This is a genomic window from Pannonibacter sp. Q-1 (assembly GCF_054073275.1).
This window is the reverse complement of the sequence record NZ_JBSXNB010000007.1, coordinates 171,585-227,692: the sequence shown is the minus strand read 5'-3', so window position 1 is coordinate 227,692 and position 56,108 is coordinate 171,585. Positions and strand designations below refer to the sequence as shown.

50 protein-coding genes (2 of these 50 cut by a window edge) are annotated in these 56,108 nt (G+C 64.7%); 28 read left to right on the top strand and 22 right to left on the bottom strand.

What is annotated here, in order from left to right; all coding sequences use genetic code 11:
• The 7 genes from ACVNHC_RS19560 to repB form a co-directional block, all read left to right on the top strand.
• A protein-coding gene (locus ACVNHC_RS19560; RefSeq protein WP_457168890.1) for an alpha/beta fold hydrolase crosses the window boundary here: on the top strand, positions 1-661 show its 3' portion. The gene continues 122 nt to the left of window position 1, outside the view; the window shows 661 of its 783 coding nt (coding positions 123-783); the start codon falls outside the window, past its left edge; the stop codon is at positions 659-661.
• Between the two features lie 101 nt (positions 662-762).
• Positions 763-1,794 (top strand): leucyl aminopeptidase, encoded by a 1,032-nt coding sequence (locus ACVNHC_RS19555; protein ID WP_457168888.1) that lies wholly within the window; start codon positions 763-765, stop codon positions 1,792-1,794.
• A gap of 385 nt (positions 1,795-2,179) precedes the next feature.
• Positions 2,180-2,818 carry an isochorismatase family protein gene (locus ACVNHC_RS19550; RefSeq protein WP_457168886.1) on the top strand — a complete coding sequence of 213 codons (639 nt, stop codon included), beginning with the start codon at positions 2,180-2,182 and terminating at the stop codon, positions 2,816-2,818.
• Between the two features lie 124 nt (positions 2,819-2,942).
• Positions 2,943-3,125 (top strand): hypothetical protein, encoded by a 183-nt coding sequence (locus ACVNHC_RS19545; RefSeq protein WP_050475468.1) that lies wholly within the window; start codon positions 2,943-2,945, stop codon positions 3,123-3,125.
• Entirely contained in the window at positions 3,122-4,618 is a 1,497-nt protein-coding gene (locus tag ACVNHC_RS19540; protein WP_457168883.1) for a sodium:solute symporter family protein, read from the top strand. Before ACVNHC_RS19545 ends, ACVNHC_RS19540 begins: the two co-directional genes overlap by 4 nt.
• Positions 4,619-4,790: 172 nt before the next feature.
• On the top strand, positions 4,791-6,050 hold the full coding sequence (gene repA / locus ACVNHC_RS19535; protein WP_050475470.1) for a plasmid partitioning protein RepA: 1,260 nt from the start codon (positions 4,791-4,793) through the stop codon (positions 6,048-6,050).
• Positions 6,047-7,117 carry a plasmid partitioning protein RepB gene (gene repB, locus ACVNHC_RS19530; protein WP_457168881.1) on the top strand — a complete coding sequence of 357 codons (1,071 nt, stop codon included), beginning with the start codon at positions 6,047-6,049 and terminating at the stop codon, positions 7,115-7,117. The genes repA and repB overlap by 4 nt, the downstream gene beginning before the upstream one ends.
• A 39-nt stretch (positions 7,118-7,156) precedes the next feature.
• Here the strand turns inward: repB and ACVNHC_RS19525 are convergent, their stop codons facing one another.
• Positions 7,157-7,459, bottom strand: coding sequence for a hypothetical protein (locus ACVNHC_RS19525; RefSeq protein WP_457168879.1), 303 nt, complete (start codon positions 7,457-7,459; stop codon positions 7,157-7,159).
• Between ACVNHC_RS19525 and repC the strand changes: the two genes are divergently transcribed.
• The 3 genes from repC to ACVNHC_RS19510 all read left to right on the top strand — a co-directional run bounded on the left by repC (position 7,458) and on the right by ACVNHC_RS19510 (position 9,443).
• Positions 7,458-8,816, top strand: coding sequence for a plasmid replication protein RepC (repC, locus tag ACVNHC_RS19520; RefSeq protein WP_457168877.1), 1,359 nt, complete (start codon positions 7,458-7,460; stop codon positions 8,814-8,816). The genes ACVNHC_RS19525 and repC overlap by 2 nt on opposite strands.
• A gap of 16 nt (positions 8,817-8,832) precedes the next feature.
• Positions 8,833-9,003, top strand: coding sequence for a hypothetical protein (locus tag ACVNHC_RS19515; protein ID WP_457168875.1), 171 nt, complete (start codon positions 8,833-8,835; stop codon positions 9,001-9,003).
• 161 nt (positions 9,004-9,164) lie between these two features.
• A complete protein-coding gene (locus ACVNHC_RS19510; RefSeq protein ID WP_164477704.1) occupies positions 9,165-9,443 on the top strand; it encodes a hypothetical protein in 279 nt (92 codons plus the stop codon).
• 333 nt (positions 9,444-9,776) lie between these two features.
• Here the strand turns inward: ACVNHC_RS19510 and ACVNHC_RS19505 are convergent, their stop codons facing one another.
• Together ACVNHC_RS19505 and ACVNHC_RS19500 are read right to left on the bottom strand one after the other, a co-directional pair.
• Positions 9,777-9,935, bottom strand: coding sequence for a hypothetical protein (locus ACVNHC_RS19505; protein ID WP_457168873.1), 159 nt, complete (start codon positions 9,933-9,935; stop codon positions 9,777-9,779).
• Entirely contained in the window at positions 9,925-12,015 is a 2,091-nt protein-coding gene (locus tag ACVNHC_RS19500) for a FepA family TonB-dependent siderophore receptor (protein WP_457168871.1), read from the bottom strand. Before ACVNHC_RS19500 ends, ACVNHC_RS19505 begins: the two co-directional genes overlap by 11 nt.
• 347 nt (positions 12,016-12,362) lie before the next feature.
• On the opposite strand from ACVNHC_RS19500, the gene ACVNHC_RS19495 reads away from it, so the two are divergent.
• Positions 12,363-12,707, top strand: a complete 345-nt coding sequence (locus tag ACVNHC_RS19495; RefSeq protein WP_457168869.1) for a hypothetical protein — start codon at positions 12,363-12,365, stop codon at positions 12,705-12,707.
• Positions 12,708-12,813: 106 nt separating this feature from the next.
• Entirely contained in the window at positions 12,814-13,389 is a 576-nt protein-coding gene (locus ACVNHC_RS19490; RefSeq protein ID WP_457168867.1) for an RES family NAD+ phosphorylase, read from the top strand.
• A gap of 6 nt (positions 13,390-13,395) precedes the next feature.
• Here ACVNHC_RS19490 and ACVNHC_RS19485 read toward each other — a convergent pair whose 3' ends face one another.
• The 4 genes from ACVNHC_RS19485 to ACVNHC_RS19470 form a co-directional block, all read right to left on the bottom strand.
• A complete protein-coding gene (locus ACVNHC_RS19485; protein WP_457168865.1) occupies positions 13,396-14,772 on the bottom strand; it encodes a nucleotide sugar dehydrogenase in 1,377 nt (458 codons plus the stop codon).
• A gap of 439 nt (positions 14,773-15,211) precedes the next feature.
• Positions 15,212-15,517, bottom strand: a complete 306-nt coding sequence (locus tag ACVNHC_RS19480) for a DUF2218 domain-containing protein (RefSeq protein ID WP_457168863.1) — start codon at positions 15,515-15,517, stop codon at positions 15,212-15,214.
• Complete coding sequence (locus ACVNHC_RS19475) at positions 15,517-16,101, bottom strand: PadR family transcriptional regulator (protein ID WP_457168861.1); 585 nt, start codon at positions 16,099-16,101, stop codon at positions 15,517-15,519. Before ACVNHC_RS19475 ends, ACVNHC_RS19480 begins: the two co-directional genes overlap by 1 nt.
• Positions 16,102-16,758: 657 nt before the next feature.
• Positions 16,759-18,264, bottom strand: coding sequence for a glycosyl transferase family protein (locus ACVNHC_RS19470; RefSeq protein WP_457168859.1), 1,506 nt, complete (start codon positions 18,262-18,264; stop codon positions 16,759-16,761).
• 225 nt (positions 18,265-18,489) lie between these two features.
• On the opposite strand from ACVNHC_RS19470, the gene ACVNHC_RS19465 reads away from it, so the two are divergent.
• The 4 genes from ACVNHC_RS19465 (at position 18,490) to ACVNHC_RS19450 (ending at position 22,182) form a co-directional block, all read left to right on the top strand.
• A complete protein-coding gene (locus ACVNHC_RS19465; RefSeq protein ID WP_457168857.1) occupies positions 18,490-19,410 on the top strand; it encodes a siderophore ABC transporter substrate-binding protein in 921 nt (306 codons plus the stop codon).
• A 78-nt stretch (positions 19,411-19,488) separates the two neighbouring features.
• Positions 19,489-20,451: an ABC transporter permease gene (locus ACVNHC_RS19460; protein ID WP_457168855.1), complete on the top strand. Its 963-nt coding sequence runs from the start codon at positions 19,489-19,491 to the stop codon at positions 20,449-20,451.
• On the top strand, positions 20,441-21,427 hold the full coding sequence (locus tag ACVNHC_RS19455; RefSeq protein ID WP_457168853.1) for an iron chelate uptake ABC transporter family permease subunit: 987 nt from the start codon (positions 20,441-20,443) through the stop codon (positions 21,425-21,427). The genes ACVNHC_RS19460 and ACVNHC_RS19455 overlap by 11 nt, the downstream gene beginning before the upstream one ends.
• Entirely contained in the window at positions 21,424-22,182 is a 759-nt protein-coding gene (locus ACVNHC_RS19450; RefSeq protein WP_457168851.1) for an iron ABC transporter ATP-binding protein, read from the top strand. Before ACVNHC_RS19455 ends, ACVNHC_RS19450 begins: the two co-directional genes overlap by 4 nt.
• A gap of 113 nt (positions 22,183-22,295) precedes the next feature.
• Here ACVNHC_RS19450 and ACVNHC_RS19445 read toward each other — a convergent pair whose 3' ends face one another.
• The 3 genes from ACVNHC_RS19445 to ACVNHC_RS19435 form a co-directional block, all read right to left on the bottom strand.
• The gene (locus ACVNHC_RS19445; RefSeq protein WP_457168849.1) at positions 22,296-26,651 is read right to left on the bottom strand and encodes a beta strand repeat-containing protein; all 4,356 of its coding nucleotides are present in this window, start codon (positions 26,649-26,651) and stop codon (positions 22,296-22,298) included.
• Between the two features lie 92 nt (positions 26,652-26,743).
• Positions 26,744-28,522, bottom strand: a complete 1,779-nt coding sequence (locus ACVNHC_RS19440) for a ShlB/FhaC/HecB family hemolysin secretion/activation protein (RefSeq protein WP_457168847.1) — start codon at positions 28,520-28,522, stop codon at positions 26,744-26,746.
• A gap of 503 nt (positions 28,523-29,025) precedes the next feature.
• Positions 29,026-29,931 carry a LysR family transcriptional regulator gene (locus tag ACVNHC_RS19435; protein WP_160318755.1) on the bottom strand — a complete coding sequence of 302 codons (906 nt, stop codon included), beginning with the start codon at positions 29,929-29,931 and terminating at the stop codon, positions 29,026-29,028.
• 99 nt (positions 29,932-30,030) lie between these two features.
• Between ACVNHC_RS19435 and ACVNHC_RS19430 the strand changes: the two genes are divergently transcribed.
• The gene (locus tag ACVNHC_RS19430) at positions 30,031-30,894 is read left to right on the top strand and encodes an alpha/beta fold hydrolase (protein ID WP_457168845.1); all 864 of its coding nucleotides are present in this window, start codon (positions 30,031-30,033) and stop codon (positions 30,892-30,894) included.
• A gap of 184 nt (positions 30,895-31,078) precedes the next feature.
• Entirely contained in the window at positions 31,079-31,456 is a 378-nt protein-coding gene (locus ACVNHC_RS19425) for a nuclear transport factor 2 family protein (RefSeq protein ID WP_186392289.1), read from the top strand.
• A gap of 35 nt (positions 31,457-31,491) precedes the next feature.
• Here the strand turns inward: ACVNHC_RS19425 and ACVNHC_RS19420 are convergent, their stop codons facing one another.
• Positions 31,492-31,824 (bottom strand): type II toxin-antitoxin system HicB family antitoxin, encoded by a 333-nt coding sequence (locus ACVNHC_RS19420; RefSeq protein WP_019965475.1) that lies wholly within the window; start codon positions 31,822-31,824, stop codon positions 31,492-31,494.
• A complete protein-coding gene (locus tag ACVNHC_RS19415) occupies positions 31,821-32,075 on the bottom strand; it encodes a type II toxin-antitoxin system HicA family toxin (RefSeq protein WP_050473697.1) in 255 nt (84 codons plus the stop codon). The genes ACVNHC_RS19420 and ACVNHC_RS19415 overlap by 4 nt, the downstream gene beginning before the upstream one ends.
• Before the next feature lie 147 nt (positions 32,076-32,222).
• On the opposite strand from ACVNHC_RS19415, the gene chrA reads away from it, so the two are divergent.
• Positions 32,223-33,455 carry a chromate efflux transporter gene (gene chrA / locus ACVNHC_RS19410; protein ID WP_457168842.1) on the top strand — a complete coding sequence of 411 codons (1,233 nt, stop codon included), beginning with the start codon at positions 32,223-32,225 and terminating at the stop codon, positions 33,453-33,455.
• Positions 33,456-33,516: 61 nt separating this feature from the next.
• Complete coding sequence (locus ACVNHC_RS19405; RefSeq protein WP_457168840.1) at positions 33,517-34,401, top strand: aminoglycoside phosphotransferase family protein; 885 nt, start codon at positions 33,517-33,519, stop codon at positions 34,399-34,401.
• A gap of 52 nt (positions 34,402-34,453) precedes the next feature.
• On the opposite strand, the gene ACVNHC_RS19400 is transcribed toward ACVNHC_RS19405, so the two are convergent.
• Complete coding sequence (locus ACVNHC_RS19400; RefSeq protein ID WP_457168838.1) at positions 34,454-35,869, bottom strand: SLC13 family permease; 1,416 nt, start codon at positions 35,867-35,869, stop codon at positions 34,454-34,456.
• A 71-nt stretch (positions 35,870-35,940) separates the two neighbouring features.
• On the opposite strand from ACVNHC_RS19400, the gene ACVNHC_RS19395 reads away from it, so the two are divergent.
• Positions 35,941-36,834, top strand: coding sequence for an AraC family transcriptional regulator (locus ACVNHC_RS19395; protein WP_457168836.1), 894 nt, complete (start codon positions 35,941-35,943; stop codon positions 36,832-36,834).
• Positions 36,835-37,465: 631 nt separating this feature from the next.
• On the opposite strand, the gene ACVNHC_RS19390 is transcribed toward ACVNHC_RS19395, so the two are convergent.
• Together ACVNHC_RS19390 and ACVNHC_RS19385 are read right to left on the bottom strand one after the other, a co-directional pair.
• Positions 37,466-38,200: a metallophosphoesterase family protein gene (locus ACVNHC_RS19390; protein WP_457168834.1), complete on the bottom strand. Its 735-nt coding sequence runs from the start codon at positions 38,198-38,200 to the stop codon at positions 37,466-37,468.
• A 47-nt stretch (positions 38,201-38,247) separates the two neighbouring features.
• Entirely contained in the window at positions 38,248-38,712 is a 465-nt protein-coding gene (locus tag ACVNHC_RS19385) for a nucleotidyltransferase domain-containing protein (protein WP_374631286.1), read from the bottom strand.
• 278 nt (positions 38,713-38,990) lie between these two features.
• On the opposite strand from ACVNHC_RS19385, the gene ACVNHC_RS19380 reads away from it, so the two are divergent.
• Positions 38,991-39,251 (top strand): type II toxin-antitoxin system ParD family antitoxin, encoded by a 261-nt coding sequence (locus tag ACVNHC_RS19380; protein ID WP_019965468.1) that lies wholly within the window; start codon positions 38,991-38,993, stop codon positions 39,249-39,251.
• Positions 39,252-39,613: 362 nt separating this feature from the next.
• On the opposite strand, the gene ACVNHC_RS19375 is transcribed toward ACVNHC_RS19380, so the two are convergent.
• On the bottom strand, positions 39,614-40,447 hold the full coding sequence (locus tag ACVNHC_RS19375; protein ID WP_457168831.1) for an ATP-binding cassette domain-containing protein: 834 nt from the start codon (positions 40,445-40,447) through the stop codon (positions 39,614-39,616).
• A 137-nt stretch (positions 40,448-40,584) separates the two neighbouring features.
• Here ACVNHC_RS19375 and ACVNHC_RS19370 point away from each other — a divergent pair, with 137 nt between their 5' ends.
• The 6 genes from ACVNHC_RS19370 (at position 40,585) to ACVNHC_RS19345 (ending at position 50,251) form a co-directional block, all read left to right on the top strand.
• Positions 40,585-41,487, top strand: a complete 903-nt coding sequence (locus tag ACVNHC_RS19370; protein ID WP_457168829.1) for an iron-siderophore ABC transporter substrate-binding protein — start codon at positions 40,585-40,587, stop codon at positions 41,485-41,487.
• A 5-nt stretch (positions 41,488-41,492) separates the two neighbouring features.
• Positions 41,493-43,541, top strand: a complete 2,049-nt coding sequence (gene fhuB, locus ACVNHC_RS19365; protein WP_457168996.1) for a Fe(3+)-hydroxamate ABC transporter permease FhuB — start codon at positions 41,493-41,495, stop codon at positions 43,539-43,541.
• Positions 43,542-43,609: 68 nt separating this feature from the next.
• Positions 43,610-45,334, top strand: coding sequence for an ABC transporter ATP-binding protein (locus tag ACVNHC_RS19360; RefSeq protein ID WP_457168827.1), 1,725 nt, complete (start codon positions 43,610-43,612; stop codon positions 45,332-45,334).
• Positions 45,335-45,408: 74 nt separating this feature from the next.
• The gene (locus ACVNHC_RS19355) at positions 45,409-46,293 is read left to right on the top strand and encodes an AraC family transcriptional regulator (protein ID WP_374631294.1); all 885 of its coding nucleotides are present in this window, start codon (positions 45,409-45,411) and stop codon (positions 46,291-46,293) included.
• Between the two features lie 187 nt (positions 46,294-46,480).
• Positions 46,481-48,568 (top strand): TonB-dependent siderophore receptor, encoded by a 2,088-nt coding sequence (locus ACVNHC_RS19350; RefSeq protein ID WP_457168825.1) that lies wholly within the window; start codon positions 46,481-46,483, stop codon positions 48,566-48,568.
• 939 nt (positions 48,569-49,507) lie between these two features.
• Positions 49,508-50,251 (top strand): hypothetical protein, encoded by a 744-nt coding sequence (locus ACVNHC_RS19345; RefSeq protein WP_457168823.1) that lies wholly within the window; start codon positions 49,508-49,510, stop codon positions 50,249-50,251.
• Positions 50,252-50,353: 102 nt separating this feature from the next.
• Here the strand turns inward: ACVNHC_RS19345 and ACVNHC_RS19340 are convergent, their stop codons facing one another.
• The 6 genes from ACVNHC_RS19340 to ACVNHC_RS19315 all read right to left on the bottom strand — a co-directional run.
• Positions 50,354-51,883: a multicopper oxidase family protein gene (locus ACVNHC_RS19340; protein ID WP_457168821.1), complete on the bottom strand. Its 1,530-nt coding sequence runs from the start codon at positions 51,881-51,883 to the stop codon at positions 50,354-50,356.
• Between the two features lie 60 nt (positions 51,884-51,943).
• Positions 51,944-52,297, bottom strand: coding sequence for a hypothetical protein (locus ACVNHC_RS19335; protein ID WP_457168819.1), 354 nt, complete (start codon positions 52,295-52,297; stop codon positions 51,944-51,946).
• Between the two features lie 341 nt (positions 52,298-52,638).
• Positions 52,639-53,655 (bottom strand): cytochrome-c peroxidase, encoded by a 1,017-nt coding sequence (locus ACVNHC_RS19330; RefSeq protein WP_099052182.1) that lies wholly within the window; start codon positions 53,653-53,655, stop codon positions 52,639-52,641.
• A gap of 129 nt (positions 53,656-53,784) precedes the next feature.
• Positions 53,785-54,138, bottom strand: coding sequence for a DUF5368 domain-containing protein (locus ACVNHC_RS19325; RefSeq protein ID WP_050473713.1), 354 nt, complete (start codon positions 54,136-54,138; stop codon positions 53,785-53,787).
• Between the two features lie 13 nt (positions 54,139-54,151).
• Complete coding sequence (locus ACVNHC_RS19320; RefSeq protein ID WP_457168817.1) at positions 54,152-55,498, bottom strand: NAD(P)/FAD-dependent oxidoreductase; 1,347 nt, start codon at positions 55,496-55,498, stop codon at positions 54,152-54,154.
• A gap of 107 nt (positions 55,499-55,605) precedes the next feature.
• A protein-coding gene (locus tag ACVNHC_RS19315) for an SLAC1 anion channel family protein (protein ID WP_457168815.1) crosses the window boundary here: on the bottom strand, positions 55,606-56,108 show its 3' portion. Its footprint extends 475 nt past the window's final position; 503 of the gene's 978 nt are visible here — the last part of the coding sequence; its start codon lies beyond the right edge, outside the window; it ends in the stop codon at positions 55,606-55,608.

Here is a 56,108-nt window from a genome sequence, read left to right as displayed (position 1 = left end):
TGTCGCCGAGCGCCTGACCGAGGCTTTCGACGTGCATGTGCTGGACGTGCGCGGCCGCGGCCTGAGTGAAGCAGGGGCGCTCGACTATTCGCTCGATGCCATGGCGGAAGATGCCATTGCGGTGGCGGAAGCTGCCGGTCTCGGCAAGCCGGTGGTGCTGGGCCATTCCATGGGCGCCCGCACCGCCATCCGCGCCGCCCGCAAGGCGCCGGAAGCCTTCTCCGGCCTCGTGCTGGTGGATCCGCCGGTCTCCGGCCCCGGACGGCGGGCCTATCCTTCGGCCTGGAACTGGTATGAGGATTCCATCCTCATGGCGCAGAAGGGCTGTTCGGGCGAGGACATGCGCCGCTTCTGCCCCACCTGGACGGACGAGCAGAACGCGATCCGCGCCGAGTGGCTGCACACCTGCCAGCTCGACGCAATCCGCACCGCCTATGACGGCTTCCACACGGACGACATCCACGCCGACCTGCCGCATCTGCGCCTTCCCATGCGCCTTGTGGTGGCGGGCGGGGCCACGGTGATCGGCAAGGAGGATATCGCGGAGATCTGCCAGCTTTCGCCGGGCATCGAGGTGATGATCGTCGAAAAGGCCGGGCACATGATCCCCTGGGACGATCTGGAGGGCTTCCTCTCCGCTGTTATGGATTTCCGGGCTTGATAAGCCCGTGCGGCGTTTGAGCAGTTTCAACGCCGGATGCGCCAGCATCGCAAGGCCTTGAGATGAGCCAGCGCCCAAGAGATAAGAAGAGGACACAGCACATGGACCACGCCAGCTTTACCGAGATCTGCCTGCATCAGCTGAAGATGTCGGGCGTGCATGAGGGCGAGAAGCTCATCGTCCTGACGCAGGGCAGCGACCGGCTCGACTATGCCGATGCCTTCATGGCCGCAGGCCAGCGTCTTGGCGCGCTGATGTATCACATGCGCCTGCCCGCACCGCTGCCCATGAGCGGCTGGAACGTCGGCGTCACCGGCCTGGCCGCCATGCCCGATGCGGTGGAAGCGCTGAAGGCCTGCGACATGCTGATCGACTGTGTGTTCCTGCTGTTCTCGCCCGAGCAGATGGCCATTCAGGCCGCCGGCACGCGCGTTCTCACCGCCGTGGAGCCGCCGGAACTGCTGGCGCGCATGCTGCCGACCAGGGAAATCCGCGAAAAGGTGGAAATCGCCGGGGAAATGCTGGCCAAGGCGAAGGTCATGCGCATCACCTCGCGCCATGGCACGGATGTGACCTACAAGCTGAACACCTATCCCACGGTGACGGAATATGCCTGCACCGACGAGCCGGGCCGCTGGGACCACTGGCCCTCCGGCTTTGTCTTCACCGGCGGGGATGATGACGGCGTGGACGGGCAGATCGTGGTGGCGCCGGGCGATATCCTGCTGCCGCAGAACATCTATGTGCGCGAGCCCATCATCTACACCATCGAAAAGGGCTTCGTGCGCGACATTCGCGGCGGCCTCGATGCGGAGCTGGTGAAGTCCTACATGGACGCCTTCAACGATCCGCGCGGCATGGGCATGAGCCATGTGGGCTGGGGCATGAACCCCCATGCCAGGTGGCACAACATGGTGCCGGGCGCCTTCCCCGGAGGCATGGGCATGGAGCCGCGCAGCTTCTACGGCAACGTCATGTTCTCCACCGGCCCGAACAACGAGCTGGGCGGCCCGAACGACACCGCCTGCCACCTCGACATCCCGATGCGCGGCTGCTCGCTGTTCCTCGACGGCGAGCCGGTGGTGATCGATGGCGACATCGTGGTCAAGGACATCCAGATGGCGCGGGGCTGATTGGGCTGAGGTCAGGGCAGGGGCATGAGCCGAACCGCAGTGATGCATCTGAACTGTGGCAAAGTCTCTCCGCCCCCCTCCCCCTCGTGGGGAGGGGTAAGGGGTGGGGGGGCTCAGAGCCTGCAAGGGTTTGGAAAATGGAATTTTTCCTGAAGAGGCATCGGTATGAAATCAATCGTCTCTCTGTCAGACGGAAAGGCCTTTCCCCCCACCCCTCACCCCTCCCCACGAGGGGGAGGGGGGCTGAAACGCCGTGCCGGGGTGAGCAGATTTCAGGCTTTGGCAAAGCCGTCACCGGCAGCAGGAACGATGCGTGCAAGGGCAGGGGGCGTTCGGCCTCTTGCGGTCTGATGTAACCACTGTCCAGCCGAAGGGGGGCAAGGACATGACACAGCAGGAAGAAACATATCAGGCTGCCGGGTTTGGCCAGCCGGTGCCGCGTGGCACGAGGCCTGCCGTTCTGGTGGTCGATTTCACCTATGGCTTCACCGACACCGCCTATCCGACGGCGGCGGACATGAGCGCGCAGATGGCTGCCACACGGCGGCTGACGGATATCGCCCGTGCCAGGGGCTTTCCGGTCATCTACACCACGATTGCCTATCACCCCGGCGAGATTGCCCTGCTGCCCTGGCTGCGCAAGGCGGCCGGCATGGCTGCCCTTCTGGAAGGCAGCCGGCTGGTGGAGATTGACGCGGCAACGGGCATTCAGCCGCAGGACCCGGTGATCACCAAGAAGGGCGCTTCCGCCTTTCATGGCACGGCGCTTGCTGGTTTGCTTACGGGCGCGGGCGTGGACACGCTGGTCGTCACCGGTGCCACCACATCGGGCTGCGTGCGTGCTTCCGTGGTGGATGCGGTGCAGAGCGGCTTCAACGTGCTGGTTCCGGCCGATTGCTGCGCTGACCGCGCTGCGGCCCCGCATGTCGCCAACCTTTATGACATGGGCCAGAAATATGCCGACGTGACCGATGCGGCGGACATTGAAAACTGGCTCACAGGTCTTGCCCCTTCCGGGCGCTGAGCCTGTCACCTGATGTGCTCCGGCGGACGGCCGGGGAACGCGCGGGCGCCGTGCAACGCCCGTTCAAACCGCCGGGTACAAGGCGGAGAAAACAACCCACCAAACTCTAGAGGGAAGTCACCACATGTCGAAAGCTGCTCTATACTTGATAGGCGTGGTCGTCCTCGCCTGCTACGCCATACCCTATACGCTGCTCACCAATGTGGCGGAATGGTATGGCTCGTTCCTGTTCTGGTGCGTGGCGGGTGTTGCCGTCATCGTCCTCAACATTCTGGCGACGTCCAGCTTCGAGGAGGACGAGGCATGAGTGTGACCCTTGTCGTCTGGGGACTGGTGATCTACGTCCTCGCCTCCTTCGTGGTGGCCTATATCTCGCGCTCGGGCGAGTCCGCCAGCATGTCCGAATATTTCATCGGCGGGCGCTCCATGGGCGGCGTGCTGTCGGCGCTGAGCTACTCGGCCACCACCTATTCGGCCTTCATGATGATCGGCCTTGCCGGTCTCACCTTCAAGGGCGGCGTCGGTGCTCTCGGCTTCGAGATCATCTATTTCGCCGGTGTGTCGCTCGTCGCCATCTTCGGCCCGCGCTTCTGGGCGGTGGGCAAGAAATACGGCTTCGTCACGCCCTATGAAATGCTGGGCACGCGTTACGGCAGCCGCTGGGTGGCCGTGGCCGCCGGTCTCGTCAGCCTCGTGTTCCTCATCCCCTATTCGGCGGTGCAGCTGTCGGGCGTGGGCTACCTCCTGTCGGGCATGACCGGCGGCGGCATTCCCTTCCTGTGGGGCGTGGTCATTTCCACGGTGCTGGCCATCATCTTCTCCTATGTGGCCGGCATCCGCTCGGTGATGTGGACGGACAGCCTGCAGGCGCTGATGATGATCATTGCCTCGGTGCTGGTCTGCGGTCTGGTGCTGATCGAGCTGGGCGGCTTCTCCGGCCTCTTCGGTGCCATTCAGGCCACCAAGCCGGAACTGCTGCAGGTGCCAGGACCGGGCCTCTTCAGCTTCACCACCTTCCTTGGGCTGACCATTCCGTGGTTCTTCTTCGCCATCTCCAACCCGCAGGTGAGCCAGCGCCTCTATATGCCGGCTTCCCTCAAGGCGCTGCGCCGCATGCTGGTGATCTTCCTGTGCTTCGGCTTCGTCTATACGGTCGTGTCGGTGCTCTGGGGCTTCTCCGCCTTCGTCGCCTTCCCGGAGCTGGAAAAGGGCGACCTTGCCACCTCCACCCTGCTGGCCTCGGATCTGGTGCCGCCGGTTCTGGGCGTCATGGTCATGGTCGGCATTCTGGCCGCTGCCGTTTCCACCATCGACTCGATCCTTCTCACCCTGTCGTCGGTCTTTGCCCGCGATGTGTGGAGCAACGTGACGGGCGGGGCCAGCGACGCGCGCCAGCTCTTCATCGGCAAGCTGATCATCCCGTTCATCTCCATCGTCTCGCTGGTCTTTGCCGCGATGGAATTCTCGATGATCGCCATCCTGTCGGTGGCAGCTTCCGTCGGCCTGCTGGTCACGGTTCCGGCCATCATCGGCGCCTTCTTCTGGCGGCGCGGCACGGCGGCCGGTGCGCTGGTCTCCATCCTCGGCGGCGTTGCCTTCGTGGTGTGGATGTACCTGACGGGCAACAAGCTCTTCGGCCTCAATGCCGGTGTGCTGGCCCTGCCGGTCTCGACGCTCCTGTTCATCGCCGTCAGCCTCGTGACCAAGCCCAACATGAAGACTGCGGACGAGTTCGTGGAGGCCTCCGTCTCCTACAAAAAGGGCAAGCTGCCGCAGGGCATGCCCGCCCCGGCGGAATAAGCACGCAAGACCCACGCTAAAAGACAGGCGGCCCCGGCATCCGGGGCCGCCTTTTGCCTTTGTGCAAGCGGCAACCGCGCGGCGGAATTGGGCTTAAGCTTCCGTTAACCTAATATTTCTTGCAGAATCGGCGGGGCTGGGGCATTTCTGACGGTATTGAGGTCGCGCTCGAATGCGAAACCGTCAGGAGATCGAGATGCTCGCAGGCGAGATGGATAGCGCCAAGGACACAACCGCCAAGATCGGGGACTTCACCCAGCGCCTGTCGGACAAGCTCCAGTCCATGCGCGAGATGACCTATCCCCCCGAGGCGCGCAAGTCCTATGGCCGCACGTTTTCGACGCTGGATCTGGTGCGCCTGCTCGGCATTCCGGAAAGCACCTTGCGCGCCCTGACGCTGGACGGCAAGGGGCCGCAGCCGCTGCGCGCCGACAACAACCGCCGCATCTACACCATCGAGCAGGTGTGGGAGCTGCGCAAGTATCTGGCCGAACAGCGGCCGGATGATGCCTTGCGCCTGTTGCCGCACCGGCGGGCCGGCGAGCATCTGCAGGTCATCGCCTGCGCCAATTTCAAGGGCGGCTCGTCCAAGACCACCACCTCCGTGCATCTGGCGCATTATCTGGCGCTGCAGGGCTACCGGGTGCTGTGCATCGACCTGGACCCGCAGGCCTCGCTGACCACCACCTTCGGCATCCAGCCGGACCGGGACCTGCGCTCCGGCGAGGACGAGGACGAGCGCACCGACACGGCCTATGACGCGCTGCGCTATGACAACAACCGGGTGCCGCTGAAGGACGTGATCCGCAAGACCTATTTCCCCGGCATCGATCTGGTGCCGGGCAATCTGCGTCTGATGGACTTCGAATATGACACGCCGAACGCGCTGGTGAACCGCACCACGGACGAGCTCGGCCTGTTCTTCCAGCGCCTCGATGCGGCCATCCGCACGGTGGAGGACGATTACGATCTGGTCATCCTCGATACGCCGCCCTCGCTTGGCTACACCACGCTTGCCTCGCTCTATGCGGCTACGGGGCTGATCATCACCGTGCATCCGGCCATGCTGGACATCTCCTCCTGCGCCCAGTTCCTGAAGATGATTGCCGATGTGACGGCGACCCTCTCGGAAGGGGGCGCGCGGTTCGAGCATGATTTCGTCAAGTTCCTGATGACGCGGGTGAACCCGAACGACGCCCCGCAGAAGATCATGGCCGGCACCATGCGCAGCCTGTTCGGCAAGGATGTGCTGGTGGCCGAAGCCGTGGAATCCACCGCCGTGGCCTCGGCCGGCGTTGCCAAGAAGTCGCTCTATGAGGTCGAGCCCGGCGAAGTCGGGCGCGAGCCGCTGAAGCGCGCACTGGAGAGCGCCGATCAGGTGAACGGCGAAATTCTGGACCTGGTCAAGTCCGTATGGAGGCGGCAGGGATGAAGAAATCCATCGTCAAGATGATGGCGGAAGCGGCCAAGGCGGCTGAAGCCCAGAAAACGGCGGAGGCATCCGCGCCTGCCGCCCAGCCTGCATCTGCACCCCAATCCGCGCCCCAGTCGTCTCCCCCGGCCGCGCCCGCAGCGGAGGGCGCGCGGTTGGTGGCGCCTGTCGTCAGCTCCATGGGCCGCGCCCTGTCGCAGCTGAAGGAAGACAGCATCGTTGCGCTGGACCCGGGCAAGATCGATCCTTCCCCCTTCCGCGACCGCTTTGCCGCCGATGAGGAGGCCGCCGAGGCGCTGGAGGAGCTGAAGCTGTCGATCTCTTCCGAAGGGCAGAAGATCCCGGTTCTGGTGCGCCCGCACCCGGCGGCGGAGGGGCGCTATCAGCTGGCCTATGGCCACCGCCGCCTTGCGGCCGTGCTGGCGCTGATGCTGGAGAGCGGCCGTCCGGAGACGGTGAAGATCCGCGCCTATGTGCGCCCGCTGTCCGACATGGATCTGATCCGCGAGCAGTCGCTGGAAAACGGCGTCCGCGAGAACCTGACCTGGATCGAGCAGGCGCTGTGGGCGCAGCAGCTGAAGGAAGCGGGCTTCAAGCAGCGCGACATGCAGCCTGTGCTGGGGGTGACGGAATCGACCGTTTCCACCCTGCTGAAGGTGGCAGCCAGCGTGCCGGAGGACATTGTTCTGGCCATCGGCCGGGCGCGCAATGTCGGCCGGCCGGCCTGGACCGCCTTTGCCAAGCTGTTCGACGATGCCAAAGCTGCCCCGCGCATCCGTGCCATTCTGGAGGCCAAGGCCTTCCTGGCGGGCGATGCGCCTGCGCGCATGGCCCTTGCGGCGAAGGCCGCGCGCGGCAAGGGCGCAGAGAGGGCGTCCGGCCAGACGGGCGAACGGGAAATCCGCTCCGGCAAGCGCCTTCTGGGCAAGCTGAAGACGGGATCATCCGGCGTGACGCTGACCATCCCGAAGCAGGAGGCCGCCTTTGGCGCCTGGCTGGGCGGGCAGCTGGAGCAGCTTTACGCGGAGTTTGAAAAGGACGCCGGCGGCAGCAGCGATAAAATCTGAGGGCAAATCTATCCCTCACCCGGCAAGGTGGGGGTAAGATCACGCCAGCAGGCCCGCAGCACCGGACCATGACAGCGACCCGAAACACCGAAAGGAGCAGGAATGACGCAACAGGCCAAATGAAAAGGGACCATCTGGCGGCAACCAGATGATCCCCGATTTCACGGTCGAATGGGATTTCGCCCACACGAAACCTTGCACCCTTTTCTTGTAGGCGAAAAGCGAATCACGTTCAAGACCCGGTCTTGAGCGCACAAGCACTTTTGTGCCCGTTTCCCCCGTTCTGACCTCCATCTTGTTCACCGTCCGGGCGTCACGCTCGCGGCGGATGGAGGATTTCATGTCCACCACTTCGATCGCCACCTTCCGCAAGGTGACGCCAGGCATTCTTGCGTCCGCCGTTCTGTCGCAGCAGGAAGAGCGTCCGGTTGTCACGAAGCAGGATCTATCCCTCGTTCTCAAGCGAGTCGCTCCCGCTCTGGGCATTGATGGCACGTCCTATCACGTGCTCGACATTCTGCTGGGCCTTGTCCAGGCGGAGGATTTCAAGGCCGGCCGGCGGCCCGTGGTTGCCATCTCCAACCAGCGCCTGTCCGAATACACGAGCCGCCATCCGCGCACGGTGATCCGCTGCCTGAAGCGGCTGGTGGAAGCCGGGATCCTTGCCTACCGCGACAGCCCCACGGGCCGGCGCTATGTGCAGAAGGACAATGCTTCCGGCCATATCGAGGCCTATGGGCTCGATTTCACACCGGCCTGCGTCAACCTGGAGAGCTTCCGCGCCGCAGCCGATGCGTTTCAGGCGCAGATCAAGGCCGATCAGGCCGCCCGCCGGGAATTGACCCGTCTTGCCCGTGCCATTGCCGATCTGGATGAGGCCTGCGAGGGCCTGGAAGGCTTCAGGGCCTGCGCCCAGACCGTCCTTGAGGAACGGCACACGCTGCTGGGCTTCAGGCTGGAGCGGATGCGCGCCCTTTATCAGGACGCTCTGGACTCAGCCGCTTCTGATCATGCAGCTTTTTCTGAAAATATGTCATCCACGGGTGACATTCCCGTCACCTCCTTATCTATTACAAACCGTCCCGACTCTTCAAAAAGTAACATCAATCGGACTCGCCCTAACGGGCGAGACATAAACACGAAGACTGACAACGGCTCCGCCGTTGAAATGGCTCTTGAAAAAGAGCCTTGCGGCGATCCTGCCCGTGAGCAACCGAAACTGCGGCAAGCGGCAAGGGCTCGGGGGGCGGGCCGGGAAACCCAGCGGGACAGGCAGCAGGGCAGGGCGCAAGGGGCCTCCCATCATGGTTTGCTCGATGATGTGTCGGCGGGTCTCGTTGAAAGCGCCTGCTCCGAGCTTCAGGCGGTTATCCGTCACAGGCTTACCTCCTGGCCTGCGATCTGCGAGGCGGCAGAGGAGATTAGGGTGCTGATCGGTGTCAGCCCCTCGGCCTATGCGCAAGCGGTGGAGCAGCAGGGCCGTTATGTGGCTGCGGCCTGCCTTGCGGTGGTGGCAGAAAAGGCGCTGCGCGATCCGGAACAGATTTCCCGTCCCGGCGGCTATTTCCGTGCCATGATCGAGCGCGCCGGCGAAGGCCGCCTGCATCTGGCCCGCTCGCTGTTCGGACTTGCGGCGGACTTGCGGCGGACAGGCGGTCGTGATGCGCGGTCGTCAGGTGCCGAAGATGGTGATGTCTGAGAGATTGGAGAACGGTATGTTCGTTCGTACACAAGCCGATACAGGTGCCGTCTCTGCTGAGCGCGAGCTTAAGATCATCGATGGCATCAAGCAGAGTATCGGCGATGCAGCCTCTGGCCGCGTCGTCCCGCATGAGCAGGCCATGGCTGAGCTCTATGCGGTGATCGGCGAAGCAGAAGAAAAGTGAAGGGGATGGAAAGCTATCAAGGGGAGAGAATGCGCGGTCTAGGGGGGCTCCGGTCGATTGGGGTGTTGAGCATTAGCTTACTTGGTGTGGCCTTTTACGTATTGGTCAACCACTCTGTGAAAGAAATAGATCTCATCTGCTCCGGCTCTTGGGGACAAGACATGAACCAGCCGGAATCGGTTGTCGCAGTTATCGAAGAATATCGCCCTTGGATCTGGTGGGGTGAAAGCCACGGCAATTTGCGGGCAGAATCTCGTAATGTGCCGGTGGTCATGTATGCAGGTTACGGGCAGCGCGTTGGGCAAGAAACGATGACTATATATCAATTTAGACGAGACAAAAACGGTATGATAGTTGGTTTGTATCGCTCTTCGTTCAATGAATTAAGAATACAGTTTAGTGATAGGTTATTTTTTCAAGGGACGTGCGAGCAGAGATAATTTACTATATTAATCTACATGAGAGGAGTTTTATTCAAAAGATCTAAAATATGGCGTTATACATTATTCGATTTTAAGTTTTATGCTCGCCACCCTCCCCAAAGAAAAGAAACGCTACTGGACATAGTGATCACCCTCTTGTCCGCACTGCGTCCCTAACAGGCCCCGGCCCGGAGGCCGGGGCGGCGCGGTGTGTGGCGGACGGCAGGAAACCGGACTGAACAGGGTGTGGTCTTTGCCTCGCAAGACCTCGTGGACTGCGAGGCATATACAAAAACGGCAGGCCCGTGGTGAGGCCTGCCGTCTGATCGTGCCGGTTGTTTGCGCTCAGCCTCAGAATGTGGCGGAGAGCGACAGGTAGAAGGTGCGGCCGGCTTCGTTGTAGGTGTTGGCACCGGCCTGGTTGCTGTTGCCTTCGCGGAACTGACGCTTGTCGAAGATGTTGTTCACCCCGGCGTTCATGCGGAAGTGGTCGTTGAGATCATATTTCATGCCGGCATTGACCAGCGTATAGGCGCCGCGCTTCCGGGTTGGTCACCACGCCGCCGGTGGTGGCGGTCAGCGTCGGGGACTCCGTCTTGCCATAGTGGGTGGCGGAGAGGATCAGCGTCAGCTTTTCCGTTGCGGCCCAGTCCAGCGAGGTGTTGATCGTGTATTCCGGGATGAGCGACAGGGGCTGGTTGTTCCGCTTGTCCTTGGACTCGATCATGTAGGTGGCGTTGGTGCTCCAGGTCAGGCCCTCCATCACCGGCACGGCGAGGTTGCCTTCAAGCCCCTGCACCACGGCTTCGGGCACATTGTACCAGCGGAAATACCGGGTCGTGCCGGACGTGCCCTCAGGCACCATGCCGGAGGCGATGCGGTCCTTGTAGTCATTGTGGAAATAGGTGATGCCGGCGTTCCAGCCGTTGTCATCAGTGTAGTTGATGCCGATTTCCTTGTTGATGGCGATTTCCGGGTTCAGGTCCGGATTGCCCAGCACGAGGCAACCATTTCCGAGGCTCGGGTAGTCGATGGGGCAGCCGTTGCCATTGGTGCGGTACACGTAATTCGGGTTGAGCTGATAGAGGTTCGGGGCCTTGAAGGCGCGGGCGATACCGGCCTTCAGCGAGATGGTCTCCGTCAGCCTGTAGGTGGTGTTGAGGCTGGGGCTCCAGTTGCCGCCGAAGGAGCTGTGATGATCGAAGCGGATGCCGGGCGTCAGGGTCCAGTTGTCCGTGATCTCGATGTTGTCTTCCAGCATCACGCCGAACATCTGTGCGCTCACATTCGGGTCACGCAGCGCCGGATTGGTCACCGTGCCGGGAACGGTGGCGCCGTTCAACCCTTGCAGGATCGACACAGGATCGTTCATCCATTCGCCGCGGAATTCGGCCCCCACCGTCAGCATCTGCTCGAAGCCGATATGCAGCGGCAGGTTCCACTCGCTCTTGGCCGTCACATTGTCGAGGGTGATCGTGCCCCAGGTGGAATTGGCCTGGATCGAGCCTTCCGGTCCGCCCGCCAGCGCCTCCGACAGGCGCCGGTTGAGCGTGCGCTCCCACTGGACATAGCTGTTGGACTTGCCGAAGTCATAGTCGCCGAAATGGGTCAGCGACACGGTGCGGCGGGTCATCGAATTGGTCTCGGTGCCGAACAGGCTGTCGCGGACTGCCGGCGTGATGGTGCCAAGCTGGCTGTCTCCGGCAAAGAGATTGCCCTGCCGGCTGTAGGAACCTTCCAGATCGAAGCGGTGATCATCCCGCGGGGTGAAGGACAAAAGCCCCCGCACGTCCTTGTTGATCACCCCTTCACGCCCTGCCGCCAAGGTGCCGCCGGGAACCGTTGCCCTCGCGTTGATGTTCTCATCATCAGGCTCCGTCCGCGCATAGCCTGCATTGAGGCGGAAGGAGAGCCAGTCGAGGATCGGGCCGCCAAGGGTCACGTTGGTGCGCACCGTGCCGCCTTCTTCGGAATGCTGCGGCAGGGCGAAATAGGTGGTGACGGAGCCGCTCATCTTCTCGGGCCGCTTGGTGATGATGTTCACCACGCCGCCCGCCGCGCCCGAGCCATAGCGCGCAGCTGCCGGTCCGCGGATCACCTCGATGCGCTCGATCATCTCGGCCGGCACCCAGTTGGTGTCGCCGCGCGTGTCGCGCTCGCCCGCACGGCCCATGCGCACGGAATTGCGCGACAGAACCGGCTTGCCATCGATGAGGATCAGCGTGTTTTCCGGGCCCATGCCACGCAGCTCGATCTGGCGCTGGTTGCCGCGCTGGCCGGAGGAGGTGGTGCCGGTCAGGTTTGCACCCGGCATTTTTCGCAGGATTTCCGAAATGTCATTGGCAACCGGCGTGCGTTCCAGATCGGCGGCGCTGATCACGGACACGCCCGGCGCCTGCTTCAGCTGCTCTTCGGCGGAGAGGACGATCTTGTCGAGAGAGGTGGTGTCTGCGGTTTCCTGCGCCTGCGCGAAAGGCGCCTGCATCAGCACCAGACCCAGCGCACTTGCCCGCAGCAGGTGGAACTTCAACCCTTCTGCCCCGGCTGCCGGTGCCGTCCGCCCGAAGGCGCCCTTTTTGATCATACGCATGCTTCACCCCAATATATGAACATTGTTGTCATATTTTCGATGGGGCGGTCCGGGTCAATCCTGCAGAATTAGAAGCCTTCCAAATTGCTGAAATGGCAAAATGGAGAAAAGTCCGCCGAAGCTCCGCCACTCCATGTGCCGTTCAATCTGAACCATGGCCCGTGCGGCAAAGCCCCACGGCCTACGCGAACAGCTCATTGACTTTATCATTAGGGTTTCATATTTTTATTTTGCGAAACCGATCTGGAACATGGCCTTGACCGGAGGCAACGTCACCGCCTTCTGCGGTCCAGCAAGTCCGGTCCACGAATTTCAGGTTATTCCGGTAAAATTCAGCAGATGCGATAATGATCAGGCAGGGAGCAGTACCTAGATTTCTAACTGAAATTGGCGAAGCCGGTGGCTTGAAGGGCACCGACATTGCCAATATCATGGACGTGTCGAAAGCCACCGTCTCACGCTGGCGTGCCGGTGATATCAAGCCGCAGCCGCGCAACGAGCTGATACTCTCCGATCTGCACTATATCGTGACCCGTCTGACGGACTATTACTCGGCTGATGAAATCCGGACCTGGCTCTATGCCCGCCATTCCCAGTTGAATGGCGAGCGGGCGATTGACCTTATCCATCAGGACCGTGCCATCGAAGTGCTGAAGGTCATCGACCGGCTGGATAACGAGGTGTTCCTGTAATGCCAGCTCCCGATGAGCTTGCCTCATCGGGAGCTGGTCAAGCCCATGCGGCGCTTGAGCCTTTTCAAGGCGTGATGCGTCAACATCGAAAGCCTTGGTATAAAGCATGGCTCACACGCGCAGAAGCAGGGACAGTGCACTCATTGATGCGATCGAAGCGCTTCCGCCTGTCCGGTTCGAGGGGACGGTATGGCGGGTGGTCCGCAAGGGACGGTCACCGGCCGATTGTGCGCGTTCCGGCGGCCGGTGGGACGACGGAACCTTCGATGTGCTCTATACGTCGCAGCAGCGCGATGGGGCGATCGCGGAAATGTACTTCCATCTCGGGCGCGGGCAGCCTGTCTTTCCGTCGAAGGTGGAATACGGGGTGCATGAGCTGGATGTGAAGCTCGATAACGCACTTCAACTGGTGGACCTCGGCGCATTGCAGCGTCTTGGCCTTGATACGTCCCGTTACGGGCAATTGTCCTATGACCGGGCCTCTGACGAATACCCCCGCTCGCAGGATATTGCCGAAGCTGCGCATTTTCTGGAATTCGATGGCCTCATCGTTCCAAGCGCGCGGTGGGACTGCATGAACGTCATCCTGTTTTGCGATCGTGTGCCCCCCGGCGCGATGGAAATCGCCGCCGATCACGGTCTTGTAAACTGGCCGGGCTGGATCAAGGCCAATATACGTTAGCCCTCTTCACGCCTTGACGATCCTGTCCCGGTGCTCCGTCACGGCTTTCGTGGCGTTGCGGGTGTCGATGACAAGCTTGCTGGCGCTGACGAGGGCCTGATAGTCGATGCAGTCGTGGTCGGTGGCGATGATCACCGCGTCGAACTGCCCAAGGGTTTCCGCGCTCAGATCCAGCGACTTCATGCCCATCAGCGGCTTGTGCTTGCGGGTGCTGGGCAGGGCAGGGACGTAAGGGTCGTGATACTCGACGGTTGCCTTGCGCAGCTTCAGCCGCTCGATCAGCACCAGCGCCGGGCTCTCGCGCATGTCATCGACGTTCTTCTTGTAGGCCGCGCCGATGATCAGCACGTGGGAGCCGTTGAGGCCCTTGGCAAAGCGTTCGTCGAGGGCTTCGGCCGTGCGGGTGATCACGTAATCGGGCATGGCGGTGTTGATCTCGCCCGCCAGCTCCACGAACTTGGTGGTGATGGCAAATTCCCGTGCCTTCCAGGTGAGGTAGAACGGGTCGATCGGGATGCAGTGGCCGCCAAGGCCGGGGCCGGGATAGAAGGGCATGTAGCCGAAGGGCTTGGTCTTGGCCGCGTCGATCACTTCCCAGATGTCGATGCCCATGCGGTCGTAGATCACCTTCAGCTCGTTGACGAGGGCGATGTTGACCGAGCGGAAAATATTCTCGCTCAGCTTCACCGCCTCCGCCGTTGCCGCCGAACTCACCGGCACGACGGACTGGACGATGGCCTGATAGAGCGCAATCGCAATCGCCCGGCTGTCCGGGTCATCGGCGCCGACAACCTTCGGAATGGTCGAGGTCTCATAGTTCGGGTTGCCGGGATCTTCGCGCTCCGGCGAGAAGGCGAGGAAGAAATCGCGGCCAGCCGTAAGCCCCGAGCGCTCCAGAATGGGCTTCAGCACCTCATGCGTGGTGCCGGGATAGGTGGTGGATTCCAGGATCACCGTCTGCCCGGCCTTGAGATGCGGCAGCAGATGCTCCGCCGTGCTGACGATATAGGACATGTCCGGCTCCCGGTGCCGGGTCAGCGGTGTCGGCACGCAGATCAGGATGGCATCGGCGCGGGCCAGATCCGCGATGTCCGAGGTGGCATGAAAGCGCCCGCTCTGCGCAATGGCCGCAACGTCCGCATCGGAAAAATGCCGGATATAGGACTTGCCCGCCATCAGCGAGGTGATCTTGGGCGGATCGATGTCGAAGCCGGTGACCTCGAACCCCGCCCGCCAGAAGGCCCGCACCAGCGGCAGGCCGACATAGCCAAGCCCGATGATGGCCACGTTGAACCGCCGCTCCCCCAGGGCTGCGAGCTTTTCCCGGGCGAGCGGGCTCACGGAAGGCGTCGTGTCATGCTGCGGCTGGACGGGCGTGGTCATCGGTCTGTCTTTTCCTGCAAGCGCCGGGGCACAGGCCTGCCGTCCGCACGGGAACCGGAGGCCGGATCTGATGACACCCTGATCCACTGCCCCGCCTGTCTTGTCAATGAACTGCGTCATCACGCCTGTGCAGGGGGCGGTGCTGGCTGCTGGCGCAAGGAGGAGGTTTAGGCTCTCGTTTCGCCGCAGCGCCCCTTTGTCCTCTTGAGGCTACTGAGTGCACATAAGCGGACCGCAGTGACGTGTCTGCACGGTGGCAGGGCCTCTCCGCTCCCCTCCCCACGAGGGGGAGGGGGGCTGAAACGCCGTGCCGGGGAGACCAGAACGCAGGCTTTCCTCAAACCGCAACCGGGGAGCCTGACTGGCTGTCCGTTGTAAACACTGCCCCACGAGGGGGGCTGAAACGCTGTGCCGGGGAGCCGGCATCGTCTCTGCTGCCTTACACCGCCTGCCAGGAAAGCTCCTGCGGCTCGCGGAAGGCGAAGCGGATGAAGTGGCTGCCGACCACGTCCTGCAGCCGGTCGAGGGCGGCGCTGTCTGCGGCGGTTACGTCCATGGTCAGAGTGCTGCCCTCGGCCTTCAGCGTGCACACGCCCATCGGAAAGGTGATCTTGCCCTGTCCGGCGTCGAACTCGGCCGGGATCTTGTGCTGGAAGTGCTTGCACAGCTGCTGCAGGTAGCGGCTCGCCTTGTCGGTTTCCACGACGCAGCGGCGGGTGGAGAGGGTGGTGGTTTCAGTCGTCATCAGCTTTGCTCCACGGCAAGGGCGGCTGCATCGATGGCAGCGGCAATCTTCTGGGCTGTTTCAGGATCAATTGCGCCGCCGCGCATCCGCAGGCGCAGGGCGGTCTTGAGGTTTTCCATGGCCCGCACAACAGGCGCCGGGGCAAAGCCCCGCGTCATGCCGCTGCGGGCACGGGTCATGAGTTCGCTGGTCAGGGACTTGTTGGCGGTGAGGAAGGCCTCGCCTTCGGGGGTGACGCTGTGGCGCTTGCGCCCGCCCGCTTCCACGGTGATGGCGCTGTAGCCCATGTCCTCCAGCCAGCTCAGCGTCGGGTAGATGACGCCGGGGCTGGGGCTGTAGCTGCCGGCAAACCGGTCCTCGATGGCCTTGATCAGCTCATAGCCGTGCCTCGGCTCCTCGGCGATCAGCGCCAGAACCAGCAGCCGCAGCTCGCCATAGTCGAACAGCCGCCGGTGTCCGCCGCCCCGGCGGTGCCCGCCGGGATGGCCGTCGTGCAGGGTGTCGTGTGTGCCGTCATGCGGGCCGCCGTGGGGGCCGCCATGAGGGCCATGGCCGCGATGACGGTGGGGGTGTCTGTGTCTCATGGCTCCAGATATATTCTCGATATATCGAAAGTCAAGATATATCGGGATTTATTCCGGAAGCAGGCTTTGCCTTTGAAAATTTGCCGCTGCAGACCTTTGACGATCCTGAGGGCTCTCCATCGTCATCCTCGGCCTTGTGCCGAGGATCTATACAAATCAATGGCTTGCAGCTTGGTCACTTGGGCACGGTCTTTCAGCTCCCCTCCCCCTCGTGGGGAGGGGTTAGGGGTGGGGGGAAGGCCTTTCCGTCTGGCAGGGTGTTCATTGATATCAGATGGCTGCTCCTCGTGATGCCTCTTCAGGTATCTATCTGTCTTTCATATAGTTTTCGGCTCTGAGCCCCCCCACCCCTTACCCCTCCCCACGAGGGGGAGGGGGGCGGAGAGGTCCTGTCACAAATCTAATGCATCACTGCGGGCGGTGCTCGCACCTGATATGTGAATCTGGTAGCCCCACCAGGGGGAGGGGGGCGGCAGGCGTCCTCCTGAAAAGCAAACGCCTCATTGCGGGCAGTTTCCGAACCTGATGTGTGAATCCGGTAGCCCCTCAAGGGGGAGGGGAGCAGATAGGCCGTGCCGGAATGACCAGAACGCAGGCTTTCCTCAAACCATGACCGGTGAGCCTGACTGGCAGTCCGTTGTAAACACTGCCCCCACTCTACGGTTTTCGCAAACGGGTTCCATCGGCACCGGCGGGGCGGAGCTGGCGCGGGCGGTTGCGCCAGAGGGTGGCGGCGTGCTCGAGGCAGGCGGAAAATTCCGCCTCAGGCGCCCGGTGCAGGGTCATCAGGGCGAGCGCTGCGGTCTTCACGATGGCCGCTTCCGCCAGCTCATCGCGCGCCGCGCCCGTCCACACGGCCAGCCAGTATTCCTGCTGGGTGAGGGCGGCGGGGATCGGCATCCGGCTCGCGGGCGTCGAGGGCAGGGTGAAGCGGGCCTCCTCGCCGCCGGTCAGGCGGAACACCGGCGTCGGCCGGTCCGGTGTTACCTGTGCAAAGTCGCGGTTGGCGCCGGTGACGGCTGCGTCCAGACAGCCGGTGAGGGCGGCGGCGGTGCGGAACAGCTCCCGGTCGGAGGTTTGCGCGGCGCCCAGCATCGCGGCGGGGGCGCCGCCCGGATTGAGCACATGCACGGCGGTGTTGACCGGCGTGCGCATTTCAAAGGCCGGATAAAGGGCAAGCAGGCCCGCCAGCTGCGGGCAATAGGCGGTGACGGGCAGATAGGCGATGCCCTCCCGCGCCAGCGCCTGCCTTGCGTCCTCCAGACTGTCCGCCACGGGAATGGCAGCGGCCTCCGCCGCCTGTTGCAGCAGGATGCCGGAGGCGATGTTGCTGCCGAAGCCATGCACCAGCACCCTGTGCCCGGCCAGGGCCACCAGACGGGCGGCATGGAGGAACCACGGCACGGTGCGCAGCCGGGGCGAGAGATAGGCCGGCCAGTTGAGATCGGCCATCGCCGTCTCTGCTGCTTCCGCCGCCTCTCCCGTGCCGGGGCCTGCCGCATGCAGCTGGACCGCCTGCGCAAAGCCGGCCAGCTCCACCGCCGTCATGCCGCGGAACTGCATGGTGGCGAGCAGCGCCCCGGTCTGGAACGGGTCCGCCTCGGCCCGCAGCACGATGCCGAGGGCATCGCGGGCCTCTTCCTGCGTCAGTGGCCGGGTGCGGCCCGGCCCGGCGGCAATGCTGGCGATGTATTTGGCCAGCCGCTGGCTGGGGGCCGAAGCATGGCCGATCAGCGCCATCCGCTCGGCAATCATCTGCGGCGAGGGCTCGCCTGCCAGCCGGTCCGCTGCGCTGGAGCCCGGCGCCAGCGGGGTTGCCTGAGGCTGGGTCTGAGGCTGGTTCTGAGGCTGGGAAAACGCCCGGGCGGAGTTGGACCCCGGCCCATGGTGGCTGCCCCAGGGCAGGGCGGATGCACTGTCCGGCGTGCGGGCCAGCAGCAGTTCGGCATCATTGGCCAGCCCGCGCACCTCCAGCCGCAGGGCTTCGGCAAAGGGCGTCGGGCGCATGCCCTGGCCTGTGCGCTCCAGCAGCGGGTCGCCGTAGAACTCGCGCAGCTGTGCCAGCATCCGGCTCATGGCCGAAACCTGCATCCCCATGCTGGCCGCCGCTGCCGACACACTGCCCTCCCGCAGCAGCGCATCCAGCGCGATCAGCAATTTCATCCGGCCAATGTCCACCTGTGTGCTGCCTTCTGCCCGAGCGCCTGATTGAGGAGGGGGATTTGCGTTTTTCGCAAATTGGAATTGCTCAAAATGATGCGCGTTGACCCTTGGCAGCAGTGTCTACATAAGTGGATTTAGAAACTCAACTTATGTTGTTCAGGCAAGGCGCTGCCGCCGTCACACCGGCGTGAGCGCTGCTGCTGCGAGGTTCAGGAAATGACGCATATGTTCTCCATGAAGCGGCTGGCTGCGGGCCTTGCCAGCGCTCTGGTTCTCTCCGCCGCGCTGACGGGCGGTGCCGCTGCCGAGGTCAAGGTGACCCACGCCAAGGGCGAGCTGACGCTGCCTGCGGTCCCGGCCAAGGTGTTCGTCTATGACATGGCCGCGCTGGACACGCTGACGGCGCTTGGCGTTGAAGTGGCCGGGGTGCCGGGCGGCAACAAGCCGGGCCATCTGGCGCAATATGCCGGTGACAAGTACCAGAAGATCGGCTCCCTGTTCGAGCCGGACTTTGAAGCCGTTGCAGCCGCGCAGCCGGATCTGATCATCGTCGGCGGGCGCTCTGCCGCGAAGTACGAGGATCTGGCGAAGATTGCCCCCACCATCGATCTGTCGGTGGACTTCGAGGATTTCACCGGCTCGGCCCTGAAGAACGTCCAGACGCTGGCCGCCCTCTTCGGCAAGACGGACAAGGCGGACGAGCTGACCGCGAAATATCAGGCCTCCGTCGAAGAGCTGAAGGGCAAGACGGCGGGCGCCGGCAAGGGCCTGTTCATCCTCACCACCGGCGGCAAGATGGCCACCTATGGCAAGGGCTCCCGCTTCGGCCAGATCTTCGGCGAATTCGGGCTGGAACAGGCCGATGACAACATCAAGATCGGCATCCACGGCCAGCCGGCGTCCTTTGAATATATCCTCGAGCGCAATCCGGACTGGCTGTTCGTGCTGGACCGGGATGCGGCCATCGGCCGGGAAGGCGATGCCGCCCGCCAGCTTCTCGACAACGAGATCGTCCGCCAGACCACGGCCTGGCAGAAGGAACAGGTGGTCTACCTCAATGCGGCCAACTGGTATCTGATTGGGGGTGGCATCACCGCCATGCAGGATACGGTAGACCAGCTGAACGCTGCCTTCAGCGGCAAGTAATTTCCTCTGATTGCCAGCGTGTCAGGCGGCTGCGTCTCCTCCGGGGCGCAGCCGCCGCAATCCTTTCAGGACCCTGCCTTGAAATTCCTGCTGCCAGCCTCTCTCCTGACCCTCGGTCTTGCGATAGCCAGCCTGTTCACCGGTGCCAGCCCCGTCTCCTTCTGGAGTGTGGTCAGTGGTGCGGGCGATGAGCGGGCCTTGATGCTGCTGGCCGAAAGCCGCATTCCGCGCACCATTTCCCTCATTCTGGCGGGCGCAGGCATGGCCGTGGCCGGAACCCTGATGCAGATGCTGGCGCGCAACCGCTTTGTCGAGCCCTCCACCGCAGGCACGGTGGAATCGGCCTCGCTGGGCATGCTGCTGGTGCTGTTCTTCGCGCCGGACCTGCCGGTCATGGCCAAGATGCTCGTTTCCGGCGGTTTCGCGCTGGCGGGCACTTTCCTCTTCATCGCCATTCTGGAGCGCATCCCCCTGCGCTCGGCCCTGATGGTGCCGCTGGTGGGGCTGATGCTGGGCGGGGTGATCAGCGCCGTCACCGCTTTCCTTGCCTACCGGTTCGACCTGCTGCAAACCCTCGGTGCCTGGACCAGCGGTGATTTTTCCGCCGTGCTGCGCGGGCGTTATGAAGTGCTTTGGCTCAGCCTTGCGCTCACCATCGCCGCCTATGTGGCCGCCGACCGCTTCACCCTCGCCGGAATGGGCGAGGATTTCGCCGTCAGCCTTGGCCTCAAGTACCGGCAGGTGCTGCTGCTGGGGCTCTTCATCGTCGCCATGGTCACCGCTGCGGTGGTGGTGACGGCGGGCGTGGTGCCTTTCGTCGGGCTGATCGTGCCCAATCTCGTCGCCATGGCTCTGGGCGACCGGCTGCGCCGCACCCTGCCGCTGATCGCCGTCACCGGCGCGCTGCTGGTTCTGCTGTGTGATCTGATCGGCCGCACGGTGAATGCGCCGTTCGAGATCCCGGCAGGCTCGGTTCTGGGCGTGGTGGGCAGCGTGTTCTTCCTGTTCCTGCTGCTGCGGAGGCGCTCCCATGCGGCTTGAGCGCCTGTTCCTCCCGTCGGAGCGGCGGCTGACCCCTGCCGGTGTGCTGCTGCTGCTGGGCGTCCTGACGCTCGCCGCCGCCACCGCCTTCATGACGCTTGGCGTCAAGGCCGGCTGGTCCTTCATCCTGCCCTTCCGGGGGCAGAAGCTCGCGTCGCTGGTGCTGGTGGCCTATGCGGTGGCCGTGTCCACGGTGCTGTTCCAGACGCTGACCAACAACCGCATCCTGACGCCCTCGATCATGGGCTTCGATGCGCTTTATGTGCTGCTGCAGACGGTGCTGGTCTTCACCCTCGGCTCGGCCTTCGTGACGGCCATGGACCCGCGCCTGCTGTTCGTCGGCGAGGTCGCCATCATGGCGGGCTTCTCGCTGATCCTGTTCCAGCTGCTGTTCTCCGGCGCCATCAAGGGCCTGCATCTGATGATGCTGGTCGGCATCCTGCTCGGCGCCCTGTTCCGCAGCCTTGCCGGCTTCCTGCAGCGGGTCATTGATCCGAACGAGTTTGTCGTGCTGCAGGACCGGTTCTTTGCCAGCTTCAATTCGGTGGATGGCACGCTGCTGGGCGTCTCCGCGCTGATGATTGCCGGAGCGAGCCTTGCCGCCTGGCGGCTGGGGCATACCTTCGACGTGATGGCGCTGGGGCGGGACAGTGCCATCATGCTGGGGGTGGACCACAGGCGGGTGACGCGGCAGGTGCTGATGATCATCACCGTGCTTGTCTCCGTCTCCACGGCGCTTGTCGGGCCCGTCACCTTCTTCGGCCTGCTGACGGCGAACCTTGCCTATCTGCTGATGCCTTCCGGCCGCCACCGGCATGTGCTGCCTGCAGCGGTGCTCATTGCCGTCATCTGCCTTGTGGCGGGCCAGACGGTGCTGGAGCGGCTGCTTGATTTCAGCACGGCACTTGCCATCGTCATTGAATTTGCCGGCGGGCTGTTCTTCATCTTCTTTCTGCTCAAGGGGGCGCGGCGGTGATCCGGATCGATCAGGTCAGCAAGAGCTATGGCAACACGCTGGTGGTGGACGGGGTGTCCCTCGACCTGCCGAAGGGCGGGCTCACCTCCATCATCGGCCCCAATGGCGCGGGCAAATCGACGCTGCTGTCCATGATCGCCCGGCTCACCACGATGGATCAGGGCAGCGTGCTGGTCGATGGGCTCGATGTGGCCCACACCTCCGGCGAGGTGCTGGCGCGGCGCCTGTCCATGCTGCGGCAGGACAACCAGATGACGGCGCGGCTGACGGTCACCGATCTCGTCTCCTTCGGCCGCTACCCCTATTCCAAGGGGCGGCTGACGGCGGAAGACAGGGCCGAGGTGGACAAGGCGCTCGCCTATCTCGGCCTCACGGACCTCCGCGACCGCTTTCTGGATGAACTCTCCGGCGGCCAGCGCCAGCGGGCGTTTGTCGCCATGGTGCTGGCACAGGACACCGGCTACATGCTGTTCGACGAGCCGCTGAACAACCTCGACATCAGCCATTCCGTCGCCATGATGAAGCTGCTTCGGCAGGCGGCGGACGACTTCGGCAAGACGGCGGTGGTGGTGCTGCACGACATCAATTTCGCCTCCTGCTACTCCGACCATATCGTCGTCATGCAGAACGGCCGCGCCGCGCTTCAGGGCACCCCATCCGGGATCATCCGCCCCGAAGTCCTCACCGCCATCTTCGGCTGCCCCTTCACCGTCCAGGAAATCAACGGCAACCGGATTGCCGTCTATTTCCGGTGAGGGAGGGGGGGTATACCAATGCTCGATGAGCTTGACTTATCGAGCATTGGTTAAGCCCGTGCGGCGCTTGAGCATTTTCAAGGCGTGATGCGTCAGCATCGAAAGCCTTGGTATTATTCGCTCCTTTCATCCTCGATCAGATCCATGCCGGTCATGTCCTGCGGATTGCTGCCGAGGGAGGCGAGGCGCAGGAAGCCGGCCTGATCTGCGGGCGAGAAGAGCCCGCCGAAGAGGGACCAGCTGCTGACCACGCGCGACACGGTGCCCGGCTGCCCCGGAACGCCGGGGACCTGCGGGTCCGGCGTGACAGGCCGGGGCGTGATGTCTGCCAGCGCCGTGGCCGTGGTGGAGACGAGGGTGTAGTTCATGGCGTCCGCGCCGCCGAGGCTGAGGCCGCTGATCAGCACCGTCTTGCCCGTGCCCGGTTCTGCATCCTCGAACAGGCCGGTTGCGGTGGCCACGCTCAGCATGTCGCCGGTGATCATGCCGTCGAACAGGGCACCGGAGGTGTCGAGCGCGGCAGTCACCGTGCCGTCTGCCGTCTTGTTGAGGGCGGCAATGCCGCCGATGCTGGAGATGACGGCCTGGGTCACATCCCCCGTGACGGTGCCGGGCGTGATGCTGACCGTGTAGTTTCCGGCCGCCATGCCGCCGAGGGTCAGGCCCGAGACGATGATCAGCTTGCCGGTGCCCGCATTCTTGTCCGCATAGAGGCCAAGGGCGGTGGCAAGGCTGACGTCATCGCCAAGGATGATGCCGCTCAGCTGCGCGCCGGTCAGATCCAGCGCCACCGCCGTGGTGCCATCATAGATGCGCGTGATGCCCGAAACGCCGGTGAGGGTGAGCGCCTTCGGTGTGATGGCGGCCGTCGTGGAAACATTGAAGCTGTTCCCCAGCGCATTGGCCAGCTCGTAATTGCCAGCGTCTGCACCGGCCAGAGCCAGGCCAAAGACCGAGATATCCTTGTTCGTGCCCGCCGACGGGTCGAGGAAGGCGGCCGAGCCGGACAGGGTCAGGTCATCGCCGCTGACAAAGCCCGTCAGCACGGCCCCGCTCGCATCCAGCGTGGCGGCATCGCCCCCGTCATAGACCTTGCTTTGTGCCGACAGCCCGCTGACGGCGGAGATGACCGCCTTTTCCACATCGCCCGTGACGGTGCCGGGCGTGACGCTGACGCTGTAGTTGCCTGCTTCCGCGCCGCCAAGCGTCAGGCCCGTGATGGTGATGATCTTGCCGTTGCCCGCGTTCTTGTCCGCATAGGCGCCAAGGGCGGTGGCAAGGCTCACGTCATCGCCCAGGATCACGCCGTTCAGCCCGGCAAAGCTCTGGTCAATGATGACCGCCGTGGTTCCGTCATACTCTCGGGTGAGACCGGCAAGGCCCGTGACCGTGAGCGCCTTTTGCGAAATATCTGCGGCGGACGTGAGCAGGATCGTGTTGCCGATGCTGGCGTCATATTCATAGTTGGCAGCATCGGCACCGGTGAGGGTCGAGAGCGTGACTTCGACCGTCTTGCCCGTGCCGGCAGAGGCGGTGAGGAAGGCGGCGGTGCCGTTGAACGTGAGGTCATCCCCGCTGACCATGCCGGTGAGGATCATGCCGGAGGTGTCCAGCGTTGCCGTGGTGGTTGCGTCATAGACCTTGCTGTCCACGGCAAGACCACTGACGGCCGTGATCACTGCGCGGGTGACCTCGAGATCCACCACTGCGTCCGTGAAGGTGTAATTGGAGGCAAGGCCCGTCCCGTTGCCAAGCGTAAGCCCGTTTGTGTCAGCGGTGAAATACTGGTCCGCATTCCTGCTGGCGAGGGTGGCCGCGCCACTGAGGCTCAGTGTCTCGCCATTGGCAAGGTTGCCCAGAACGATATCCGAGGCCGAGAAGCTGGTGCTGCCGTTGTAGGTCCGCGAGCCGGTGAGGCTGACGGCACGCGGCGTCACCGTGACGCCGCCCGTGCCGAAGGCGAGGTAGAAGTCGGCCATCGTCAGGCCGCCGGTCAGGCCGAGGGTGACCATGTTGGGCTCCGACCAGGCGTAGGTGCCCGCATTCGTCGTGCCGGTGATGGCGCTGCCCACATCGACGGAGACGGAGGTGCCGGTGATGCTGGTGGTCAGGCTGCCCTGAAAGCTGCCCGTGTCGCCATAGGCGCGGGAGAGATCTCCGGACACCTTGATGTAATTGTCGTAGAGCGCCTGCGTGGACAGCGCCCGCAGCTCCGGCAGTCCGCCTGCCTTGGGCGAGCCCCAGATGCTGGCAAAGTCCCAGCCGTCCTCGATGTAGAGGAAGGGATCGAGAAGCTCGGCGGCTGTCTTGCCCCGGCTGGCGAAAGAGGGCTCCGTGCCTGCCGCGTCGGCGTTGTAGAAGACGGTGGACACGTTGCTGCTGCTATTGCTGCCGAACAGGCCCTGGTTTCCGGAAACGCTGCCTGTGGCGTAGCTGTAGCTGATCGTGCCGCCGTTGTTGCCAACGAGCGCGCCGCCCTCCGTTCCCGAGACGTTGCCGGTGGCATAGGAGTTGATGATCACGCCATTGGCGCTGGTTGCCCCGACCAACCCGCCCACCTGGAACCTGACGGTGGAGGCATTGCCGGTTGCATAGGACTGGCTGATGGTGCCGCTGTTGAGAAAGCCCACCAGCCCGCCGAAGGCCCCCAGCACTCCCCCGCCGAGAACGGCGCCGCCGCTGACGTCTCCGCGGGCAAAGGAGCGGGTGAGGGTGGTCTGAAACATGGTGCCCACCAGTCCGCCCGTCGCGCCCGTGCTGCCGGCCACCGTTGCGGAAGACCAGAGGCCGGAGAGCGTGGAATTTGCCGCCCAGCCCACGGCACCGCCAACGGAAGAACCGCCGGCGACAGATCCCGTCACGCCGAAATTGCTCAGGCTTGCGCCCGCCGTAACCCCGAACAGGCCGATGGTCTGTGTCGAGGGCCGGTCGATGTAAAGACCGGAAACCGTATGCCCGAGACCTTCAAAGGAGCCCGAGAAAGCGGTGGTGAAGTTGCCCAGCGGATCAAATCCCGCGCCGCTGTTCCAGCCGGAGGTGGCCGAGGCGTCGATATTGCTGCCGAGCACATAGCGCCCGGCGAGGTTGCCGTTGATGCCCTGCAGGTCCGTGCCCGTGGTGCTGCCTGCCGCGCCGAGGCTGGTGATGATCGTATAGTTCTCGACCGCGCCGTCGCTGCCCAGCTTCGTGGCAAAGCTGCCGGTGGAAGCAAGATTGACGGGGGCGCTGACGGTGTAGGCGGCCGTGTTGCCTGCCGCCACCGCGCCCTGGCCGTAATGCAGCGCCAGCCCCGCCGTGGCCGTGCCGTTGAGCGTGGCGTTGATGGCAATGTTCCGGTCGGCCCTGAGGGTGAGGACATTGGCGGCCCAGTTGATCCCTGAGGACACGGTGATATCGCCCGCATCCCCTCCGGCGGCGGCGGTTGAGACTTCCACATTGCCGCTGGCAAGCCCCGCCTCGATGGCGGCGGCCATATCCGCGTCGATGTTGATGTCCGTGGGGTCGATCAGCCAGTCGCCGCCATCCGTCTCGACCTTCAGCGTCTTGTCGAGCTTCACCTTCTTGGCGGAAGTCTCGACGAATTTGGCCTTCAGCGACCCGCTGGCGTTCGTCTCGTCGCTGCCCAGCAGCAGGATGCGGCCATTGCGCGATCCGATGGCCTTGGCCTCCACCGTGCCGGTGTTGTTGACGATGCCCTTCTTTGCTTCCGAGGCGCCCCTGGCGGTGAGAATGGCGGTGCCGCCATCGGCCTTGATCAGGCCGCTGTTTTCCGCCAGCGCCTCCATGGTGGAGGCCTTCACCTCCACCGAGATCAGGCCGTCGCCGTCAAAATCCAGCAGCACATCCGTTCCGGCGGCAAGGGCGGTGTCGCCGGTGATGCTGCCGCTGTTGCGCACGGTGGGGGCGATGAGGGCCACAACCGCGCCGGACACCTCGCCCGCATTGGTGACGGAGCCGCCGCTGCCGGTGAAAGTGAAGTCATGGGCCAGAAATTTGCTGTCGGTGATGCCGAGCGTGGAGGCGAGGAAGGCCCCCGTCTGCACCCGCCCGCTGGCGCCGATGGCGATGCCATTGGGGTTGATCAGGAACACCTGACCATTGGCATTGAGATTGCCGAGGATCTGCGACGGGTCCTGACCCGTGACGCGGTTGAGCGCCATGGACGAGGCGCCCGGCTGCACGAAATTGACCGTCGCGCCGCTGCCGATGGAAAAGCTGTTCCAGTTGGTGATGAGCTGGTGGCTGGTCTGCGTCACCGTCATGGTGTTGCCCGAGGTGCCGATGCTGCCGGTGCCTGCCGCGATGGTGCCGCCGGTGGGCAGCTCCTGCGCCTGCAGCAGGGAGGGGGGCAGGATCAGCCCGGCGCCAAGCGCGCAGGTGGACAGGAGCAGGGTCAGATGACGCCTGCGCGTGGAGAGACGGCCAGCCGGAGAGACGCTGTGACGGGAAAACTGCCGGGAAAGCTGCATGGCACCAGTCCTCATGCTGGGGCTTCGGGAGGATCATGCCTCCCGCCCAGAAACTTCTTTTGCCGCACTGGCGTGCGATGGGTTCAACCGCCTCAGAAGCGGATGGCCCCCGTCAGCCAGAACTGATTGTTCAGGGACTTTCCGTCCGTATTGCTGCCGTCCGCCGGGCTGCGGCCGGGGTTGTCCCCGATGGCATGGGCCCAGGTGGCCGAGATATTCAGGTTCTCGCGCGTCCAGCGGGCATAAAGCCCTGCGCCGCCAAGGCCATAGCTGTTGCAGGCGCAGGCATTGGCGAGCGGTATGCCCCGCTCGAAGCGGTTCACCACCACTTGTCCGGCATCGGCAAAGGCGGCCAGTTGCACCTGCCCATATCTGGCGTTCACCGGCAGGTCGTAACGCAGTTCCACACTGCCCAGCACGCCCATGTCGCCGCGCCCTTCACCCACCGGATAGGCGCGCACCGCATAGGGCCCACCGAGCGAAAATTCCTCGGACGAGTCCAGATTGCCATCGGCCAGCTGGCCATAGCCGCGGGCAAAGAGCGAAAAGGCCCCTGGCAGCTTCTGCACCCGCGCCGCGCTGGCATTGAGCTTGTTGAAGGCCCCGGCGGTGCGCAGGCCCGCCCGGTCTGCCGCCTCCGCCGAAGGCTCGCCGGAGAGATCCAGCGTGCCCGTGGTCCAGCTCAGCGACAGGGCCGTCAGGCCGCCGCCCAGAAAGGCATCGCGCGCTTCGCCCGAGACACCGAAAGTGCCGGAGACGGACTGCTTGTCCGAAAGCCGTCCGGCGCGGCTGTCATCCACCAGAGACTTCCAGTTCACCCCGGCCGAGGTGGAGACGGAAAGCCTGCGGGTGGTCATGAGCGCATAATCCAGCGTCGCCCCGGCAAAATCCGCCTTGCCCTTCAGACCCAGCAGGCGGCCCGTGTCATCCACGTTGCGATAGGTCAGGTGGCCATAGCTGGCGCTGAGCGTGAAGGGTGAGGCCCACAGCGGCACGCTGGCTGACAGCGAGCCGAAGCGCTGGCCTTCCGAGCCCGACAGCGTGACGCGGCTGAGGTCGCCGTAGCCGGTGGCGTCGGTCAAGAGCGCCGTGCCGGTGCCCTGTATCCGCCCCGTGGACCAGGAGCCGAAATTGTCGGCGGACAGGCTGCCGGAAAGCAGCTGGTCCTGCGTGGTATCGATCACAAGCCGCGTGGTGCCGGGGGCCGTGCCGGGCATCAGCCTTGCCCTTGCGGTGACGCCGGGGTGGGCATTCATGCGCAGCAGGGCGCTTTCCAGCTGCGCCTGCGTCAGATCCTCGCCCGCCGTTTCCTGTTCCAGAATGGCGCGCAGCCGCGCTTCGGAGGCCCGCATGCCTTCCGCCCGCCCGAAGCTTGCCTCTTCCAGCCGGCCTTGCCGGATCTCGATGGTGATCACCCCTTCGGTGATGTCCTGCGGCGGCAGGATGGCGCTGGCCAGCAGATGGCCTTGCGCCTGCAATGCCGCCGTCGTCTGGCTCGCCAGCGCCTGAATGCCGCCGATGCCAAGCCGCTTGCCCTTTCCGGCCGCGATGATGCCCGCCTGACTGGCGGGCGGCAGAAGATCCGCCCGGCCCGTAAAGCGCAGGCCGGTGATGGTGATGGTCTGGCCTTCGTCCGAAGCGGTGACCGGCCGCCCTTGCGGGCTCTGCGCCGCCGCGTCCACCTCCATGCCCGGCAGGGGCCGCTGCATGTCCAGCCGCCTCTGCTGCTCCCGCAACAGGCTGCCCGCATCCTGCGCGGCAGCAGGCATGCCCGCGCCGCCCATCGCAGCCACCAGCGCCGCCGCCGCCAGAGGCCGCGCCACACCCCGCCGCCCGGCGCACCGTTCCGTCAGTGTTCCCCAAATCGTCACAAGCAGATGATCCCCGTCCCGGACCGGCCAGCCAGACCATGTCTGACGCCTGTTCACCGAAATTGCCGGAAACAGCCCTGACTTGCATGTCCAAACTTTGCATGTATCGGCAAAACTGCGGTGCCGGGGAATGATAATGCGGAACACCGTATCCGAGCCGGCGACGGCATCGCATGGATATAAGTTCCATAAGATAGATTACGCGATAAATCGCGTGGAGGTAAGGTTAATGGGGCCGGTTTATGAGAGAGACGCGGCATTCGCCGGTCTCTGACTGGCCATCGCAAGCGCTGGAAAGGGGCCGCTCAGGCGGCCGCTGCACTGAAGCGGTTATTTCTGACAGCCCCCGCTGACCATGAGTGCGAAACTGACTAGAAGCGTGCTGACGTTGCCCCCCTGCCCGCGGTTCCAGCGGCGTGGGAGATGGCGGAGGCGAGGTCTGTAGCGGATCGGGGTTCTGCCGCAGGCGGCGGGATGACAATGGGGCTGGCGGCGTCCTTCTGTCAGGGGCCGCCGAAGGATTTGCGCTTCAGCAGCGGCAGGGCGTGGTCAATGAAGGCACGGGTGGCTCTGCTGGCGGTCTTGCGGGGCTGAAACACCATGTGCACCGGCACCGGTTCGGTTTCGTAGCGCTGGAGAACGGCAACAAGAGACCCGTCCGCGATCTGCCGCGCCACCTGATAAGACAGGGGCCGGACGAGACCCAGACCGCGCTCTGCCGCCGTGATTGCGGCTGCCGCGCTGTTGAGGGAAAGCCGGCATGCGACCCGGACCGAACGGACGCGGCGGGACGAGGGGCTTTCACGGTAGCGCCAGAGTTCATGCGTGCCGGCCTCGTTCAGGCCGATGCACACATGGTGCTGCAGACCGGAGGGATGATCCGGCGCCGGATGTCTCTCCAGATAGGCCGGTGCGGCGCAGATCAGCGGGCGCACTTCGCCCAGTTTCACCGCGCTCAGCGAAGAATCCGGCAGCTCTGCCAGGCGGACGGCCACGTCCACGCCCTCCCCGGTCAGGTCCACCATCCGGTTGAGCAGCAGCACACGCACCTGCACATGGGGGTGGGCCTCCAGAAAGCTTTCGACCACCGGCATCACGTGCAGCCGGCCAAACAGTTCCGGCGCGGTGATCACGATGCTGCCATGGATTTCGGCCTCTTGCGCCGGATGGTCCAGGCGCCCGAGTTCATCCAGAACCGCCATATAGGCCGTGGCATGACGGGCTCCTGCCTCCGTCACGGCGAAGCGGCGCGTCGTGCGGTCGAGCAGCCGTTCACCGGCCGTTGCCTCCAGCTGTGCAACCGCGCGGGTCACGGAGGCCGGAGAGCGGCCCAGCCTGCGCGCCGCCGCCGCCAGAGAGCCTGCCTCCACGGCCGCAACAAAGATCGACATGGCTTCAAGACGGTCCATCAGAGTTTCCAATTCTGCAATCAAGACTTTCAGATTGGCCATATTATGCCGGAACTTGAAACACATTACCTTCTCCGGGAACACAAAATGGAGTTGGTGATGTCCACGAGATACAAGTTCCAGATGGCCGGTGGCGTGGAGGTTTTCTACCGCGAGGCGGGCCCCGCCGATGCGCCGGTCATCCTGTTGCTGCATGGTTTTCCCACGTCCAGCCACATGTTCCGCGATCTGATCCCGCTGCTGGCGGACCGGTACAGGCTTGTCGCGCCTGATCTGCCCGGCTTCGGCCAGACCAAATCCCCGCCGCGCGGGACGTTCGGCTACACGTTCGACCGGCTTGCCGGTGTCATCGAGGCTTTCACCGAGGCCCTGTCGCTCGACCGCTATGCGCTCTATGTCTTCGACTATGGTGCGCCGGTTGGCCTGCGGCTGGCCCTGCGTCATCCTGAGAGAGTGACGGCGATCATCAGCCAGAATGGCAATGCCTATACTGATGGCTTCAGCAGCGAATGGGGCCCGTGGGAAGACTATTGGCGCGTTGACAGCGAAGCGAACCGGGAGGCCTGCCGTCCGTCCCTGTCACCGGACACCATCCGGATCTGGCAGTACGGAACCGGAGCAGACCCGGAACGCCTCTCCCCCGATGGCTATGAACTCGACATCGCCTATATGGCGCGGCCGGGTGCCGAAGAGATTCAGCTTGATCTGATCCGGGACTACCGCAGCAACGTGGCCCTCTATCCGGACTTTCAGTCCTATTTCCGCGAACACCGCCCGCCCCTTCTGGCGGCCTGGGGGCGCCATGATCCGGCCTTCATTCCCGCCGGTGCCGAGGCCTACAGGCGCGACCTTCCGGATGCGGAGATCCATCTGCTGGATGCCGGCCACTTCGCCCTTGAGACCCACGCAGATGAAATCGCGGTTCTGATCCGCAATTTCCTGGGGCGCGTCCTTCCCGGCTGAGGGGAACCACAGATCCGGCCTTATCATCACCGCCTCCGGCAGGGCCCGGCAAAAATATCTGTTGCGGGAAAACCGCCCGTTCCGGGGCGCCTTGACAGGGCGGCTATACGGACGGTGCGGCCATGCAGCCGTCAAGCGGCTATGGTAGATGATCAAGGGGATGACTCTTGCCGGAGTGCGATTGATGGGACGTCTGCCTGATCCGATCGAAACCTATATTGATGCCTATAACCGCAAGGACGTCGAGGGGATGCTGATGTGCCTCGCCGGGAACGTGGTCTTTCAGAACATCTCCGGCGGCGAGGTGACGGCGGAGGCGCTGGACAAGCAGAGCTTTGCGCAGATGGCGAGGTTCGGCGCATCCGCATTCGAGACCCGGCAGCAGAAGGTTGTGAACGCGATTACCGTGGCGGGCACCACACTGGCCGAGATCGACTATACGGCGGTTGTGGCAACCGACCTGCCGAACGGATGGAAGGCTGGCCAGAAGCTCGCGTTCTCAGGCGCATCCGCCTTCCGTGTCGAAGGCGGAAAGATCATCAGCATCGTGGATGAAAGCTGAGGTCTGGTGCCTGCCCGCAACCTCTGCCCGCTCTATCACCCCGCAGCCCGGTCGAGCACTTCTTCGGCCCACTGGTTCAGGCTCTTGCCGGACAGTTCGGCGGCCTGTGCGGCCTTGCGGTGAACCTCGGGGCTGATGCGGAACATGACCTGCCCCGAATAGGATTTCTGCGGCTCCTTGCCGATCCTGGCGCAGGTTTCGATATAGTCCTCGACAGCCTCATGGAAGGCTTCGCGCAGGCCTTCCACCGTGTCAGCATGAAAGCCCACCGTATCGCGGATGCCGGCAATGCGGCCGGTCAGGATGCCGTCCTCGTCGTCATATTCGATCCGGGCAGCATAGCCCTTGTAAGTCATGGTGTTGCTCATGGCCTGACCCCGATCCGGTCCAGAAAATCGCGTGCATCGCGCACCTGGTACCGCTTTGCTTCCTTCGCGGGATGCGGGCGGTGAAACGCCGCCACCTCGCCATCCTTCTCGAACCGCACCCGTGACCCGCGCCCTTCGATCAGCCGTGCCCCTGCGGCCAGCAGCAGGCCTTCGATCGCCGCCCATTCGATGGTTCCCGGCACCGGTTCGCTAAAGACGGCGGCAAGAGTCTTGCGGTGCTTGCTGTTCATTGAGAAAAGGTAGGAGGTGCTAGCGTTAATTGCAAGCGCATTTACCCCTCTCCGCAAGATCAGCCATGAATTCCCCTGTCGTCATGCAGCCGTCACACGGCTACGGTTAGTGGGCATCTGACACTCTTGAGGAGACACCGGCGGGCGATGAGCAGCGAAGCGGGAACGGAAGAGGCCGCAGGGCCGGTGGGAACGGCCAGGGAGGTGTTCGGGGTTTTCCTGAAGCTGGGGCTCACGTCCTTCGGCGGGCCGATTGCCCATCTTGGCTATTTCCGCGATGAGTTGGTGACGCGGCGCGGCTGGCTGACGGACAGGGCCTATGCGGATCTGGTGGCGCTGTGCCAGTTTCTGCCGGGGCCTGCCTCCAGTCAGGTGGGTTTTGCGCTGGGGATGATGCGGGCCGGCTGGCTGGGGGCGCTCGCCGCCTTCACCGCCTTCACTTTGCCCTCGGCGCTGGTGCTCTTCCTCTTTGCCATGACGGCGGCGCGCATCTCCGGCCCCTTGGGCACCGGCGCGCTGCACGGGCTGAAGATCGTTGCGGTTGCCATCGTGGCGCAGGCGGTCTGGGGCATGGCGAAAAACCTCTGCCCGGACAAGGAGCGCGCGGCCATTGCCGTTGGCGCCGTCGCCATGCTCGCTCTTTTGCCCGGCGCTTTTGGCATGGTGGCGGCGATCCTGCTGGGCGCCAGCGCCGGTCTGGTGCTGGGCCGGGGGCAAGGGGCAGCTGCCGCCCCGCCTGCCCCCCTGCCCGTGACGCGGGGCGTGGCCCTTGCCGCGCTGGCCGTCTTTGCGGCGCTCCTGGTGCTGCTGCCGCTGCTGGCCGGGCAAAGCCAGAGCCTTGCGGTGATGGACAGTTTCTACCGCGCCGGGTCGCTGGTCTTCGGCGGCGGCCATGTGGTGCTGCCGCTGCTGGAAGCGGAAGTGGTGCAGCCCGGCTGGGTGACGCCGGACGCCTTCCTCGCCGGTTATGGCGCGGTGCAGGCGATGCCGGGGCCGCTTTTCACCTTTGCCGCCTATCTCGGCGCGGTGCTGGGGCCTGCGCCCAATGGCCTTGCGGGGGCGGCGCTGGCGCTTGTCTTCGTGTTTCTGCCCGGCTTCCTGCTCTTGGTGGGCGCCCTGCCCTTCTGGGACCGGTTCCGCACCCTCGCCCCGGCGCAATCGCTGATGCAGGGGGCCAATGCCGCCGTGGTGGGCATTCTAGGCGCCGCGCTCTATACGCCCGTCTTCACCAGCGCCATCGGCGGCCTGCCGGATTTCACACTTGCGCTGGCCTGTTTCGTGCTGCTCGTGGCCTTCAGGGCCCCGCCCTTCGCCGCCGTTGTGCTGGCCGCCGCAGGCGGAGCGGTGCTGGCGGTCTGGGCAAGCCCGGGCGGCGTCTGAGCCTTTTCAAGGCGTGATGCGTCAGCATCGCACGCCTTGGCATGAGAAAAAGGATAAGCCGATGCATGCAGATGATCTTCCCGTCACGGATGCCCTGATCCATGCGCTGCTGGCCCAACAGGCCCCGCAATGGGCGCATCTGCCGGTCTCCCGGGTGGCCTCCGCGGGCACGGACAATGCGCTGTACCGGGTCGGGGACGGTCTGGTGCTGCGCATTCCCCGGCGCCGGTCCGCGGTGGAACTGGTGACGAAGGAGCTTGACTGGCTGCCGCATCTCGCCCCCCTGCCCCTCACCATTCCCCGGCTGCGCACCCGCGGGCATGCCGGGCCTGAGATGGGCTGCGAATTCGGCATATTTGACTGGATGGAAGGCGAGGTTGCCACGCCGCAGAACATTGCCAGCGTGACGGACGCGGCGGTTGCGCTGGCCGGATTCCTGAAGGCGCTGCACCGCAAGCCCGTGGAGGGCGCGCCGCTGGCCGGGCCGGTGAACAAGCTGCGGGGCATCCCGCTTGCGGATATGTCCGCGCAGACCTTTCCGGCAATCGAGATGGTGCGGGACGAGGTGGATGTCACGGCGGCAGTGGCGCTGTGGGGCAGCGCGCTGGCGGTGCCTTTCGAGGGGCCGGGTGTGTGGCTGCATGGGGACCTGAAGGCTGACAACCTGCTGACCCTCAAGGGACAGCTCTCCGGCGTGATCGACTGGGGCCTTTCGGCCGTGGGCGACCCGGCAGCCGATTATGCCACCGCCTGGTCCTGGGTGGATCCTGCCGCGCGCGATGCCTTCCGCCAGACGCTGGAGCTGGACGAGGGCGCCTGGCTGCGCGGCAAGGCCTGGGCGCTTTATGGCGCCGTCATTGCCCTCAGCTATTACCGGGGCGGCCGGAACGAGCCGCTGTGCCGCCAATGCCGCCTCACCCTGTCCCGCCTCGGGCTGCTGCTCTGATCCAGCGTTGCGCATCACGCCTTGAAGAGGCTCCGGCGCTGCGGGCTTTGGCCTACACCCAGCCCAGCAGCCGCCACCACAGATAGTCGAGCGGCAGAAGCAGCAGCAGGGTGATGGCGGTCAGCGGCAGAAGCAGCCGGGTGAGATGGGTCAGCCGCTCGCCCGACATCTGCATGGCGATGATCAGCGGCGCCACCTGATAGGGCAGCAGCACGGTGGAGAAGCCGGGCACCTGCGTCATCAGCACCGCATCGAGGCTGAAGCCGCTGGCCGTTGCAAGGTCCTGCGCCATGGGCGTCAGCACCGCCGGAGCGCTGGGAACCGTGGCCACAAGACTGGTGCCGAAGCTCATCAGCGTCAGCGACAGGAAGTTGACGAGGCCCTGTGCCCCTGTTTCCGCCGGTGCCAGAGGCAGCACCGCCTGCAGCCCCTGCCCGATCAGCGTGCCGAGGCCCGACTGGTTGACCAGCGTGCCCACGGCCAGCGCGCCTGCCACAAACAGCAGCGTGCCGAAATCGGCGGAGGTCTTGAAGGACTGCGGCGGCACGATGCCGATGCCCGGCAGCATCAGAATGATGGCTGCCGCCAGGCCGATCCAGGCCGGGTTGATGCCGTGCAGGCTGTCCGTCGCCCAGAAGCCAAGCGTCATCATCAGAATGATCGAGGTTTTCAGCCGCGCGGTGGCGGCATTTCCGGCCTTAGGCTTCTGCGGGGCGGCATCGGGCATCTGGCCGCGGGCGCGGCTGATCCTTGCGGGGAAGAACCGCAGCACCAGAAACACGATCAGCGCAGATTTGACGATGCCCAGCACCGGATAATGCAGCAGCAGATAATCGACATAGCTGAAATGCGTGCCGTAGATGGTTTCGGCCGCGCCGGACAGCACCATGTTGGGAATGTTGGACGGCAGGATGGCAAAGCTCGGCATGTTGCAGCCAATGGCCAGCACCACGGCAATGCCGATGCGGCCATTGGAGCCCGGCTCAAAGCCGCAGCGGGTGGCCAGCGCCATCCCCGCTGGAATGAGCGCCACGGCGCGGCCGACGGAGGACGGCATCAGGAAACCGAGGAACATGGCGATCAGCATCAACCCGCCGATGAGGCGCAGATAGCTGCCGGTCAGCATCGGCGCGAGGGCGGCGGCCAGCTTGTCGCCCAGTCCCGACAGGCTGATGGCACTGCCGATGACGAAGCCGGAAACGATCAGCCAGATGGCCGCCGAGGAAAAGCCGGAGAACACCAGCGGCGCGGGGGCGAGTTTCAGGATCAGCGCCGCGGCGAAGAAGATCAGCGCCGCCAGATAGTTGGGCACGAGGCTCGTCGCCCAGAGCCCGAGCGTGAGGAGAATGATGGCCAGCGTCTGCCCCTGAACCGGGCTCAAGGGCGCGGGCGGAAACAGGGCAATCAGCAGCGAAACGGCGATGAGGCCAAAGGCGAGCGCCTTGCGCAGGGGAATGGGGCTGGTCACGGCGGAACATCCTGGTCTGGTGCGGGGACGCCAAACTAGCTTCTGCGGCCGCAATGCGTTAGACCATCATCATGCCAATTGATGTCGCTGACACGCCAAATGCCGCCCCCTCCCCCACGGCCTTCGTGATCGACCCGGAGCGGCCGGTGCTGGCCCGCAGCGAAAGGCTGGCGCCCGGCTGGGCCGTTGCCCCGCACAGCCACCCCCGCAGCCAGCTTTTGTGGGCGGTGCGGGGCGTGCTGCGCGTGTTCAGCGCGGACGGGGTGTGGATCGTGCCGCCGTCGCACACGGTCTGGATCCCCGGCGGCGTGCCGCATCACACCGTCTCGGAAACGGAAGTGGAGATCCGCAATCTCTATGTGGACCCCAGCGCGCTTGAGGGCCGCCCTGCCCTCTCGGGCAGCGCCTGCAGCGTGCGGCTGATGACGGGGCTGATGCGCGAGATCATCCTGCGGCTGTGCAGCATGGCGGGCAACGAGATGGGCAACGAGGCGGCAGGAAACGAGGCGGCTGGCCGCTCCAGTCATCACCGGTATCTTTGCGCCCTTGCGCTGGATGAGATCACGGTGCTGGCCGAAGCCCCCCTGCATCTGCCCGGCGGCCATGATCCGCGCCTGCTGCGGGTGACGCGGCATCTGGTGGCGAATCCGGGGGATGGCCGGTCTCTGGCAGAGCTGGGCACCATGGCGGGGGCCAGCATCCGCACGCTGGAGCGCCTGTTCCATGGGGAAACCGGCCTCACCTTCCGGCAATGGCGCAGCCGGTTACGGCTGCTTTCGGCGCTGGAACTGCTCAACCATGGCCACAGCAGCACGGAAATCGCCCACCGGCTGGGCTATGGCAGCGCCAGCGCCTTCTCCGCCGCCTTCCGCAGCTACTTCGGCACCCCGCCCCAGAGCTTTCTGGCAAGGGGCGGGTCACCGGCGGAGGGGGTGGACGGGGGAGCAAGGGACCGGGAAAGGTGAGAACCGGCATGATGGCAGGGTGCCTCCGCCCCTCCCCCTCGTGGGGAGGGGTAAGGGGTGGGGGGCTCTGAGCCTGCAACTATATGAAAAATATCTATTTTTCTGATGATACATCAAGAGAAGCGATCTTCCGGAAGCAATGGGTGCTCTGCCAGACGGAAAGGCCATTCCCCCCACCCCTCACCCCTCCCCACGAGGGGGAGGGGGGCTGAAAGGCCGTGCCGGAGTAGCCAGACTTCAGGCTTTCCCCAAGCCGTCTCTGACTTCAAACACGATGTGCGCATGCCCAAGCCGGGTGGACCGGGAGTAAGGGGCCGACGCTGGACCGCAGTGATGCATTTGCCCTGTGGCAGGGTGCCTCCGCCCCCCTCCCCCTCGTGGGGAGGGGTAAGGGGTGGGGGGCTTTGAGGTTGCAACTATATGAAAAATATCTATTTTCCTGAAGATACATCAAGAGAAGCGATCGTCCGGAAGCAATGGATTCTCTGCCAGCCGGAAAGGTCATTCCCCCCACCCCTCACCCCTCCCCACGAGGGGGAGGGGGGCGGGAAGGCCGTGCCGGAGTAGCCAGATCACAGGCTTTTCCCAAGCCGGGTGGACGGGGTCAAAGAAGCGGCCTTGAGCCGGTGCCCTACCTCATGCGCCCGCTCAGGGTGGCTGTTGCGGTGGCTTCACGGCCTGCCTGCCTTGCCTGGTCTGCGGCGGCGGCAAAGTCATAGGGGATGGCGTGGAAGGTGGCTGCCCAGCCGCCCGCCATGCGCTCCACCATGGCGTAGCGGGCATGCGGGGTGCCGGCTTCCATCACATGCAGCACGGGGGTGTCATCCTCATAGGCGGGCATGCCCACACTGCCGGGATTGACGATCAGCACCCCCTCCACCCAGGCAAGGCGCGGAATGTGGGTGTGGCCGCAGAGCACGACGCGGGCGCCGCCAATGCCGGCAATGCGGCTGGCGATGGCTCCTTGCGTGTCCAGCACCGGAAAGCCCCGGCTGATATCTTCTAGCAGATAGTCAAGGTCACCGCCCGCCGGGCTGCCATGGCAGGCGAAGACCTCGCCATCGGCAAGCGTCAGCGTCTGCGGCAGGCTGGCGATCCAGTCCATGTGCGCCTGCGTGATCCGGGCTCCGGCGAAACTGTCGGAGAACCCCGTTCCGCCCTCCAGCAGCTGGCGCTCGTGGTTGCCCGCAAGGGTCATGGCCGCAAGGCGCATCTGGCGCTCGGCACTGCCGTGGGGATCATAAGGGCCGGAGACAAGATCGCCGAGATTGACGATCGCGTCCGGCTGCTGCCGGGCGATGTGGTCCAGCACCGCATCGAGGGCAATCAGGTTGCCATGAACATCGGAAATGACGGCAATGCGCATGCGGGCCTCCATGTGGCGGAGCGGGGCGGACTATGTGGCGGCGGCCCTCAGAACACGCGGATCTCGTCGTCCGCGCTGCTGGCATAGGTGGCAGAGGAGGCGGCTTTCTTGCGGGGGACGAGGGTGACCCTCAGATCATCCGGCAGGGAGGCGGTGATGATGTCGCCGATGCGGCCGATGCTGAGCAGGGACAAGCCCGCCTGCGGGTCCAGCTCATAGGAGAGGTTCACCTCCTGCCCGGTGGAAGGCTCGCCCCGGGCGAGCGGGCCGGTGAGATAAAGATGCAGGAGGCCGAGGCGCATCAGCCGCTCCTTCTGGGCGCGCAGGATGTGGATGACCTCCGTCGCCGAAGGCTCGCGCCGGTTCAGCCCGTCCATGTAGCTGGTGAGCAGCTCGTTGAGAAGGTCCTGCACCTTCAACCCCCGCTGCGCCGCGACGGCCTTGAACCTGTTCCTCAGGCTCACCGGCACGCGGGCGGAGAGAAAGGCGGTCTTTTCAGGTCCGTCGGTCATGCGGGGCAACCCATGAGCTCAGGGCGCGGCGGCACCCCGTCTTGAGAAGGCTTAGGCACTGAAGAAACTGGAGAAAACCAGCCTGTGCACAAACGCACAGTAGGCCCCTCCCCTGCCCGCTGTCCAGAGGAGAGACGGTGTGTGGTGGTGGATTTGCGCAAGCGCTTGAGCCGCTCGCGAGAGGGCAGGCCCTTCCAGATGTGGCATGAGGTGCCTCTAACAAGAATTGTTGGATCTTGTTATGCGTGGTAAAATGGCTGCAAAGGAAGGCTACACCCATGCGCACCCTGACCGTATCCCTCACCCCGCACCAGGCTGCGATGATGCAGGCGGCCGTTGACAGCGGCGGCTATGCTTCAAACAGCGAAATCGTCCGCGAGGCCCTGCGGTTGTGGGAGCAGCGGGAAGAGGTTCGCCAGCTGGAGCTGGCCCGCCTGAAACAGGCCTATGATGAAGGCATGGCGAGTGGTGAAGGCCGCCAGCTGGATGCCGGCGGGCTTCTGAACGAACTGAGAGCAGAAGCGCGCAAGCGTGGCTAGGGCGGTTTTCAGTCCCCCTTCCCCTTGAGCTACTGCATGCACACGTCGTGCAGAAAGACGTTCAGGGCTTTTGCAACAGGTGATAGCCGTTGTTTCAACGGCGGGGCCTATCTGTCCCCCTCCCCCTTGAGGGGAGGGGTGAGGGGTGGGGGTAACAGACTGAAAACACGGGGTATTTTCATTGAAAATGCGCTGGATAGAGACGAGTGCCAGTCAAGCTGCGCTCCTGCGTGAAGACCCCCACCCCTACCCCCTCCCCTCAAGGGGGAGGGGAAACGAGAAGCCTCAGCCAAAGCGGTAAGTCTCTGAAACGGCTCGTCTTTTCCGGCATCAAAGCAACATCTGCGTGCCTGCCCGCAGGCTCAGCGCACCAGGGCCACCGGGTGGCCGGAGGTGGTGGCGGGCAGGACGTCCATGTCGACGTTGTAGATGCGCCGCAGCGCGTCGCTGGTCATGATGTCCGCCGGGCTGCCTTCAAGGATCTTCTGCCCGGAGTGCAGCGCCACGATGTGATCGCAGAAGCGGGCGGCCATGTTGATGTCATGCAGCACGGTGATGGCCGTCAGCCCCTTGTCGCGCACCAGATCGCGGATCAGGCCCAGCACTTCCAGCTGGTGGCCGATGTCGAGGGCGGAGATCGGCTCGTCCAGCAGCAGGCAGTCCGCATCCTGCGCCACCATCATGGCGAGCCACGCGCGCTGACGCTCGCCGCCGGACAGCGTGTCCACCAGCCGGCCGGCGAAAGGCTCCATGCCGGTGCGGGCCAGCGCCTCCTCCACCTTGGCCTTGTCGGCGGCGCCAAAGCGGCCCAGGGCGCCATGCCAGGGATAGCGGCCAAGGGCCACCAGCTCGCGCACCAGCATGCCGGGGGCCACGGGCGTGTGCTGCGGCAGATAGGCGAGCTTGCGGGCAAAGGCGCGGGCGTTCCAGCGGCTCAAGGCCTCGCCCTGAAAGCGGATGGTGCCGCCGGCAGCCTCCTGCTGGCGGCCGAGCAGCTTCAGCAGCGTGGATTTGCCCGAGCCGTTGTGGCCGATGAGCGCGATGGATTTGCCCGCCGGCAGGTCCAGATCCAGCGGCTGCAGCAGCACCTTGTCCCCAAGGCGGAAGCTGACCTTTTCCAGAGAAAAGGCGAGGGCCAGCGAAAGATCGAAGGACGGCGCGGCGTCAGCCCGGAGGGCGCTGGCGGACATGGACATGAAACCCGGATTCCGTTACTGGTCAAACTGGAGTTATGTTTTCATGTTTCGCGGATCGGGGCGGAAAGGTCAAGCGGCGGCGCCTGCTGCTGCGCTCCACCCGCCTGCCATCACGCTGTCTGATACTGGTTTGTCCCATGAAAAGAACGGCTACGAGGCTTTGCAGCCGGCGCAGCGTCCTGGCGGGCGCTGCGTGGCTTCTGGCTGCCCGTCCGCTCCATGCCCTTGCGGCGGCGGCAGTGCCGCGCGTGGCTTGCGTGGACTGGGCCATGCTGGAAACCGCCATGGCACTGGGGGTGACGCCTGTGGCGGCAACGGAGCTGCTGCAGTTCCGCAGATCGGCCGTGGAGCCGGTGATCCCGGAGAAGGTGGCGGACCTTGGCCTGCGCGGTGCGCCCAATCTTGAGCTGCTGTATCTGCAAAGGCCGGAGCTGATCCTCTCCTCCCCCTTCTATGCCAGCCAGCAGGCGGCGCTGGAGGCCATTGCGCCGGTGCTGCCGCTGCCGTTCTATCTGCCGGGCGAGCCGCCTTTCGCAAAGGCGCTGGCGGCGGTGGAGCAAGTGGCCGCCCGGCTGGGCGTGCCGGACCAGGGGCGTGCGGTGCTGGCGGAGGCTGATGCCCGGCTTGAGGGGTACCGGCAGCGTCTTGCCCGCTTTGCAGACCGCCCGTTCCATCTCATCAACATCGGCGATGCGCGCCACTTCCGGGCCTTCGGGGCGGACAGCATGTTCGGCGATGTGCTGCAACGCCTCGGCCTTGAGAACGCCTGGACGGACCAGTCCCGTTTCAGCTTTGCCGCGCCCGTGCCGCTGGAAATGCTGGCGGCCCGTCCGCAGGCGCGCATCGTCATCGTCTCGGAAGTGCCGGTCGAGGCGCGCGGCGGCTTTGAGGGCAGCATGATCTGGAAGATGCTGGAACCGGTGCGCGAGGACCGGGTAATCCGGCTGGCGAACATCAACCCTTATGGCGGCATCACCGCAGGCCTGCGCTTTGCCCGGCTGCTGACGCAGGCTCTTGAAGCGGGGGGAGAGCCAGCATGAGCGCGATGCATGTCCCCTCCCCTTCTCCGGCAAGCACCCTCCGCCGCCCTGCCCTGCCCGGCCTTTTGCTCTGGCTGGGGCTCGCGGCTGCGGCCTGTCTGTTCTTCGCCACGGGCACGCTCTCGCGCCTGCCGCTGGCCGGGTGGCCCGATCCCTTCAGCGCCCCGCAATCCATGAGCATGGATCAGCTGATCTTCGTTCATGCGCTGCTGCCGCGTGCGGCTGTGGCCCTGCTGGCCGGGGCGGCGCTGGGGCTGGCGGGGGCTCTGCTGCAAGCCGTCCTGCGCAACCCCATCGCGGATGCCTCCACCCTCGGCATTGCCGCCGGGGCGCAGTTGGCCATTGTCGCGGCAACGCTGCTGTTTCCCGCTTTTCTCGATGGCAACCGTCAGCTGACCGCCTTCCTCGGGGCGGGTCTAGCGGCTGCAATGGTCTTCGGGCTCGGCGCGCGCCAGCGGTTCGAGCCGGTGACCATGGTGGTGGCAGGCATGCTGATCGCCATCCTGTGCAGCGGGCTTGCGGCGGCGCTCACCCTGTCGCGGGGCGAATATCTGATGTCGCTGGCCATCTGGAACGGCGGCTCGCTCAGCCAGCAGGACTGGAGCCCTGCCCTCTGGCTGGCGGGGCAGCTTGCCCTTTATGGCGCGCTGGCCACGCTGGCCATCCGTCCGCTGGGGATGCTGGATCTGGGGGATACGTCCGCCCGGTCGCTCGGCGTCAATCTGGGCCTTGTCCGCCTGCTGGTGGCGCTGATTGCGGTTGGCCTGTCGGCCATGGTGGCGGCGGCGGTGGGTCTCGTCGGCTTTGTCGGGCTTGCGGCCCCTGCCCTCGTCCGCGCTGCCGGCGTCCGCCGCCGTGCTGCCGTGCTGGCGGCCTCGCCGCTGATGGGCGCGCTGCTGCTGTGGCTGTGCGACGGCATGGTGCAGACGCTGGCGGTGACGGGCGGCGACACGTTCCCCACGGGCTCGGTTGTGGCCCTGCTCGGCGGGCCGCTGATCCTGTTTCTGCTGGTCCGCATGCGCCACACCAGCCTTGCCAGCGGCATGACGGCCGGTCACGCACCTGCGGCCAGCACCCTTCGCTCTCCTTTGGCCTTCCTGCTGGTCTGCGGCGGGCTGATCGCCTTTGCGGTCCTGTCCCTGTTCCTTGCCAGAACGGGTCAAAACTGGACGGGGCCAAACTGGACCGGACAAGCCTGGATCTGGCTCGATCCCGCCAGTTTTGCCGAACTCCTCCCCTTCCGCCTGCCGCGCATGACGGCGGCTGCGGCGGCGGGCGGGCTGCTGGCGCTGAGCGGGGCGATCCTGCAACGGATGACGGGCAATCCCATGGCAAGTCCGGAGGTGCTGGGCGTCAGCGGCGGTGCGGGCACCGGCTATGCGCTGTCGCTCCTGCTGCTGCCTGCGGCGGGGCCTTGGCAGCTTCTGGGCGGGTCTCTGGCCGGGGCAATGGCAGCCTTGCTGATGGTGCTGGCCTTTGCCCTGCGGCGCAATCTGGCGCCGGAGCGCCTGCTGCTGGCCGGAATTGCCGTCAGCGCCTTCTGTTCGGCGCTGCTGGCCGCCCTTGTTGCCACGGGAAACCCCAAGGCCTGGCAGATCCTCGCCTGGCTCGGCGGCACGGCGGCTTCCGCCACGCCGGAAACGGCGGCGGCGCTCATCCTGTGCCTCGGGCTTGCCCTCGGTGCCAGCCTGCTGGCCTCGCGCTGGCTCACCATCCTGCCGCTCGGGCAGGCGGTGCCCCTGTCGCTGGGCCTTTCGCTGCGCGCCTGCCGGGGCGTGCTGATCCTTGTGGCGGCGCTGGCAACGGCGGCGGCCTCGCTGCTGGTGGGGCCGTTGAGTTTTGCCGGGCTCATCGCCCCGCAGATCGTCAGCCGGGCGGGCATCCGCCGCACGCCCGGCTTTCTCGCCGGATCGGCTCTGCTGGGCGCTGCGCTCATGGCCATGGCCGATTTTGGCGCCCGCACTGCTGCCTTTCCCTATGAACTGCCGTTAGGGCTGTTTGCATCCATGGCCGGAACCCCGTATCTGATCTGGCTGATGGCCCGAAAGACATGAGACGCCCGATGGCCCTGCCCTTCCCCCGCCTGTCCTTTCACGGCGTCTTCCCTTCCTGAAGAGCTTCCATGACCAAGACCGAGCTGATCCGGCGCTTTGCCGCCTATTACAAGCCGCACAAGGGCCTTTTCGCGCTGGATTTCGGCAGCGCCGTTGCTTCCGGAATGCTGGAGCTGGCCTTCCCGCTGGCCGTGACGCTGTTCATCGATCAGCTGCTGCCGACAGGCCAGCTCGGCCTCATCGCGCTGGCGGTTCTGGGGCTGATGGCGATCTATTTCTTCAACGCGGGGCTTCAGGTCATCGTCACCTACTGGGGCCACATGCTGGGCATCGCCATCGAGACGGAGATGCGGCGCAAGGCCTTTGATCACCTGCAGAAACTCTCCTTCGGCTATTTCGACAATCAGAAGACCGGCCATCTCGTCGCCCGGCTGACCAAGGATCTGGAGGAAATCGGTGAGGTGGCGCACCATGGCCCGGAAGACTTGTTCATCGCCCTGATGACGCTGATCGGCGCCTTCTTCCTGATGCTGCATGTGCACACCGAACTGGCGCTGATCACCGGCGTTGTCGTGCCGGTCACCGCCTGGGTGACGACCCACTACGGCAGCCGCATGACCTCCACCTGGCACGCGCTCTATGGCCGGGTGGCGGATTTCAACGCCCGGATCGAGGAGAATGTCGGCGGCATCCGCGTGGTGCAGGCCTTTGCCAATGAGGACCACGAGCGCGCCCTCTTTGCCGACAGCAACATCCGCTACCGCGACACGAAGCTGGCCGCCTACAAGGTGATGGCCGCCTCCATGTCGCTGTCCTACCTGTCCATGCGCTTCGTGCAGGTGGTGGTGATGCTGGCGGGCTCCTGGTACGTGGTGCGCGGGGATCTGAGCGCGGGCGGCTTTGTCGGCTTCCTGCTGCTGGTCAACGTGTTCTTCCGTCCGGTGGACAAGATCAACTCCGTCATTGAGACCTATCCGAAGGGCATCGCCGGCTTTCAGCGCTATCTCTCCTTCCTGGCGGTGAAGCCGGACATTGCCGACCGCCCCGGCGCCCGCGCCGTGGGGCGGCTGGACGGGGACATCAGCTACACGGATGTGCGTTTTGGTTACAAGGCGGATGCGCCGTTGCTCAACGGGGTGTCCTTCTCGATCAGGGCCGGTGAAACGGTGGCCTTTGTCGGCTCGTCCGGCGCCGGCAAGACGACCATCTGCTCCCTGCTGCCGCGCTTTTATGACGTGACCGGCGGTGCCATTTCCATCGACGGCACCGATATCCGCGATCTGACGCTGAAGTCCCTGCGCTCCAACATCGGCATCGTGCAGCAGGATGTGTTCCTCTTTGCCGGAACCATCCGCGAGAACATCGCCTATGGCCGCCTTGGCGCCAGCGAAGCGGATATCCGCGAGGCGGTGCGCCGGGCAAGGCTGGACGAGCTGGTGGAAAGCCTGCCCGATGGCCTTGATACGGTGATCGGCGAGCGCGGGGTGAAACTGTCCGGCGGGCAGAAGCAACGGCTCGCCATTGCCCGGATCTTCCTCAAGAACCCGCCCATCCTCATCCTCGACGAGGCGACCTCCGCCCTCGACACGGAGACGGAAAAGGCGATCCAGCAGTCGCTGGCCGAGCTGTCCACCGGCCGCACCACGCTGATCATCGCCCACCGGCTGGCCACCATCGCAGGCGCAGACCGGGTGTTCGTGGTGGAACAGGGCCGCATTGTCGAGGAAGGCAGCGAAGCCGAGCTGCTGGCCCGCGAAGGCAGCCGCTACGCCCAGCTGCGTCTGGCGCAGTGAAATCCACAGAATCTTGACTTTTATATTCAGCTTTTATAAGGAGAAGGCTGTATTTTCATCGCAAGGCTGCGGACATGACCTTTCATCCGAACATGGAAAGCCATGTGGAGGGCGTTTCGCCCGTGGATGGCCTGCGCTGGCGGGCCTGGTCCGGCATGCTGGCCGATGTGTGGGATGTGGAGTGCCGGGCCGGGGCGCATGGGCAGTATGTCTCCCCTGCCCCGCGCCTGTTCGTCATGCTGGAGACGGAGAGTGATGCGGCCATCGACCTGATGGTGCATCCGCAGGCGCCGCAGCGCATGACCTTCGACCGGCGCAATCCCATGTGTTTCATCCCCGCCGGACTGCCGGTCTGGTCCTCCATGGGCACGCTCGGGCACCTGCGCCATCTCGACATTCACCTCGATGTGCCGGCCCTTGCCAGCCGCTTTGGCAGCCGGTTTGACCTTGCTGCCCTCAACGCCGCCAGCTTTTCCTTCCGTGACGAGCGCGTGCTGGCGCTGGCCCGCCTCATCGCGCTGGAATGCTGCGAGCCGGGGGATCTGGACGCGCTTTATGCGGACAGTCTGGCGGCGGCGCTTCTGACCGCCCTTGGCAAGGTCAGCCGTGAGCCGGAAAATCCCGCCTCCGGCCTTGCCCCCCGCCGCCTCAACCGGGTGCTGGACCATATGTCCCGCAATTGCAGCCGCAATCTTCCCCTTGCCGAACTGGCCGCCGTGGCGGGGCTTTCCACCTCGCATTTTGCGCAGGCCTTCAAGGTGTCCATGGGCATGCCGCCGCACCGCTGGCAGATGGCGCAGCGGATCGAACGGGTGAAGGCGCTGCTGGAAGAGGGGCATGTCAGCGTGACGGACGCGGCACTGGCAGCAGGCTTTGCCGACCAGTCGCATCTGACCCGCGCCTTCCGCCGCTTTGAAGGCACGACGCCGGGCGCCTGGCTGCGTCAGCGGCTGGGATAATCCATCTTTGCCGGAATTTCGTTCAAGCGATCACAAGATCGGACAATCGCCGCCCGAAAACATGGTCTAGAAACTCATGTTTAGTGGGCTGCGGGGGCGGATGTCCTGCGCGGCGGTGAGTTTGCCGTTAGGAAAAGATAATATGATGCGGGGCGTTTTCCGGGCCAGTCTGCTTGCTGGCGTTGCTGTGACTGCACTTTCCCCTTCCCAGCTGGCTGCCCAGGAGGCGGACGCCAGGGCGACGCAGCTGGCGCCGGTGGTGATCGAAGGCGAAGCGGGCACGGATCAGGACATCAAAGACTACGTTGCCCGCTCGGTTTCCGCCGGCACCAAGACGGATACGCCGCTGACCGAAGTGCCGCAGTCCGTCTCGGTGGTGGGCCGGGAGGAGATCGAGGTGCGCGGCGCGCAGAAGACGGATGAGGCCCTGCGCTACACGGCCGGTGTCTTCGCCCAGCCCTATGGCGCGGACAGCGACACGGACTGGATCTTCATCCGCGGTTTCGATGCCACCCAGACCGGCGCTTATCTCGACGGCATGCCGCTGTTCTTCGAAGGCTATGGCTCCACCCTGGTGGACCCCTACACGCTGGAGCGGATCGAGGTGCTGAAGGGCGCAGCCTCCGTGCTCTATGGCGGCTCCAACCCCGGCGGCCTCGTCAATTACGTGTCGAAACTGCCCACGGGCGAGCGCATCCGCCGGGCCGAGGCGGGCTACAGCAGCTCAGGCAAGGGCTCGGGCTATTCGGCCTTTGATATCGGCGATGCCTTCAACGACCGGTTCGACTACCGCCTCGTGGCCCGGTTTGAAGGCGGCAAGGACTCGGACAAGTTCGACCCGGATTTCAAGGGCGTGATTGCGCCGAGCCTGCGCATCAACATGACCGATGCAACGCGGCTGACGATCCTGGCCAATTACACCGCCGTTGACGAGCGCCACATCCCCGGCACCTGGCTGCCCTATGAGGGCACCGTCACCGAAGCCGCCTTCGGCCGGATCAGCCGGGACTTCAACGCCAGTGAACCGGACTACGACTATTACACCCGCACGCAGGGCTATGTGGGCTATGAGCTGGAGCATGATTTCGGCTCCGGCTGGAGCTTCAGCCAGAAGGCCCGCTACACTCATGTGAACGTGGGCGAGCAGCAGGTGCTGGGGTATGGCTATTACGCTACGCCGGGCTATCTTGGCCGCGGGGCCTTCAAGCAGAACACCAGCATGGATCAGTTCGTGGCCGATACCAGCGTGACGGGCGCGTTCGGCACCGGCCCGTTGGCGCACAAGATGCTGCTTGGCACCGACTACCGCATCTACACCAGCCGTTCCGCTGTCGCCTTCGGATCGGCCGGCTCCATCAGCGTGCTCAATCCGGTCTATGGCCTCGCCGCCCCCAGCGCCACGCTGCCGGCGGAAAGCACGCTGGAACAGCAGCAGGCCGGTTTCTACCTGCAGGACCAGATCCGCTTCGGCGGCGGCTGGATCGTCACGCTGAATGGCCGCTATGACAAGCTGTGGACGGACAACAAGGGCACGCAGAGCCGGGACGGCGCGGCATCGGGCCGGGCGGGCATTGCCTATGAAACCGGCTTTGGCCTGACACCCTATATCAGCGTTGCCACCTTCTTCAATCCGCAGCTCGGCACCACCTTCGGCGGTGAGGCCTTCAAGCCCGAAACCGGCACCCAATATGAGGCGGGCCTCAAATATCAGCCTGGCTTCATGAATGTGCTCTTCACCGCCTCCATCTTCGATCTGACGCGTCAGAACGTGCAGACCGCCGACCCGGTGAACGCCTGGCAATATGTCCAGACCGGCGAAGTGCGCTCGCGCGGCATCGAGCTGGAAGCCAAGGGCGAGATCGCCCGGAACCTCAGGGCCACCCTCGCCTTCACGGCCTATGATCTGGAGATCACGAAGGACAACACCGCCGCCAATGTGGGCAAGGTGCCGCTGGCCGCGCCCGAGGTGCAGGGCTCGTTCTGGCTTGATTACGGCTTTGACGAGCGTTTCTTCAACGGCGCGCTGGATGGCCTGTCCATCGGCGGCGGCCTGCGCTATGTGGGCGAGACCTTCGCCGACAATGCCAATCTCTACAAGGTCCCTGCCGTCACCCTCGCGGATGCCCGCATCGGCTACAAGCGCGACAACTGGGGGCTGGATCTCAACGCCACCAACCTCTTCGACAAGCGCTACGTGTCCGCCTGCAACACCGCCGCTTATTGCTATTACGGCGAGGGCCGGACCCTGAAACTGCGGCTCCACACCACCTGGTAAGGGCGGCCCGGGTATAGGGATCAGAGCGGCGGCATCGAAAGGTGCCGCCTTTTTTATTGAATGATAGCAATATGATAGGGTGAAAACTCTGGTTTTCCAGCTCAGCCGCCGCCCGGACTTTCGCAATTGCGAAGTCTCTGTTGCGCGGCTTTCAATACGGGCGCTTCAGGCTTTGGAATTGGGCGGTGTTTGCAGCGGACTGTCAGTGAGGCTCCAGTTCCTCTCCCCCTTTGAGCTACGGCATGCACCCATCCGTTGCGGACACCGACCGCGTGATGCATCTGATCTGTGGCGAGGACTCTCCGCTCCCCTCCCCCTGGTGGGGAGGGGTAAGGGGTGGGGGGATCTGAGCCCGCAACTAATGAAAGACAGATATTTTCCTGAAGAGGCATTACGAGGGGAATCTATCTGTAATCAATGGATACTCTGCCAGCCGGAAAGGCCTTCCCCCCACCCCTAACCCCTCCCCACGAGGGGGAGGGGGGCTGAAACGCCGTGCCGGAATGACCAGACTGCGGGCTTTCCCCAAGCCGTCGCCGGCTTCAAGCACGATATGTGAATCCGGTAGCCCCTCTTGAGGGGGAGATGTCTGCGTCTGCAGACAGAGGGGGGGAGCGGCGCTTCATCACAGCACCCCCTCTCATATGAGCGGATAGTCCGTTACCCCCCTCTGCCCCCTGCCGGGGGCATCTCCCCCTCAAGGGGGGAGAGGAATTGGTGCCTGACCGGCAGTCCAATGCAAACACTGCCCCACTCGTGGGGAGGGGCGGAGGCGTTCTGCCGGAAAGCAAATGCATCACCCCGGTCCGTTTCAAACATTGTTCGCGCATCCATCACAGATTGTTTCTGGCGCAATCTGCACCCTTCACAAGCCTCGCGCAGGGTTGCCGGAGCATTCAGCGGCAGATCTCTTCGATATGCCCAAATGCGAGGCCCTCAATGTTATTCCGCTTCTTCCCCCTTGCCGCCGCTCTGCTTGTTGCCGGGTGTATCTCTGCCCCGAACCCGGATGCGCCGGCCGACATCAGCGCAAAGCTTGCGGAGATAAAGGACAACCGCGGCATGATCATCGCCAGTCTGCCGTCCCCCGGTGGGAACTTGTACGTCAGGCGGATGGAGGAGGGTGAACTCGTGTCTACGAAAATACATGGAGGGGGCAATAGCGCGGGGTATGACTTTGATCCCGTTTATGTCCTCGATTCCGGCAGGTACGGCATTGTTGGGTATGGATATCCGGGCGGCACTTCCTATCATTTTCACTCGGGTTTCTTCACCCGTGATCTGGACAAGCTGAAGCAAACGCTTAATGCGTCGCGATTTACTGTAGAGGCTGGCGAAATCAAGCATATCGGCTTCATCGAAGTGGTCGAGGTCCCGGCGGCCTACAACTGGTTCAAAGGCGGCAGCCGCTACCGCATGGCCATCCGTGATCTGACGGAGGAGGAAAAGGCCAGAGTGCGCAGGCGCTACCCCGCGATCAGCGACCGGATCAAGTTCGAGAAGGCCAAGGATTCCGTTCTGAGCGAGATTGTCTGCAAACTGAAACCGGCAGATGACAAGGCGCGGGCAGATGCGGCGGCAAAGACGGGGAACGCCCGCAGCAAGCCGGGGGATTTGAAGCCGCTGCCGCCGCGTGACGCAAAGGCCGAGGCTCTCATCGCCCAGATGTGCGGTCCCCGTTAGTCTTTGACGGTCTCGGGCGCGGAGATCTGCCGCCGCCTGAGTGCAGCTTCGCAATTGCGAAGTTTTGGGGGAGAGGATGCCCCTCCCCCTGCCCTTGCCGCTTCAGGCGCGGACCTGAAACTCCGTCATCATGCCGGTCACCAGATGCGGCATGTGGTGGCAGTGGAGCATCCAGCTGGCCGCCTCGCCTGCATCCAGCGCCACCGTCACCATCGCCATGGGCGGCACATAGACCGTGTCGCGCAGCGCGCCCGCAAGGGGCTGGCCGTTGATGGCCACCACCTGGAACACGTGCCCGTGCAGATGCATCGGGTGGCCCATCATCGACATGTTGTGGAAGGTGATTTCCACCCTCTCCCCGCTGAAGGCCTCCAGCGGCTGATGCTGGCCCCAGACGGCGCCATTGAGGGTCCAGACATAGGGCTGCATGGTGCCGCCCAGCATCACCATCATCTGCCGGTCCGCCGGGCGCTGCGGCAAGGGGCTGGCGGCGCGCAACCGGCTTTCCTGCGAAAGGTCCGTGTCGAAGGCGGGTGCCGGTGCCTCCGTCATATCCGGCAGCTTGCTGATGCGGGCGCCTGCGGTGGCAAGGATCAGCCCCGTCTGTTCGCGCGCGCCCTCCCGCCGGGCCAGAATGGGCCAGCTGCCTGATGCGGCGGGCAGATCCAGCTCGATGTCGAGGCGCTGACCCATGGCAAGGCCGAAGCGGCTGCCCGCCAGCGGCGCCACCGGATCGCCGTCCACGGCGGTGAGCCGCCCGGCCAGCGCGCCGGTTTCGATCCAGAACACGGTGGCGGCTGCGGCATTGATGATGCGCAGGCGTATCCGTCCGCCCTTTTCCACCTGCACCACCTGCGGGTCGTCCAGCGTCCGGTCATTGGCGAGATAGGCGTCCCAGTCATGGTCGTTGAGGTCCATGCCCGCCATCTGCGCGCCGGACATGTCCATTCCGCCCTGCCCGTTTGCAGCAGCGTGCCCGGCGTGGGCGCCGTGCGCTGCGTGGCCCGCTGCGGCCGCGCCATGGCTGCCGTGCCCGTGCCCGTGCCCGTGCCCATGCCCATGCGCATCACCATGCCCGCCGCCGTGTCCCGCGCCGATGGCGGCCATCACTTCTTCCGGGCTCTGGAAGGAAAAGTCATGCAGCAGCATCACCACGTCCTGCCGGTCCTCCTGCATCTCAGCCGCGCTGCGCACGATCAGCGGGGCGGCCAGAAGCTGCATCTCCTGAAAGGGAATGTGGCTGTGCATCCAGAAGGTGCCCGTGCGCGGGGCAAAGTCATAGGCGCGGCTCTCGCCCGGCCGCAGCGCGGGCAGTGGCATGTCCGGCACGCCGTCCTGTTCGTTGGGCGGGATTTGGCCGTGCCAGTGGATCAGGGTTGGCTCGTCCAGCCCGTTGGTCAGGTTCACCTGAAACCGCTGGCCGGCGTCCAGCGTCAGGCCGGGGCCGGACGGCCCCTCCAGCCCGAGCACCGTGGCGGCACGGCCCTTCACCTCCAGCGTGCGTTTGACCGCGCGCAAGGGCAGGGGGCTTGTGCCGGTTTGTGTGGCCGCAAGGATCGGGCTGGCAGGCAGCATTGCATAGGCCGCAAGGGCGGCGCCGCCCTGCAGCAGGGCGCGTCTTGTCGTGATCATGAGTATCTCTCCACGGGATGAGGCATCCCTTATGTTGAATGGCCAGCAGTTCCGGCCGGTTCAGGCGGAGAGAGCGCGGGGCGGCTGTAGCGGCGGCGCGGCGCCGGTGGGGGAGGGGAGACGCACGGAGGTGCCCTCATGCGTTTGCATGGGCACAGAGGGCAGGGCGGCAGGCTGGGCCGGAAGGGCGAAGGGGGCGAGCAGAAGGCAAATGCTGGCGCAGGCGGCAAGGCTGGCCGGATCATCAACGGCGGCTCTGTCTTCATGGCCACCCGCGTGCCCTGCCTGCGCATGGTCCATGGCGGCCATGGCCATCCGGTGATGCTGTCCGGAGGGTTTCCCATCCTGCGCCATGCCATGGGCCAGCGCCACCAGCGGCGAAAGCACCAGTGCGGCAGCAAGAAGCAGGTTCATCACCAAGCGCAGCATGACAGCACGATAGGGCAGGGGCGGGGGCAAAGTCCAGCACTCGGGCCTTCACGATGCCGTGGACCGTGCCGTGCCATCCGGAGCCCTGCAGGGAAAAAACTCAAGGCGTCCGGCGGGCCTGGCACCTCAGACTGCTGACAAATCTTCAGCCTCTCCATCGTCATCCTCGGCCTTGTGCCGAGGATCTATACAAATCAAAGGCTTGTAGATGGCCGGGACTCGCCCGGCCATGACGAAAGAGGAGAACTCTTGCTTTGTCATCGCCTCGAGGCGCCCGGCGGGCCGGGCGCCTTCTGTTCGCAAGAGGATGGTTAATCAACCGTTAATCAGCGGATCTCGGTCACCGGCCGCGGCGTTGCTGCCGTTTCTGCCGGAAGGATCGGGACCGTTATCACGGGCTGCTTGCCGGTCAGGCTGTCGAGGAAGGCGACGAGCTGCGCCGTTTCTTCCGGCTTTAGCGCTTCGCCGAGCTGGCTTTCGGCCATGATCTCGACCGCCACCGACAGATCCCAGACCTTGCCCGAATGGAAGTAGGGCGCGGTCAGGGCAATGTTGCGCAGCGGCGAGGCGCGGAAGACATATTCATCGCCCACCGTCTCGGTCACGGCAAAGCGGCCCTTGTCGCCGGGGGGCAGGATTTCCGAACCCGGCTTCTCGATCAGGCCGAAGGGATAGTAGCCGTGTCCGCCCACATTGACCCCCGAATGGCAGGCCGAGCAGCCCTTGTCGATGAAGAGCTCCAGCCCGGCCCTGGCTTCCTGCGTCAGGGCGTTGTCATCGCCGTTCAGCCAGGCATCAAAGGGGGCAGGGGTGATCAGCGTCGCTTCAAAGGCCTCGATGGCCTTGGCCATATTGTCGAAGCTGACAGCATCCGCGTCGCCGGGGAAGGCAGCCTTGAACTGGCTGACATAGGCGGGCATGGAGTTCAGCGTCGCCACCACCTGATCGGGGGTGTTGGCCATTTCGACACCGGCCTGGATCGGCCCCTTGGCCTGTGCGGCCAGGTCTTCCGCGCGGCCATCCCAGAACTGGGCCTCGTTGAGCACCGCATTCAGTACGGTGGGGGAGTTGCGCGGGCCCTTCTGCCAGCCGTGGCCGACCGAGGTCTCCATGTTGTCATCGCCGCCCGTTGCCAGATTGTGGCAGGAGTAGCAGGAGAAGACCCCCGAAGCCGACAGGCGCGGATCAAAGAACAGCGCCTTGCCGAGTTCGATCTTCTCCGGCGTGACGATATTGTCTTTCAGCGCCGGAATGGTGGAGGGCAGGGGCTTGAAGATTTCGAGTGCCGTCTGCCGCAAGTCATCGGCATAAGCAGCGCCGGACAGCAGCACCATGGCGAGCATGGCGGCGGGTAAACTACGCGTCATCGTTATTCTCCGCAGTTTGGAACCCCTCCAGAAACAAGCTACGTTGACGCCACGCAGACCTGTTTGACCTCGGTCAATTCTGGAGCGATTCCAAACCGCTTTCCCTCACCGCGCGCCTTCGCCCCGGATCAGCGACTGGGCGGTGTAGACGAGAATGGCCGCGCCGACGGCGCCGAGCACGGCAACGCCGAGCAGGACGATGATATCCACCGGGCCGCCCATGTCGCGCATGTGCGAGCTGGTGACGCCCAGCACGAACCAGACCGCCGCCACCGCGCCGAAGGGCATGGAAACCTGTGCCCAGAGGAACTTGCGCATGGAGAGCGCCCGGTCCCGGATCAGCACATAGAGATAGGCGGCGGTGATGAGGCCGGCCACGATGACCATCACCCAGAACAGGCCGCGGCCGAAGATTTCCTCGAAAACGGCGAGGAGAGTTCCAAACGTCAGTTCCTTCATGATGTCTCCTCCCTCAGGCCTTGCCGCGCAGCATGGCGTTATAGGTTGCCTTCAGCGCCACTTCCTTCATCAGCCAGCTGATCCACAGTTCCTCCAGCGGCGCGATCAGGCCGGGGAAGGAGGGAACCAGATTGTCGCGGTAGTCGAATTCCACCAGCATGGCCCGGCCAACACGGGTGATCAGCGGGCAGGAGGTGTAGCCGTCGTAGGTGGCGGTGCCTTCCTTGCCGGAAATGGCGGCGACGAGATGGTCCTCCACCACGGGCGTCTGCCATTTCACGGAAGCCGCCGTCTTGCCTTTCGGCACGCCGGCGACGTCGCCAAGGGCGAAGATCTCGGGAAAACGCAGGTGGCGCAGGGTCTTCTGGTCGCATTCCACCCAGCCCTGATCCGTCCACTTGTCGGGCCAGGACAGGCCGGAAGAGCGGATGAACTGCGGCGCCCGCTGCGGCGGGATCACATGCAGGTAGTCGTAGGGCATCTCATGCTGCGAGGTGACATTTTCCCCCGTTGCCGGGTCCTTCGCGGTGACGGCAAAGGTGGCCAGCTTGCGGCCCGGGTCCACCTTCTTCAGCACATGGCTGTGATGGGTCTTGATGCCCCGCTCGCCAAAGAGCATGCGCACCTTTTCCGAGACGATGGGCACGGAGAAAAGCGCGTTGTTATGGGCGGCATAGTGGATTTCATACTTGCCGCGGCCCGCACCGCGGCTGGCGATGTCGTCGATCAGGAACGTGTGCTTCAGCGGTGCGCCTGCGCATTTCATTTCCGTCGCCGGGCGGGTGAAGAGGCCGATGCCGCCCTTTTCAGTAAAGGTGGAGGCTGCCGCCCATGTGCGCGCCGCATAGTCCGGCCCGGCATAAAGGGCGCCGATGCCGTCCTTGCCGACCAGATCCAGCGAAAAGCCCTCGATGGCGTCGTGATCCAGCATCAGGCCGGGGGCGAGCACGAGGAAGTCATAGGCAACCGTCTGCCCGCCGGTGGTGGAGACCACCTTCGACAGCGGATCAACGGCAGCGGCCGTGTCCGTGATCAGGGTGATGCCCTTCGGCAGCCAGTCGCTGGTGCGCGAAACCGTGTAGGAGGCGGGCTTCAGCCCGGCGGCGACGAGCGACAGGCCCGGCTGGTAGATGTGCTCGGCGCGGGCGTCGATGATGGTGATGCTGGCGCCGTTCAGCCGCTCCACCAGCCGGTTGGCGAGGGCCGTGCCCGCAGCCCCTGCACCGATGATGACGATGCGGGCCTTGGTGCTGACCGGCTGTGCCCTGCCGGGCGCGGCCAGAACGGCTGTGGCCCCGGCGGCACCCGCCAGCCCCATGAAGCTGCGGCGGCTCAGTGTGAAATGCTTGTTTTTGCTCATGTTCCCCCCTTTTTACCAAGGCGTCTGAGATGCAGGCGCATCACGCCTTGAAACTGCTCATACGCCGCACGGGCTTGTTCAGTCCGGACTTCCGCCCGGTATGAACCTCACTCAGGCACGCAGATGGTGCCGCTTCTGATTGCCCCTGCCGTCCTCCAGACAAGGCCAATGACCACCATGGTGAGCAGGGCCAGAAGCCCGGCACCGATGATTTTATGAGCCAGCGAAGCAACTGCGCCCGCATAGCCGAAGCTGGCAATCGCAAGGGCGGCCAGCGGAAAGGAAAGCGCCCACCAGGACAGGGCAAATGGCATGTTACGCAGCCTGCCGGCCTGCGTGGTGACCACCAGCGCAAAGACATAGGCAGAGCTCAGCAGGAAGTGGCCGAAATGGCCCGGCTCACCTGTCAGCCGCAGCCAGGCGGTGAAGGCAACGGCGGGCGGCGCGACGAGGATCATCAGCGTCGGCACCATCTTGCCGGGCAGGGGATCGTGGAACATCAGCCGGTTCATCACCAGCGTCAGCAGCACGATCCAGAAGATCAGCCCGCCGGAAAAGAACAGCCAGGACAGTTCCATGTAGCCAAGCCGGGCTCCGGCCAGCGGCACCA

Bases quoted from the DNA above. Each gene is read 5' to 3' on its own strand.
- ACVNHC_RS19555 (WP_457168888.1), top strand. From the start codon at position 763: ATGGACCACGCCAGCTTTACCGAGATCTGCCTGCATCAGCTGAAGATG.
- ACVNHC_RS19550 (WP_457168886.1), top strand. From the start codon at position 2,180: ATGACACAGCAGGAAGAAACATATCAGGCTGCCGGGTTTGGCCAGCCG.
- ACVNHC_RS19545 (WP_050475468.1), top strand. From the start codon at position 2,943: ATGTCGAAAGCTGCTCTATACTTGATAGGCGTGGTCGTCCTCGCCTGC.
- ACVNHC_RS19540 (WP_457168883.1), top strand. From the start codon at position 3,122: ATGAGTGTGACCCTTGTCGTCTGGGGACTGGTGATCTACGTCCTCGCC.
- repA (WP_050475470.1), top strand. From the start codon at position 4,791: ATGCGAAACCGTCAGGAGATCGAGATGCTCGCAGGCGAGATGGATAGC.
- repB (WP_457168881.1), top strand. From the start codon at position 6,047: ATGAAGAAATCCATCGTCAAGATGATGGCGGAAGCGGCCAAGGCGGCT.
- repC (WP_457168877.1), top strand. From the start codon at position 7,458: ATGTCCACCACTTCGATCGCCACCTTCCGCAAGGTGACGCCAGGCATT.
- ACVNHC_RS19525 (WP_457168879.1), bottom strand. From the start codon at position 7,459: ATGAAATCCTCCATCCGCCGCGAGCGTGACGCCCGGACGGTGAACAAG.
- ACVNHC_RS19515 (WP_457168875.1), top strand. From the start codon at position 8,833: ATGTTCGTTCGTACACAAGCCGATACAGGTGCCGTCTCTGCTGAGCGC.
- ACVNHC_RS19510 (WP_164477704.1), top strand. From the start codon at position 9,165: ATGAACCAGCCGGAATCGGTTGTCGCAGTTATCGAAGAATATCGCCCT.
- ACVNHC_RS19505 (WP_457168873.1), bottom strand. From the start codon at position 9,935: ATGAAATATGATCTCAACGACCACTTCCGCATGAACGCCGGGGTGAAC.
- ACVNHC_RS19500 (WP_457168871.1), bottom strand. From the start codon at position 12,015: ATGCGTATGATCAAAAAGGGCGCCTTCGGGCGGACGGCACCGGCAGCC.
- ACVNHC_RS19495 (WP_457168869.1), top strand. From the start codon at position 12,363: ATGATCAGGCAGGGAGCAGTACCTAGATTTCTAACTGAAATTGGCGAA.
- ACVNHC_RS19490 (WP_457168867.1), top strand. From the start codon at position 12,814: ATGGCTCACACGCGCAGAAGCAGGGACAGTGCACTCATTGATGCGATC.
- ACVNHC_RS19485 (WP_457168865.1), bottom strand. From the start codon at position 14,772: ATGACCACGCCCGTCCAGCCGCAGCATGACACGACGCCTTCCGTGAGC.
- ACVNHC_RS19480 (WP_457168863.1), bottom strand. From the start codon at position 15,517: ATGACGACTGAAACCACCACCCTCTCCACCCGCCGCTGCGTCGTGGAA.
- ACVNHC_RS19475 (WP_457168861.1), bottom strand. From the start codon at position 16,101: ATGAGACACAGACACCCCCACCGTCATCGCGGCCATGGCCCTCATGGC.
- ACVNHC_RS19470 (WP_457168859.1), bottom strand. From the start codon at position 18,264: ATGAAATTGCTGATCGCGCTGGATGCGCTGCTGCGGGAGGGCAGTGTG.
- ACVNHC_RS19465 (WP_457168857.1), top strand. From the start codon at position 18,490: ATGTTCTCCATGAAGCGGCTGGCTGCGGGCCTTGCCAGCGCTCTGGTT.
- ACVNHC_RS19455 (WP_457168853.1), top strand. From the start codon at position 20,441: ATGCGGCTTGAGCGCCTGTTCCTCCCGTCGGAGCGGCGGCTGACCCCT.
- ACVNHC_RS19445 (WP_457168849.1), bottom strand. From the start codon at position 26,651: ATGCAGCTTTCCCGGCAGTTTTCCCGTCACAGCGTCTCTCCGGCTGGC.
- ACVNHC_RS19435 (WP_160318755.1), bottom strand. From the start codon at position 29,931: ATGGACCGTCTTGAAGCCATGTCGATCTTTGTTGCGGCCGTGGAGGCA.
- ACVNHC_RS19430 (WP_457168845.1), top strand. From the start codon at position 30,031: ATGTCCACGAGATACAAGTTCCAGATGGCCGGTGGCGTGGAGGTTTTC.
- ACVNHC_RS19425 (WP_186392289.1), top strand. From the start codon at position 31,079: ATGGGACGTCTGCCTGATCCGATCGAAACCTATATTGATGCCTATAAC.
- ACVNHC_RS19420 (WP_019965475.1), bottom strand. From the start codon at position 31,824: ATGAGCAACACCATGACTTACAAGGGCTATGCTGCCCGGATCGAATAT.
- ACVNHC_RS19415 (WP_050473697.1), bottom strand. From the start codon at position 32,075: ATGAACAGCAAGCACCGCAAGACTCTTGCCGCCGTCTTTAGCGAACCG.
- chrA (WP_457168842.1), top strand. From the start codon at position 32,223: ATGAGCAGCGAAGCGGGAACGGAAGAGGCCGCAGGGCCGGTGGGAACG.
- ACVNHC_RS19405 (WP_457168840.1), top strand. From the start codon at position 33,517: ATGCATGCAGATGATCTTCCCGTCACGGATGCCCTGATCCATGCGCTG.
- ACVNHC_RS19395 (WP_457168836.1), top strand. From the start codon at position 35,941: ATGCCAATTGATGTCGCTGACACGCCAAATGCCGCCCCCTCCCCCACG.
- ACVNHC_RS19390 (WP_457168834.1), bottom strand. From the start codon at position 38,200: ATGCGCATTGCCGTCATTTCCGATGTTCATGGCAACCTGATTGCCCTC.
- ACVNHC_RS19385 (WP_374631286.1), bottom strand. From the start codon at position 38,712: ATGACCGACGGACCTGAAAAGACCGCCTTTCTCTCCGCCCGCGTGCCG.
- ACVNHC_RS19380 (WP_019965468.1), top strand. From the start codon at position 38,991: ATGCGCACCCTGACCGTATCCCTCACCCCGCACCAGGCTGCGATGATG.
- ACVNHC_RS19375 (WP_457168831.1), bottom strand. From the start codon at position 40,447: ATGTCCATGTCCGCCAGCGCCCTCCGGGCTGACGCCGCGCCGTCCTTC.
- ACVNHC_RS19370 (WP_457168829.1), top strand. From the start codon at position 40,585: ATGAAAAGAACGGCTACGAGGCTTTGCAGCCGGCGCAGCGTCCTGGCG.
- fhuB (WP_457168996.1), top strand. From the start codon at position 41,493: ATGCATGTCCCCTCCCCTTCTCCGGCAAGCACCCTCCGCCGCCCTGCC.
- ACVNHC_RS19360 (WP_457168827.1), top strand. From the start codon at position 43,610: ATGACCAAGACCGAGCTGATCCGGCGCTTTGCCGCCTATTACAAGCCG.
- ACVNHC_RS19355 (WP_374631294.1), top strand. From the start codon at position 45,409: ATGACCTTTCATCCGAACATGGAAAGCCATGTGGAGGGCGTTTCGCCC.
- ACVNHC_RS19345 (WP_457168823.1), top strand. From the start codon at position 49,508: ATGTTATTCCGCTTCTTCCCCCTTGCCGCCGCTCTGCTTGTTGCCGGG.
- ACVNHC_RS19340 (WP_457168821.1), bottom strand. From the start codon at position 51,883: ATGATCACGACAAGACGCGCCCTGCTGCAGGGCGGCGCCGCCCTTGCG.
- ACVNHC_RS19335 (WP_457168819.1), bottom strand. From the start codon at position 52,297: ATGAACCTGCTTCTTGCTGCCGCACTGGTGCTTTCGCCGCTGGTGGCG.
- ACVNHC_RS19330 (WP_099052182.1), bottom strand. From the start codon at position 53,655: ATGCTCGCCATGGTGCTGCTGTCCGGCGCTGCTTATGCCGATGACTTG.
- ACVNHC_RS19325 (WP_050473713.1), bottom strand. From the start codon at position 54,138: ATGAAGGAACTGACGTTTGGAACTCTCCTCGCCGTTTTCGAGGAAATC.
- ACVNHC_RS19320 (WP_457168817.1), bottom strand. From the start codon at position 55,498: ATGAGCAAAAACAAGCATTTCACACTGAGCCGCCGCAGCTTCATGGGG.